General features: G+C 69.0%; 35 protein-coding genes. 14 read left to right on the top strand and 21 right to left on the bottom strand.

All coding sequences use genetic code 11. The annotated features are described in order from the left end of the window. Positions 1–138: 138 nt before the first annotated feature. The 5 genes from ACSVC7_RS24425 (at position 139) to ACSVC7_RS24405 (ending at position 6,946) form a co-directional block, all read left to right on the top strand. Complete coding sequence (locus tag ACSVC7_RS24425; protein WP_448207497.1) at positions 139–1,575, top strand: DUF2142 domain-containing protein; 1,437 nt, start codon at positions 139–141, stop codon at positions 1,573–1,575. Positions 1,576–1,676: 101 nt separating this feature from the next. Then, positions 1,677–2,786: a hypothetical protein gene (locus ACSVC7_RS24420; RefSeq protein ID WP_448207498.1), complete on the top strand. Its 1,110-nt coding sequence runs from the start codon at positions 1,677–1,679 to the stop codon at positions 2,784–2,786. Positions 2,787–3,021: 235 nt separating this feature from the next. Continuing rightward, complete coding sequence (locus ACSVC7_RS24415) at positions 3,022–4,824, top strand: class I SAM-dependent methyltransferase (RefSeq protein WP_448207499.1); 1,803 nt, start codon at positions 3,022–3,024, stop codon at positions 4,822–4,824. 51 nt (positions 4,825–4,875) lie between these two features. Next, the gene (locus tag ACSVC7_RS24410; RefSeq protein WP_448207500.1) at positions 4,876–5,922 is read left to right on the top strand and encodes a rhamnan synthesis F family protein; all 1,047 of its coding nucleotides are present in this window, start codon (positions 4,876–4,878) and stop codon (positions 5,920–5,922) included. 154 nt (positions 5,923–6,076) lie between these two features. Then, positions 6,077–6,946: a glycosyltransferase family 2 protein gene (locus ACSVC7_RS24405; RefSeq protein ID WP_448207501.1), complete on the top strand. Its 870-nt coding sequence runs from the start codon at positions 6,077–6,079 to the stop codon at positions 6,944–6,946. 6 nt (positions 6,947–6,952) lie between these two features. Here ACSVC7_RS24405 and ACSVC7_RS24400 read toward each other — a convergent pair whose 3' ends face one another. The 5 genes from ACSVC7_RS24400 to ACSVC7_RS24380 form a co-directional block, all read right to left on the bottom strand. Further along, a complete protein-coding gene (locus tag ACSVC7_RS24400) occupies positions 6,953–7,384 on the bottom strand; it encodes an EVE domain-containing protein (protein ID WP_448207502.1) in 432 nt (143 codons plus the stop codon). 38 nt (positions 7,385–7,422) lie between these two features. Then, positions 7,423–7,794 carry a VOC family protein gene (locus tag ACSVC7_RS24395; RefSeq protein WP_448207503.1) on the bottom strand — a complete coding sequence of 124 codons (372 nt, stop codon included), beginning with the start codon at positions 7,792–7,794 and terminating at the stop codon, positions 7,423–7,425. Positions 7,795–8,312: 518 nt separating this feature from the next. After that, positions 8,313–9,428: a glycosyltransferase family 4 protein gene (locus ACSVC7_RS24390; RefSeq protein ID WP_448207504.1), complete on the bottom strand. Its 1,116-nt coding sequence runs from the start codon at positions 9,426–9,428 to the stop codon at positions 8,313–8,315. Positions 9,429–9,435: 7 nt separating this feature from the next. Next, positions 9,436–12,297 (bottom strand): glycosyltransferase, encoded by a 2,862-nt coding sequence (locus ACSVC7_RS24385; protein ID WP_448207505.1) that lies wholly within the window; start codon positions 12,295–12,297, stop codon positions 9,436–9,438. A gap of 57 nt (positions 12,298–12,354) precedes the next feature. Beyond that, positions 12,355–13,305: a glycosyltransferase family 2 protein gene (locus tag ACSVC7_RS24380; protein ID WP_448207506.1), complete on the bottom strand. Its 951-nt coding sequence runs from the start codon at positions 13,303–13,305 to the stop codon at positions 12,355–12,357. 293 nt (positions 13,306–13,598) lie between these two features. Between ACSVC7_RS24380 and ACSVC7_RS24375 the strand changes: the two genes are divergently transcribed. Beyond that, positions 13,599–15,041: a mannose-1-phosphate guanylyltransferase/mannose-6-phosphate isomerase gene (locus ACSVC7_RS24375; RefSeq protein ID WP_448207507.1), complete on the top strand. Its 1,443-nt coding sequence runs from the start codon at positions 13,599–13,601 to the stop codon at positions 15,039–15,041. Positions 15,042–15,123: 82 nt separating this feature from the next. Then, positions 15,124–16,962, top strand: a complete 1,839-nt coding sequence (locus ACSVC7_RS24370; RefSeq protein WP_448207508.1) for a glycosyltransferase — start codon at positions 15,124–15,126, stop codon at positions 16,960–16,962. 43 nt (positions 16,963–17,005) lie between these two features. On the opposite strand, the gene ACSVC7_RS24365 is transcribed toward ACSVC7_RS24370, so the two are convergent. The 5 genes from ACSVC7_RS24365 to ACSVC7_RS24345 all read right to left on the bottom strand — a co-directional run bounded on the left by ACSVC7_RS24365 (position 17,006) and on the right by ACSVC7_RS24345 (position 26,710). Beyond that, entirely contained in the window at positions 17,006–17,284 is a 279-nt protein-coding gene (locus ACSVC7_RS24365) for a hypothetical protein (RefSeq protein ID WP_448207509.1), read from the bottom strand. Between the two features lie 37 nt (positions 17,285–17,321). Then, positions 17,322–17,954 carry a hypothetical protein gene (locus ACSVC7_RS24360; RefSeq protein ID WP_448207510.1) on the bottom strand — a complete coding sequence of 211 codons (633 nt, stop codon included), beginning with the start codon at positions 17,952–17,954 and terminating at the stop codon, positions 17,322–17,324. 123 nt (positions 17,955–18,077) lie between these two features. Continuing rightward, positions 18,078–18,383, bottom strand: coding sequence for a hypothetical protein (locus ACSVC7_RS24355; RefSeq protein ID WP_448207511.1), 306 nt, complete (start codon positions 18,381–18,383; stop codon positions 18,078–18,080). A gap of 229 nt (positions 18,384–18,612) precedes the next feature. After that, entirely contained in the window at positions 18,613–20,637 is a 2,025-nt protein-coding gene (locus ACSVC7_RS24350) for an FkbM family methyltransferase (RefSeq protein WP_448207512.1), read from the bottom strand. Positions 20,638–20,920: 283 nt separating this feature from the next. Next, on the bottom strand, positions 20,921–26,710 hold the full coding sequence (locus ACSVC7_RS24345; RefSeq protein ID WP_448207513.1) for a DUF4214 domain-containing protein: 5,790 nt from the start codon (positions 26,708–26,710) through the stop codon (positions 20,921–20,923). 785 nt (positions 26,711–27,495) lie between these two features. Between ACSVC7_RS24345 and ACSVC7_RS24340 the strand changes: the two genes are divergently transcribed. Next, on the top strand, positions 27,496–31,935 hold the full coding sequence (locus tag ACSVC7_RS24340) for an FkbM family methyltransferase (RefSeq protein WP_448207514.1): 4,440 nt from the start codon (positions 27,496–27,498) through the stop codon (positions 31,933–31,935). Between the two features lie 69 nt (positions 31,936–32,004). Here the strand turns inward: ACSVC7_RS24340 and ACSVC7_RS24335 are convergent, their stop codons facing one another. From ACSVC7_RS24335 to gmd, 4 genes are all read right to left on the bottom strand, one after another. Further along, complete coding sequence (locus ACSVC7_RS24335) at positions 32,005–34,563, bottom strand: glycosyltransferase (protein WP_483508759.1); 2,559 nt, start codon at positions 34,561–34,563, stop codon at positions 32,005–32,007. A gap of 142 nt (positions 34,564–34,705) precedes the next feature. Beyond that, positions 34,706–37,357 (bottom strand): glycosyltransferase, encoded by a 2,652-nt coding sequence (locus tag ACSVC7_RS24330; protein ID WP_448207516.1) that lies wholly within the window; start codon positions 37,355–37,357, stop codon positions 34,706–34,708. Positions 37,358–37,410: 53 nt separating this feature from the next. Beyond that, positions 37,411–38,376 carry a GDP-mannose 4,6-dehydratase gene (locus ACSVC7_RS24325; RefSeq protein WP_448207517.1) on the bottom strand — a complete coding sequence of 322 codons (966 nt, stop codon included), beginning with the start codon at positions 38,374–38,376 and terminating at the stop codon, positions 37,411–37,413. 26 nt (positions 38,377–38,402) lie between these two features. After that, positions 38,403–39,452, bottom strand: coding sequence for a GDP-mannose 4,6-dehydratase (gene gmd / locus ACSVC7_RS24320; RefSeq protein ID WP_448207518.1), 1,050 nt, complete (start codon positions 39,450–39,452; stop codon positions 38,403–38,405). 475 nt (positions 39,453–39,927) lie between these two features. On the opposite strand from gmd, the gene ACSVC7_RS24315 reads away from it, so the two are divergent. The 3 genes from ACSVC7_RS24315 to ACSVC7_RS24305 all read left to right on the top strand — a co-directional run bounded on the left by ACSVC7_RS24315 (position 39,928) and on the right by ACSVC7_RS24305 (position 42,622). Beyond that, complete coding sequence (locus ACSVC7_RS24315; RefSeq protein ID WP_448207519.1) at positions 39,928–40,785, top strand: ABC transporter permease; 858 nt, start codon at positions 39,928–39,930, stop codon at positions 40,783–40,785. After that, positions 40,786–41,541 (top strand): ABC transporter ATP-binding protein, encoded by a 756-nt coding sequence (locus tag ACSVC7_RS24310; RefSeq protein ID WP_448207520.1) that lies wholly within the window; start codon positions 40,786–40,788, stop codon positions 41,539–41,541. It abuts the gene before it with no gap. Positions 41,542–41,641: 100 nt separating this feature from the next. Further along, positions 41,642–42,622 carry a GDP-L-fucose synthase family protein gene (locus ACSVC7_RS24305; protein WP_448207521.1) on the top strand — a complete coding sequence of 327 codons (981 nt, stop codon included), beginning with the start codon at positions 41,642–41,644 and terminating at the stop codon, positions 42,620–42,622. A gap of 37 nt (positions 42,623–42,659) precedes the next feature. Here ACSVC7_RS24305 and ACSVC7_RS24300 read toward each other — a convergent pair whose 3' ends face one another. Beyond that, the gene (locus ACSVC7_RS24300) at positions 42,660–43,550 is read right to left on the bottom strand and encodes a glycosyltransferase family 2 protein (protein WP_448207522.1); all 891 of its coding nucleotides are present in this window, start codon (positions 43,548–43,550) and stop codon (positions 42,660–42,662) included. A gap of 324 nt (positions 43,551–43,874) precedes the next feature. On the opposite strand from ACSVC7_RS24300, the gene ACSVC7_RS24295 reads away from it, so the two are divergent. From ACSVC7_RS24295 to ACSVC7_RS24285, 3 genes are all read left to right on the top strand, one after another. Next, on the top strand, positions 43,875–46,112 hold the full coding sequence (locus tag ACSVC7_RS24295) for a peptidase domain-containing ABC transporter (protein ID WP_448207523.1): 2,238 nt from the start codon (positions 43,875–43,877) through the stop codon (positions 46,110–46,112). Continuing rightward, positions 46,075–47,433, top strand: a complete 1,359-nt coding sequence (locus tag ACSVC7_RS24290; protein ID WP_448207524.1) for an HlyD family type I secretion periplasmic adaptor subunit — start codon at positions 46,075–46,077, stop codon at positions 47,431–47,433. Before ACSVC7_RS24295 ends, ACSVC7_RS24290 begins: the two co-directional genes overlap by 38 nt. Positions 47,434–47,548: 115 nt before the next feature. After that, complete coding sequence (locus ACSVC7_RS24285; RefSeq protein WP_448207525.1) at positions 47,549–49,258, top strand: SEL1-like repeat protein; 1,710 nt, start codon at positions 47,549–47,551, stop codon at positions 49,256–49,258. A 140-nt stretch (positions 49,259–49,398) separates the two neighbouring features. On the opposite strand, the gene ACSVC7_RS24280 is transcribed toward ACSVC7_RS24285, so the two are convergent. The 6 genes from ACSVC7_RS24280 to rfbC form a co-directional block, all read right to left on the bottom strand. Beyond that, positions 49,399–52,431: an HAD family hydrolase gene (locus ACSVC7_RS24280; protein ID WP_448207526.1), complete on the bottom strand. Its 3,033-nt coding sequence runs from the start codon at positions 52,429–52,431 to the stop codon at positions 49,399–49,401. A gap of 334 nt (positions 52,432–52,765) precedes the next feature. Beyond that, complete coding sequence (locus ACSVC7_RS24275) at positions 52,766–53,656, bottom strand: GNAT family N-acetyltransferase (RefSeq protein WP_448207527.1); 891 nt, start codon at positions 53,654–53,656, stop codon at positions 52,766–52,768. 73 nt (positions 53,657–53,729) lie between these two features. After that, positions 53,730–54,596, bottom strand: coding sequence for a glucose-1-phosphate thymidylyltransferase RfbA (rfbA, locus tag ACSVC7_RS24270; protein WP_448207528.1), 867 nt, complete (start codon positions 54,594–54,596; stop codon positions 53,730–53,732). Then, a complete protein-coding gene (gene rfbD, locus ACSVC7_RS24265; RefSeq protein WP_448207529.1) occupies positions 54,593–55,564 on the bottom strand; it encodes a dTDP-4-dehydrorhamnose reductase in 972 nt (323 codons plus the stop codon). Before rfbD ends, rfbA begins: the two co-directional genes overlap by 4 nt. After that, positions 55,557–56,642, bottom strand: a complete 1,086-nt coding sequence (rfbB, locus tag ACSVC7_RS24260) for a dTDP-glucose 4,6-dehydratase (protein WP_448207530.1) — start codon at positions 56,640–56,642, stop codon at positions 55,557–55,559. The genes rfbD and rfbB overlap by 8 nt, the downstream gene beginning before the upstream one ends. Positions 56,643–56,691: 49 nt before the next feature. Continuing rightward, a complete protein-coding gene (gene rfbC, locus ACSVC7_RS24255) occupies positions 56,692–57,240 on the bottom strand; it encodes a dTDP-4-dehydrorhamnose 3,5-epimerase (RefSeq protein WP_448207531.1) in 549 nt (182 codons plus the stop codon). Positions 57,241–57,671 lie beyond the last annotated feature (431 nt).

Below are 57,671 nucleotides of genomic sequence, written 5' to 3'. Positions count from 1 at the left end.
ATGGCATGCCCAATGGATCCAGCGGTCGGGATCCAGCGGCGGGGCCATTGGAACGCCCGCGGGAATATGGTCTTGTACCGCCGCGCCCCGGCTTCGGGGCTGCGCCTCCGTCATGACACGACATCGAGGAACTGGGCGATGCCCGGCCGTACGCGCACGACCTTCCGGCTTGAGCCGTTCCTGATCGCCGTCACGGCCCTTCTCTTCTTCCTGACGTTCGGCGCCCTCCTGCTGACCTGGACGCCGCCCTACGCCTGGCTGGACGAGCCATTCCACTGGCAGCGGGTGCTGCAGATCGCGCAAGGGCATATCCTGGCCCAGGCGCTGGGGCCGAACTCCTGGGGCGGGCCGATCGACTGGGCCGCCTACGCCCACATGCTCCATTACATCGAGCTGATCCAGAAGCACGCCCCGGTGGACGCCGCCCAGGCCCGTGCGCTGTCCGATCACCTCGCCACCCTGCCGCCGGCCCAGGCGGTGGTGCCCTTCCCAAGCTCCGCCAGCTTCGCGCCGCTGGCCTACCTGCCGCAGGCGGCCTTCGTCGCCGTCGCGCGCGCCCTGCATTACGCCCCGCTGGACCAGGCGCACGCCGGACGGCTCGGCAACCTCCTCGCCTACGGGCTGATGATCCTGGCGGTCCTGCGGGCGCTGCCCGGCGCGCGGCTGGCCTTCCTGGCCCTGGCGCTGTCGCCGGTGGCGCTGCAGAGCGCCTGCTCGCTGAGCGCCGATCCCCTGAACCTGATGCTGCCCGCCCTGCTGTTCGCGCTCGTCTGGCGATGCCGCGACCGCGGCACGCCGCTCGGGCTCTGGGAGAAGGCGGGGCTGGTGGCGCTGTCGGCGGCGCTCGGCCTGCTGAAGCTGACCATCGCGCCCTTCGCCGCGATGGTGCTCTTCCTGCCGGCGGCGGTGGCCGGCGGCACGCGGGGGCGGATCGCGCTCGGCGCGCTGTGCTTCGCCGTCGCGGTCGGCATCGCGCTCGCCTGGAACACGGCCTATCCCTTCGTCCCCGGACCCTACTGGGGCACCGGCGCCGACCCGGCGGCGCAGCTCGCCCGGCTGCGCGCCGACCCGCTGGAGGCGCTGCGGGTCTTCGCCGTCACCATCCGCGACGCGGCCATCATGTGGTGGCGCGACGGCTACGGGCGCTACGGCGGCCACCCGTTGCCCTGGAGCGGCTACGCCGACGACCGCTGGATCCTGGCGGCGCTTCCGGTCCTGCCCGCCCTGGCGCTGTGCGACGGCCTGGATGGACGGGGCGCGCGGCGGCGCGACCCCGTCCTGGCGGCCGGCTATCTGCTGCCGGCGCCGGCCTACATCCTGCTGGTCATGGCGGCCTTCTGGGTCGGCTTCACGCCGGTCGGGGCGCCGGTCGTGGAGGGGCTCCAGGGCCGCTACTTCCTGCCGGCGCTGCTCCTGGTCCTGCTGGCGCTCGCCATGGCGGCCGGCCCCTGGGAGCCGGCGCGGGTTCGCCGGGGCCTGCGGCTCGGCCTGTTCGCCGCGATGCTGGCCCTGAACGGGGCGGTGCTGGCGGACGTCCTGACCGCCTGGCGGGCGCTGTGGGTGCCAGCCGGGTGAGCCGCGGCACCCGCGCGAATTGACACCGCTTGAGTGTCCCGCCTATCTGTTGCGGCCCGTTCTTCCCGTCTTTGGGCCTTCCGCAGTCTTCGGGGCATCCCATGGAACAGCCGCTTTCCACGCTCGTCCGCGCCCGCAGGGCCGTCCGCACGGTCCTTTCCAAGGGCGGCCTGATGGCGCCCCCGGAACCCCTCGTGCCGCCGCGCCCGCCCCTGGTCTACGCCATCGAGGTGTTCTGGTGCGACCGCGACGGCGCCTATCTGGAGGGCTGGATCCACGCCTATGAGCGGAAAATCCTGACCCTGCGGATCTCCGCCGGGGAGGACGCCTACGAGATCGCCAGCTTCGCCCCCCGCCCGGACGTGCTGACCCATTACGCGGAGTTCCCCTTCAGCGCGGAGAGCGGCTTCAAGCTCTATCTGCCCTGGCGGGCCGGCACCCCGGTCACCTTCGAGGTCATCACCGCCGACGACCGCTTCGTCGAGACGGTCGAGCTGCCGCGCTCGCCCGGCGCCTCCCGCGCGCCCTATTGCCTGACCGACGGCAGCGCCTGGCAGGACCCCAGCCCGGAGCACGGGCCGGCCGAGGAGGCCTTCGCCGCCTTCCAGCGCGAGGTGAACGAGCGCGCCCTGGTCGTCGCCGAGGTGGGCGCCCGCGTGGTCAGCTCGCAGATGAGCCCGCTGCGCGCCGCCTTCGCCGGGGCGCAGCGCTACATCGGCATGGACATCCACGCCGCCCCCAACGTCGACGTGGTGGGCGACGCCCACTACATCGACGAGCTGATCGGGCGGGACGCCGCCGGGGCAGTCTTCTCGCTGTCGGTGATGGAGCATCTGGCCCAGCCCTGGCTGTTCGCCTACGGCGTGAACCGGGCGCTCCAGGTCGGCGGCCTCACCTACCACCTGACCCACCAGTCCTGGCCCCTGCACGAGGAGCCGAACGACTTCTGGCGCTTCAGCGACGAGGGCCTGAAGGTCCTGTTCGGCCCGGCCATGGGGTTCGAGGTGGTCGCCGCGGGCCTCACCAGCCGCGTGCGCATCTACCCGGACCAGCGCCAGCCGGCGCAGGCCCTGATGCCGCTCGTCTCCTCCTTCGGCGGCGCCTTCGTGCTGGCGCGCAAGGTGCGGGATCTGCCGGACGGGACGGTGTGCTGGCCGACCGACCGCGACACGTCCGAAAGCCGCGCCAAGCACTACCCGCAGCGCGGTTGAGCGATCATTCCGAGCGGCGCCAAAGCCGTTGCGCTTTGACGGCCATTTCTCTAAAGCGGATCTCGATCCGCTTTGGACCGCGACGGCGGGCCCGGTCGCGCGTGCGACCGTAGCCCGGCCGGCAAGTGAGGCCATTTGAATCTAAAGCGAACGGAAGTTCGCTTTAGGTCATCCCGGAGCGGGGAAGACAAACCAAGGGCCCGGATCGGGGACCCAGATCGAGGGTTGGGGACTGATGGATACGATCTCGTGGGATTCCGTGTCGTGGGAAGACGGCAAGGAGACGATGGAGGCGGTCTGCCCGGCCTGCGGCGACGCGGCTCCCAAGCCGGTGCGCCTGAAGGTCCGCTCGCCCTGGCCGCCGAACCCGGTCCAGTCGCTGGTGGTCTGCGCCCACTGCGGCACCGCCGCCTACCCGACGCTGACCCAGCCGCCCTACGAGGCCGTGTTCGACCCGCTGGTCGCCTGCTATCTGGAGCAGAACGCCGGCGTGGACAGCATGGCCCGCGTCCTGTCCTCGGTCGAGCCGTCCAAGGTCAAGCGCTACCTGGAGCTGGGCTGCGGCTACGGCCTGCTGCTGGACTACGCCCGCACCATGTTCGGCTGGCAGGTGCGCGGCTTCGACCCGGGCTTCAGCGCCCAGGAGGGCCGGGTCACGCTGGGCGTGGACATTTCCCACAGCTATCTGGAGACGCCGGCCGACGCCGGGCCGGAGCCGCATGACCTCGTCTTCTGCTCCGAGGTGATCGAGCATGTCTTCAACCCCCTGAGCCTGCTGGAGCTGCTGCGCGGCGTGCTGACGGACGACGGCACGCTGATGCTGACGACGCCGAGCGCCGGGGCGATCCACGCCGGCACCCGGCCCGGCACGCTGCTGTCGCTGCTCAGCCCCGGCTACCACTTCGTGCTGTTCAGCAAGGAGGGCATGGAGACGATCCTGCGCCGCGCCGGCTTCGCCGACGTGCGCGTGGTCGACCACGGCCACTCCCTCCAGGCGGCAGCCTCGCCCGGCCGGCTCTCCGTCGACTTCGACCGTCCCTACGACCGCCGGCTCTACCGCTCCTACCTGGAGACGCGCATCCCGACGCTCGACCCGAAGAGCCCGCTCGGCCTCGGCTACCGCTACCGCCTGCTGAAGGAGCTGACCCACGCCGGCGACTACGCCGCCGCGCGCGGCGCCGCCACCCAGGCGGCGGATGCCGTGCGGCTGCGCTGGGAGCATCTGGACCTGTCGGATCCGGCGGCCCTGCTGGCGCGGCTGAAGGCGGATCCGGTGCCGCAGGGGGTGGAGCCCTACCACGCGACCGCCCCCTTCAACCTGTGCGGCATCCTCTATTTCCATGGCATGCTGGCCTGGCAGCTCGACGGGCGGCGCGACGTGGCGGCCCTGTGGTTCGAGGCTTCGGCGCTCGCCGGGGAGCGGATGCGGGCGGCCCTGCACGTCATCGGCGCCGACGACGGCGAGACGGAAGAGCTGTCCTGGCGGGCGCGCGCCCAGATCCCCCACCTGCTGGCCTGGGATCGCCCGGCCGAGGCGGCGGACGGCGCCCTCAGGCTCGGCGACCTGGAAAGCCCGCTGCTGGGCGAGCGCATCCCCGGCGACATCCTGGACGACGTGCGGCGCAAGATCTTCGTCGATCTGGTCAACCTCGGCCAGTACGCGGCGGCCGACCGGCTGGTCGTGGCGGTGGAGAACGCCCTGCCGGCCGAGGGGGCGGTGCTCGCCTCCACGGCCTTCGCGCTGGGCATCCTGACGCTGAACCACCGCAAGGCGCCGCGCGGGGCGGCGGGCTATTTCGGCCGCGCCCACCAGGCCTGCCTGGACCTGCCCGACCGCGACACCGCCCCCATCGTCCAGGCGCTGCTGTGGCCGTCGCTGTTCCACCAGGGGCAGGCCCTGGCCAACGCCGGGCAGCGCAACGAGGCGGGCGAGGCCCTGCGCGGGATTCTGAAGCCGGCCCCCGGCCTGCCGTCCGTGCCGCTCGACCTGCGCGCCCGGACGGAGCTTCTGGTCCGCACCCAGCGGCTGCCCGTCTGATCCCGAACCCGCCCCCAGTCCAAGCCCCCCAGCCCGAGTTAAGGCGCCCCCATGCTCAGCACCCTGATCCGTCTGCCCCTGCGCCTGCGCTTCGTGCTCGCCTGGGCGATCGTGCAATGCAAGATGCTGGGGGGCTATCTCTCCTACGCCGCCGCGGCCTTCCGCAAGGAAAGCTACGTGTGCGAGCGGTGGGAGGGGCGGGGCGCGCTCGCCGGGGCGCGCCGTGTCGCGGTGTTCGTGCATTATGACCGGCAGGGCACCGTCCACGACTTCGTCTGGCACTATCTGCGCCAGCTCCAGTCGCTGGGCTTCGCCATCGTCTTCTCCAGCAACGCGCCGCGCCTCCTGGAAAGCCAGATCGAAGAGCTGCGCGACGTCTGCGCGCTGGTCATCCGGCGCGACAACGTCGGCTACGACTTCGGCGCCTACAAGGAGGGCATCGCCGCCATCCCGGAGCTGGGCGCGGTCGACACGCTGCTGCTTGCCAACGACAGCGTCTACGGCCCGCTGCACCATCTGGCCGGCCTGCTGGAGCGGATGGACCCGCGCGACGCCGACGTCTGGGGGGCGTCCGACAGCTGGGAGTTCTCCTTCCACCTGCAGAGCTATTTCCTGCTGTTCCACCGGGCGGCGATCGCCTCCCCGGCCTTCGCGGCTTTCTGGTCGCGGCTGCGCTACGTCCAGTCCAAGACCTGGATCGTGCGCAAGTACGAGATCGGGCTGACGCGCGCGCTGCGCCGCGCCGGCCTGCGCTGCCGCGCCGCCTTCCCCTACCGTCAGGCGGCGACCGCCCTGATCGAGGCGGTGGTGGAGCGCAACATCGCCGGCGACGGCATGGACCCGGTGCGCAAGAGCTTCATCCAGCAGGTGTTCCGCACCATCAACGCGGGCGTGCCGCTGAACGGGACGCACTTCTTCTGGGATTACCTGATCGCCCAGATGGACTTCCCCTTCCTCAAGCGCGACCTGCTGCAGAAGAACCCGGCGCGCATCCCGCTGCTGAACTACTGGGAGCGGGTGGTGAAACAGTCCTCCGACTACGACACCGACCTCATCCTGCGTCATCTGGAACTGTCGCTGAAAAACCGCAGCGTCTGAGGGGGCTCCCCGGTCCGGCGGAGCGCTTGCGGAGAGGAAAAGCGCCCGTCTGCACCGTGGGACGAAGAATTTTGCGCGTTGCCCCTTCCCGTTGCGCACGGTGCTGCCCTATGGTCGAACCGCACCGGTCGCCGTGCCGCAAACGAGATCACCGATGGAAGAGCCCCTGGTCAGCGTTGTCATACCGGTTTTCAACCGGGCTCACACGCTGCGCCGTGCCATCGAGAGCGTGCGCCTGCAGGACGTCGCCGACTGGGAGCTGATCGTGGTGGACGACGGGTCCGCCGACCAGAGCGAGGCCATCCCGCCCTCCTACGGCGATCCGCGGATCCGCCTGATCCGGCACGAGAAAAACCGGGGCGCCGCCGCCGCCCGGAACACCGGCGTGCAGGCGGCCCGCGGCCGCTACATCGCCTTCCTCGATTCCGACGACGAATGGCTGCCCGGCAAGCTCAGGGCGCAGCTCGACGCGCTGGAAGGGGTGCCGGACGCCCCGCACGCGCTGTGCACCGGCTTCGTCCTGCACCGCGAGGAGACCGGCCGCCGCAGCAAACGCCGGCCGCGTGCCGACGGAACCTGGTTCGAGACGATTCTCGACGGCTGCTACGTGTCGCCGGGCTCCACCCTCATGGTCCGGCGCGAGTGCTTCGCCGCCGTCGGCCCGCTCGACGAGACGCTGCCCCGGCTGGAGGATTGGGACTGGCTCCTGCGCTGCATGGAGCGCTTTTCCTTCGCCTGCCTGCCGGTGCTGGGGGCGGTGGTGCATGTCGGTCGCCCGGCGCGCTCGGCCCCGGTCGCCGTGGCGATCGACCGGCTGCACCGCCAGCACGCCGACCGCGTCCTGCGAGTCGCCGGGCCGGGGGGGCTGCGCCGCTTCCGGGCCAGCCTCGCCATCGAGCAGGCGGTGGCCGCCGTGCACGAGGACGCCCATGTGCAGGCGCTCAGCCACATCGGCCGGGCCTTCGCCCTGTCGCCCCTGCGCACCACCCGCTTCCTGGCCCGCTGCGCCGTGCGAGCTTTTTAACACCTCTCATACCGGCAAGGCGGCCCTCATGGCCTCGGCGACGCACCGCATGTCGTGGTCGCTGACCTCGAACAGCCCGAAGCGCAGCTGATAGCCCCAGTTCCGCGTGCCGCCGGTGAAGTCCAGCACGTCGAGGAGAGGCTTGATCGGCGCCTCCTCCGCCTTCAGCCAGTCCACGTCGCGCCGGAACGGCACGAAGCCGCCGCCCATGTCGAACTGGTAGGGCTCCCCCTCCCGTACGGTGCCGATGGCGCTGAAGATCTGGAGCTTCTCCGTGCTCCGATACACCTCCCAGGGCGAGTAGTAGGCGACGCGGTCGCCGGGGCGCAGGCGGCGCAGCGGCGCCGCCTTGCCGTGGCAAACCTGCATGAAGCCGCCGGCGCGGCCGAGCCTGACATGCTCGGCCGAGGCCACGGCGATCCAGCTGCGACCGCTCATCGGGCGTCCCTCCCTTGCGTTGGATCCGTTGCGTTGGCTCAGTGACCGTTCGGGGCGAAGACGCGCAGGCGGTGGCCATCCGGGTCCAGCGCGACGAAGGTGTGGCCGAAGTCCATGGCGGTGGGCTCCTGGGCGATGGGCAGGCCGCGGCCGCTCCAGTCGGCGTGGGTGGCGCGGACCGCGTCGGCGTCGGGGACGACGAAGGCGATCTCGCTGCTGGCCGGCATCACCGTGGCCTTGGGCTCCACCGTGTGGCGCGACCACAGGCCCAGCATCAGGCCGGATTCCATGGCGAACATCGCGAAGGTCGGCGAGGCCTCGACCGGCGGGCGGCCCAGCAGGTCGGTGTAGAAGGCGGCGCTCTTGGCGGGGCTGTCGACGTACAGCAGGACGAAATCGACGTTCAGCATGGTGGCGGTTCCCTTTGGTCCGGTGTCTGGTTGGTTCGGTGTCTGGCGGTGGGGCGCTTTCGTCGTCCCCGCCCGGTGAAACCGACCTTAGCTCCCTATGCTGTCAGTTTTTGTCAGCATGCTGCCACGGCTGGGGCAGGGCTGATACCGCTGAGCGAAAGTTCTGACGCATCCCGAACCGTCATGGCCGGGCTTGATGACCCCATAGGCGCTGACTTTAGCCGTTCGGAGCGGTCTTCCATGGGCGACCACCGTCCCATCCCGTCATCCCCGCGAAGGCGGGGATCCAGGAAACTTTGCGCATAAGTGGCTGAAAAGGCTGGATCCCCGCCTTCGCGGGGATGACGATGAAGATGTGACGGAAACTCGGCTCGGTCACACAGCGGTTAACTTGGGGCCTATGGGGTCAAACCCGGCCATGGCGATGAACAGAGAGCGGATGTGTCAGCGCTTCAGCGCGACGGAGCGACGGCACGCCTGGGGAAACGGGAAGCCCACCGACGTCACCGCCACCAACGTCAACGATGGGCCGACAGGCGATGGTAGAGGGCGAGCAGGCGGTCCACCGCCGCTGTCCAGGTGAAGTCGTACGCGCGACGCCGGCCGGCCTCGATGAGGCGGGCGCGCAGGGCCGCGTCGTCGAGCACCCGGTCCAGGGCCTCCGCCAGGGCGTCCGGGGTGGCGGGGTCGAAGTAGAGCGCGGCGTCGGCGGCGATCTCGGGGAAGCAGCTCCGGTCGCTCAGCACCGCCGGGCAGCCGTTGGCGAAGGCTTCCAGGATTGGCAGGCCGAAGCCTTCGTACAGGGACGGGAAGACGAAGGCCTCGGCGTGCGCGTAGGCCCAGGCGAGGTCGGCGGCGGACAACGTGTGCTGGTGCAGGCGGTCGGCGCAGCCGGCCTCCAGGAAGGGCCGGCGCTCCACCTCGCCCAGGGGGCCGCCGCCGCCGCAGACCAGATGCAGGCCGGGCCGCCGCTTCAGCAGGGCGGCGAGGGCGCCGGACACGCCCCCGAAATTCTTGTAGCCGTCGCGCCGGCCGACGATCAGCAGGTAGCGGTCGGGCAGCGCCACCCCCGCGGGGTGCCCCGGCACCCAGACCGCGTCCCGGGACAGGCCGTGGTGGACCACCTCCACGCGCGCCGGGTCGATCCCGTAGAGCCGCACCAGATCCGCCTTGGTGGTCTGCGACACCGCCACGATGGCCGAGGCCGCCGCGCACAGCGCCCGCTTGCCGGGGTGGATGTCCTCCGGCCGGGCGAAGGCGTGCGGCATCAGCTCCGGCGCCATGTCGTGGACGGTGACGACCATCGGCCGCCCGTGCAGCAGGTCCGGCAGGTCGGTGTCGTAGAAGGTCTGGTGGACGACGTCGAAGGCGCCCCGCCGCAGCGCCTGGCGCACCTGGGTGCGGTTGTGCCCCCGCAGCAGGGTGCGCTTGCCGGGGAAATGCAGCCCACCCAGGAAGTCGCGGACGTCCAGGTCGGGCTGGTCGATCAGGTGGGCGCTGACGACCCGGCGGAAGGGCAGCACCACCTGCACCCCCGGCCGCGCCCGCAGCGCCGTGATGATCTCGGCGAAGCAGCGCGAGATCCCGCCGTGGCGCTGGATGGAGAAGATGTGGTCGTCGAAGAGAACGCGCATGGCCCGCTCAGCGCCGCCACCGCACGCCCAGCCGGACCAGCACGCCCAGCGTGACCGTGCGCAGCCGCCAGAAGGGGCTGTTCTGCATGCTCGTCAGCTCGTTCTGCACCGCGCGCAGGTGCTGCTCGCTGCGCTGCAGGCGGCGGCGCAGCACCCAGGGGGAATCGCCGTCGTCCTCGGCGCCGACGCTCGCCGCGCCGGCGGCCTGCGTGGCCCGCAGCTCCTGCCAGACCGGCGACGGCGGGGCCAGGCGCCCGTCCTTCAGCTTCGCGGCGGTGTCCAGCAGATGCCCGGCCATCACGTCGGCCATGGCGTCGAAGGTGAAGCGGGCCGCCTGCTCCAGGCCGTGGCGGACCAGATCGGCGCGCCGGGCCGGGTCGCGCGCCTCGCCGATCGCCGCGACGAGCCCGGCCGCGTCGTCCTCGCCCACGAACAGGGCGGCGTCGCCGGCCACCTCGGTCAGGGACGAATTGGCGCAGGTGATGACCGGGCAGCCGCAGGCCATCGCCTCCACGACCGGCATGCCGAAGCCCTCGTAGCGCGACGGGTAGACCATCGCCTCCGCCCCGGCGTAGGCCAAGGTCAGTTCCTCGTCGGAGAGCGACAGCCGGACGGTCCTGACGTCGGGCGCCAGGGCGCGGAACATCGGCTCGATCTCCTTGGCGCCGCCGACGCAGAGCACGGTCAGGTCGCGGGTCGCGGCCTCGCCCAGCCCCAGCGCGCGGAACAGCAGCAGGCCGTTCTTGTAGCCCCGGTAGCCGCTGCGCTCCCCGACCATCAGCAGGTAGGGGCCGGTCAGGCCGTGCGCCTTGCGGAAGGCCGCGACTTCCGCCTCGCCGGGCTTGTGGAAGGCCTCGCCCACCCCGCAATAGGCCACCGCCGTGCTGCCCGCCGGGACTGAGGGGAACATCCGCTCCAGGTCGCGGGCGGAGTTCCTGGAAATCATCACATGCGCCGAGGCGTGCAGGATGGCCCGGTGCTTCTCCTTCCAGGACTCGTCGGTCAGCGGGAAGCCGAGCGCCTCCGGGATCATGTCGTAGCCCATGAACAGCGACGGCGTGGCGGTCGGCGTCGTGTAGTAGGTGGAGACGAACAGGTCCGCCCCTTCCTCCCGGCAGATCCGTTCCAGATACAGGCTGTCGGCTCCGGGCGCCGTCTTGTCGTGGGCGCGGATGGTGCGGGTGTGGATGCCGGGGATGCGCGGCGCCGTGCCGGTGCGGTCGAGCAGCACGACATGCTCCGCGAAGCCCGAGGCCACCCAGGCCTTCAGCACCGCCGTCCAGACCCGCGCGATGCCGGTGCCCAGATGCTGGTAGAAGACCCCGTCGACCAGAATTTTGGGCCGCACGGGGGCCAGCCTCGCGCGCTCCTCCGCCACCTCGGCGGGGCCGCGGAAGCGCCACTCGCCGTCCGGCTCCGGGACCGCGATGGGCACGATGCCGCGCGCCGCAGCGGTGTCCACCAGCGTCTCGTCGCTCACCCAGGGCAGGTGGTCGCGCAGCAGCGCCGACCCGGTCACCTCCTCCTGCAGGCGGCGCCAGTGGGCGCGGGCGTCCTTGTAGCCGTAGTAGGTTTCCTTGAAGGCGGCCTGCGCTTCGGTCGCGTAGGCGAAATGCTGGAAGACGACGCCGGCGTCCTCCATCTCGTCCTGCGTGAAGGGGTCGACCTGCGCGAGATCCTTGCCGGCGGCGTCCACCAGGGTGGGCGGCTCGTGGGCGGCCCAGGTCATGCCCGGCTCGAAGCGCCAGGTGCGCAGCCATTCCTGCCGCGGGTTCTGGGCGTAGTTGAAGCGCGTGCTGATCACCCGCTCCGGCCCGACGAAATAGTCGCACCAGTAATAGGCGGCGGTGCGCTGCGGGTTGGCCTGGAACAGGGCGTGGACGGTGCGGATCTGCTCGGCGGTCCACAGCTCGTCGGCGTCGACCTGCCAGAGCAGGCCGGGCGTGGCGATGTGCGGCAGGGGCGCGTTGACCATCTCGCGCTTGCCGTCCCAGAACGCGCCCAGCGGCTTGCGGTGCAGGGTGACGCGGTCGGGAAAGCGCGCCGCCAGCTCGTCCAGATAGGCCGAGGTGCCGTCGTTGCTGCGCCCCTGGTCGTGCACGCTGTCCAGAACCCGGCCGCCCGAGGCCAGGCTCCAGGCCGTGTCGTGCTTCAGCGCCGCCACGCCCTCCACGATGTGCCAGTGCCACTCGAAGGGAAGCTCGGCGAACACCCGCTCGTGATGGCGGATGAAGGGTTCCCCGTTCAGGACGATCGTGAAGAAGTGGATCGGCAGGTCCGTCCCGGAGGCCGCCGTTCGGCGAAACGCCGCCCAGACCCGATCGGTCCGGTCTTCGGCGAGCAGCTCCCAGCCGGGGTCGTCCAGCAGGCGCCGCCGCGCCAGCCAGCCGCTGCCGCTCCCCGCGCGCTCGGCGATCAGGACGACGGAAGCATCGTCGATCTGGTCGAGCGCGCGGAGGCCGGCGAAGCCGGTGTCCTCGATCAGCACCATCCCGAAGCCCCCGCGTTCCCGCCGGGGCTCCGGGCCGCCCTTGGACCCGCTTTCCCCGCCGCCGGAGCCCGGCTGCCGGATGTTCTGCTCAAGCTGCGCGAGGAGCGTCGCAAGCGGAGGGAGGTCCGGATCGTTGCGGAAGCGCAGCCAGCTCTCGGCCACCTCGTGCGCGCCCGGCAACGGGGGCGCGTCCGGGCCGGCGCCGGCGCGGATCAGCGCAGGCTTCAAGGGGTTGCGCGCAAGCCCGCGGACCAGCGCCTCCAGCAGGGGGCCGCCGCCGACGGACAGAACCTGGGTGACGGGTTCGGTGCTGGCCAGTCGCTCGACCAAAGCGGGGAAATCGAGGGCGTCGGACAGCGGGGACGGAGGCGTCGGCATGGACAATAGCTCGGAAGGGGGCTCGGAAGGGCGCTCGGAAGAGGCCGGGGGCATGGCTCAGGGTGAACCGGAGGCGGAACGATCCTTTGCCCGTCCGAGACGGCGAAGGCAATAGCCGGTTGCCTGGGCAAGGAAGCGGGCCGGCCAGCCGGGGTCCGCCGCGGCGCCGGCCAGGGTCAGCCGGGCGGCCTCTCCACCGCGGGCTCCGGTCACGGCGCGGGCGGCGGCGCGCCCGACCTCCAGGGCGTGCCACGCACGCGCCTCGCGGCGCAGCGCCGGCGGGCTTGCCGGATCGTTCATGACCCGGCGGGCAAGCCGCAGATGTTCGTCGAGCCATGGGACAGTGTGACGCATGCCTTCGACGATGGTCAGGGAACCGGCGTGCTGCCGGTAGGCGTACACCCGTTCCGGCATGGAAACGGTCTTCAGCCCGGCGGTCCAGGCGCGCAGCAGGAAGTCCCGGTCGCCGGCGTAGCGGTAGGCGGCGTCGTAGACGCCGACCCGGTCGTACAGGCTGCGCCGGAAGAAGCGGGCGTTGATCATCGGCACGCCCCGGCACAGGTCGAACGGGCGCAGCCGCTTCATCGCGGGATCGTCGTAGGCGCACAGCGTGCGCTCGCCGCCGTTGGAGTCGAGAGCGGTGACCAGGGCGCCGCCGCAGGCCGCGTCGGCGTCCGGCTCGCCGGCGAGCGCGCGGACCACGGCGTCCAGCGCTCCCGGCAGCAGGAGATCGTCGCTGTTGAGATGGCCGATGATCGGCCCGCGCGCGATGGCCAGCCCGCGGTTGATGGCATCGTACAGCCCGCTGTCCGGGTCGGTCAGCACGCGCAGGTGCGGGTAGCGGGCCAGCACCTCCAGCGTGCCGTCGGTCGAACCGCCGTCGACGACGATGTGTTCGACGGGCACGCCCTTCTGGGCCAGCACGCTGTCCACCGCGCCGGCGATGAGGCCGGCCCGGTTCAAGCAGGGCGTGATGATGGAGACGACCGGATCGGCTGCGGTTTCCATTGCGGCATCGGGCCGCAGGACCGGGCCCGACCCTCCAGAAATCCGCTGTTCAAGCATTCCCTTAACGCCTCACTCCCATCAAGGCCCGGTCCTCCGCGATTGGGGGAAGGTGCGGAATGGATCTGTAATCCGAAGCCAGTCTCGGTTCCACGGACATTGTCAAAGCACCGCGAGGCGCGAAAAACTTGTCCCATGACCGCCCCACAAGGGTGGATTTCACTGTAGCATGCCTACGCTAAAAGCTCTACACAGGGAGCAGATCCTCTTTCCAACGGTGCATTCGGCCGACCGCTATGACGAACGCTTCACAGAACGCCCGTATCCATCCCGTTATCCTGTCCGGTGGCGCCGGGGTCCGGCTTTGGCCGATGTCGCGGGAACAGTATCCCAAGCAGTTCCTGTCCCTGTGTTCAGAGCGTTCGATGTTGCAGGACACGGCGCGGCGGGTCGTCGATCCGGCGCATTTCGCCAAGCCGTTGATCATCTGCAACCAGGAGCACCGCTTCGTCATCGCCGAGCAGCTTCGTCAGGCCGGGATCGACGGCGCCCGGATCGTGCTGGAGCCGGTCGGCCGCAACACGGCCGCCGCCGCCGCCATCGCCGCCCTGACGGTCGCGCAGAGCGACCCCGACGGGCTGCTGCTGCTGCTGCCGGCCGACCATGTGATCCAGGACCAGGAGGCGTTCCTGGAGGCGGTGGCCATCGCTTCCAGCGCGGCGTCCGCCGGCCACCTCACCACCTTCGGCATCGTGCCCACCGCGCCGGAAACCGGCTACGGCTACATCCGCCGCGGCGATGCGATCGAGGGGCAGGACGGCGCCTTCCGTGTCGCCGCCTTCGTCGAGAAGCCGCCGCGCGAGCAGGCCGAGCGCTACCTCGCCGAAAAGAACTTCTTCTGGAACAGCGGCATGTTCCTGCTGCCGGTCCGCCAGTATCTGGCCGAGCTGGAGCGTTGGGAGCCGGCCGTTCTGGAAGCCTGCCGCGCCGCCCTCGCCAAGGGGCGGTCTGACCTCGACTTCTTCCGCCTGGACGAAGAGGCCTTCGCCGCCGCCCCCTCCACCTCCATCGACTACGCGGTGATGGAGCGCACGGACACGGCCGCGGTGGTGCCCTGCAGCATCGGCTGGACCGACGTCGGCGCCTGGTCGGCCCTGTGGGACATCGGCGAGAAGGACGGCGGGGACAACGTCTGCCACGGCGACGCCATCGCCTGGGACAGCAAGGGCTGCTACGCCCGCAGCGAGGACGGCGCGCTCGTCGCCCTGCTCGGCATGACCGACACGGTGGTGGTCGCCACCGAGGACGCCATCCTGGTCGCGGCGAAGGACCGCGCGCAGGACATCAAGCCGATGGTCGAGCACCTGAAGAAGCAGGGCCGCAACGAACCCCTGCTGCACCGCCGGGTCCACCGTCCCTGGGGCTTCTACCAGTCCCTGCACGCGGGCGACCGCTTCCAGGTGAAGCGTCTGACGGTCGCCCCCGGCGCCCGCCTGTCGCTGCAGATGCACTATCACCGGGCCGAACACTGGGTCGTGGTGAACGGCACCGCGCTGGTGACCCGCGGCGAGGAGCAGATCCTGCTGCGCGAGAACGAGTCCATCTACATCCCGCTCGGCACCGCGCACCGCCTGGAGAACCCGGGCAAGGTGCCGCTCAACCTGATCGAGGTGCAGTCGGGCTCCTATCTGGGCGAGGACGACATCGTCCGCATGGAGGATCGTTACGGCCGCTCCTGAGCCGGGCTTTCCAAGCGTGGGACGGGCCGCATCACGGGCGGCCCGCCTCCGTTCCATCGTCCCCGGGGCGTGAGGCCGGGTCGTGAACATCCCGTCATTCCACACACATCCCGAGGACCGGCCCCAGGACCAGCCGACCGGTCTCCGCCCGCACGCCCGGCCGTGCTGGCCCGCCTACTTCGACGCGCAGGTCTGGTTTACCTTCCTGCTGCGCGGTGACGTCCGGCAGCATGACGACACCGACGACGAGGAAACCCGCAAGCGGTTCCTGATGTGGTGGCTGTGCTTCGGCCGCAAGGAGCACGCGTGCGGCCCGGCGACGGCGGAGCAGAGGCGGGTCGCCTGGGAAACGGTTCCGTTCCCGGACTTGGCGGACGGGTCAGGGGCGGACGGGCCGGGCATCCCGAGGATCGTGCGCTACGCGCTGGATGTCCGCCGCGACGTGTTCGCCGCGGTCCGCGCCGACCAGCCGGGGGGGCCGAGCCGGGCCTTGGCCTGGCTTCTCCTGCACGGGCTGCGGGAGATGGGCATCGGCGACCTCGTGGACGACGGGATCCGCCGCTGGCTCGACGCGCCGGCCATGGCGGGCGGCCCCGCCGCGCCGCCGGTAACCAACCTGATGATGCTGATCCTCGCCTTCCGCGAGGATCTCCAGGCGCGCTTCGACCTGTCCACCGGGGACGGGCGCCGGGGGCTGGCCGATTGGATGCGCCACGCGGGCGCCGTCGAGGAGGATCTGGCCCCGCTGCTCGGTCCGGTTCCCATGGCGGCCGTCCAGCCGCCGGCCCCTTTATCACCGGCCCCTTTATCACCGGTCCGGGGCGGCTGCACGCTCGTCGGCTACGCCTATGGGGAACTGGGGGTCGGCGAGGACGTGCGGATGATGGCGTCGGCCCTGTCGGGCAACGGCGTTCCCTTCAACATCGTCGATTTCTCCCGCGGGACCGTGGCGCGCAAGCAGGACGCCTCGGCCGCGGCGCATGTGGCGGACGGCTTTCCCCACGCGGCCACGGTGTTCTGCCTGACCGGCTTCGACACCGCGCGCTTCCTGATGGAGAGGGGGTTCCGGACGACCGCGGGGCGTTGCGCGATCGGCTACTGGCCCTGGGAGCTGCCCCGCTGGCCGGACCCCTGGCGCTCCGCCTTCGGGCTGATCGACGAGCTGTGGGTGTCGTCGCGCTTCACCCAGGAGGCCTTCGCCCCCGTATCGCCGGTGCCGGTGCTGCACATGCCGATGGCGGTCGAACTGCCCCAGGTCGCCCCGGTGACGCGCCGGGACTTCGCCCTGCCCGAGGACCGCTTCCTGTTCCTCTATGTGTTCGACGCCAACTCCTACCTGGACCGCAAGAACCCCGCCGCCGCCGCCCGCGCGTTCCGGCGCGCCTTCCCCAACGGGAACGAGCCGGTCGGGCTGGTCTTCAAGGTCATGAACCCGCCGGCCGACAGCCCGGTCTGGCGGGAGTTCCTGGAGCACTGCGCCGGCGACCGTCGCATCCGCATCCTGGCCGAGACGCTGGACCGGCCCAGCGTCCTCGGCCTGATCCGGGCGTGCGACGCCTATGTGTCGCTCCACCGGTCCGAGGGGTTCGGACGGACGATCGCCGAGGCCATGCTGCTGGGCAAGCCGGTCGTCGCCACCGGATGGTCCGGCAGCAACGAACTGGTCCGCCCGGACACGGCCATCGCCGTGGCCGCGTCCCCCCGGCCGCTTGGCCCCGGCGAGTACCCGTGGGGGGAGGGCACCTACTGGGCCGAGCCGGACATCGACCACGCGGCCTGGGGCATGCGCGCCCTGGCCGGCGACGCCGCGCTGCGGGCGCGGCTGGCCGCAGCCGGGCAGGCGCATGTCCGCCTCAACCACAGCGCCACCGCCGTCGGCCGGCGCTACCGCGACCGGCTGGCGGCGCTCGGGCTGCTGTGAACGCCCCCGTTTCCTCTGCCCCCGTTCCCTCTGTCGACCGGACTCAGCCGGTGGCGGCCAGCTTGGCGAGCGCGGCGTCGCGTTCGGCGCGGGCGGTCTCCAGCGCGGCGAGCGCGGATGCCTGCACCTCCGACAGGAGGTCGGCGAGCGGGAACCCGTCCGCGCCGGCCACGCTCACCGGCTCCGCCGAGCCGATGAATTCGCCGACGATGGTGCCGTCGTCGCTCCGCGTCACATAACGGAACTGCGCGTGCGCGCCGGCAAGGTGGCCGTTGCGGTCCCAGCGCACCAGGAATTCGTAGGGGTGCTTGGTCGTCTGCATGGTGGTCGTCCTTGGATTGGGGATTGATGACGGGAGGTCAGGACACGGCCGAGCCGTCGGGCCAACGCCAGGCGGATCCGTCCGAAACGGCCAGCCGCCGGTTCGACGGCCCGTCCGAGACGAAGGCGAGGCGGCCGGCGGGGGAGGCGGTCGGCATGGTGGCGACGGTGTAGGAGCGCAGGCCCAGGTGCGACGCAGAGTCCACGATGGTCGTGGCGTCGTCGCGGTGCCGCAGCGATCCATCCGGGGCGATCCGCAGCCGGGGCGTGGAGGTGGAGATCCCCCCTTGCGCCGTGCGGAACACGATCTGCTGGCTGGAATAGGTGCCGTTGTAGATGTTCTCGACGAACACGCCGCTGTCGCCGCCCCCGTCCATGACCGTCAGGGCGACCGTGCCCACGTTTCCGGGCCGGTGCGGCCCCGTCAGCGCAGCCGTCATGCCAATCTTCAAGCTGGTGCCGGCCGGGACCGTGATCGGCGCCTTGGCGTCCAGCGCCGGTTGCAGCCCCGCGACATCGGCCGGCGTGTGGCCGTGGCCCTGGGCGGCGAGGCCCGACCGGATGGCCGATACGGTCGTTCGGACCGTGGCGGTCCCGTTGTCGACCGGGACGATCTCCGCCCCGGTCAGGGGGCCGGCGGCGGGCAGTTCATGAAGGGCGGTTTCGGACATGGGCGGGTCATCTCCGGATGAGGCGGTCGCCCGCGCGGGTGGCGAGGACATCGCCCGCGCGGGATTTGAGGAACGGCAGGGCTTGGCGGATGCCGGCCAGGAGCCGGCCGAGACCGGCCAGCATCACAGCATCTCCGACAGGTACAGTGTGCCGTCCGTACCGGCCCGGACGACCGCGACGGCCGTTCCGGGAACGACGCGGAAATACTCCGGCGCGCCCGCGGGCAGGTAATGGTCGCCGGCCGTGGCGACCGGCGCCGGCCCGAAGGCCAGGAAGCAGGCCGACGTGGCGACCACCCGGACCACGGTGGTCCCGGCGCGGAAGGGAAGGGACGCGTGCGACGCCGCGCCGATGGTCACGGCCTGCGGCGTTCCGGGAAGCAGGGCCTGGATGCGGTAGCCGAAATCGTCGATGGGAAGAACGGGCATGCTGGCGGTCTCCGGTCGTGGGGCGCCCGTCGGCGGCGTGTCCCGCCCCGAACGCAAAAAGCCCCGCGCGGCGGAAGCCACGCGGGGCGCAAAACTGGTGTTTATGGTTTGTTCTTATTCCGGCGCCGGCCGGCTGTCAAGGGCGATCTCGGGACGATCTGGGGAACGGTTACGCCGCGTCGGTCTCGCCCAGCGCTTGCCGCGGTGTTCATGCTGCCACGCTCAACCTTCAAGGCACCGGCAAAGTACCCCTATCGAAAAGCCGCTTCAGTAGGGGTAGGGCGGAAGGTTTACGGTGATGCCGGAGCGCAACTGCTCGGTCCTCATGCCCATCTCCCACTTTCAAAATGGGGCCAGAATCGCTGCACAGGCGCAGGCCGTAGCGGAAATGTTCCATCAGCTCGGCATGCGTATTCAGTACATAATAGCGGTTCAACCCGTCAAAATGGGCGAATAAATACCCCTTCGATAGCAGATTGCTTTCCAACTTACTACAGCTTTTCGAATTCGTTATGGGATCTGTGGTCGTGATGACAACGATCCACGGGCGTTTTTTGGATTTTGCCCAACCGTTCAATAGTGAGGGTTTGACGAGTTCCCCCCCAATCTTCAGCCAGTGAATTTCTTCTGTCGTAACCCGATTGAGAACGTGGTCCAGGGTAATCGACCGAACATCGTGGACGACGAAATTGTATCCTTCCCGGCGACGTGCCTCGGCGATGTCGGCGCGGACTGTGGACAACGTCTGATTGTCGACGATCTCGTAATAAGTTACGCCTTCAAAACTGTCCGAAATGGCGGCATGCAAGACTAGCTCGTCAGGGCGGCTCCTACGCAATATTTTTGCGTAATACGGGTTCATCTCTACATGAATTCCTCGCCATCCTTGTTCGTAGAAGGCTTTGCTTACCGAATCGTAACCGGGGTTACTTCCGCCAATGTCGATGTATGTGCCTTTCTTTACGCCATTCAGAGCACGCCACAACATAACATCTTCGAAATTCTGAGCATTGGAGGTAAAAGCCATGGTGCAGAGATTGTCGGGGTGAGCATTCTCATGGCAATGTGGGCTGACAAATCGGCATTCTTCAATACTCGTGTCGTTATCCTGAGAACCGCTGACCATGTCGCCCTTTGCACAGAACGTGATCGGCCGAACTCCAAACGCCGATGAGGCGGATTCCGCATGATTCGGAGACAAGCTTAGTTTTGGCAATGCCTTATTGGAATTAAATACTTCAATCAGGCGAGATGCAAAAGTATCTGTCGAGAATCGAGTGTGAGCATCATCAGCTATAGATGAGCGGAGATTGCACGAGACAAATCTCTGGAAGTACGCAGTCACAAGATCTGCACACAAATGAGGCTCAAGATAGATGGACAAAATAGCGCTGTTCTGCATCTGCATCATTGCAGTCATATTGGCGTTCTCAGAATAAATTACAACTCCATTGCCCAGCTGCAGATTTTCATAAGTCGGAAACCCATATGTTTCTGTGAAATAATTAAAGAAAAAAGTGTGATTCGCATACATTTTAAGTGTATCATGATAATTCATCCACCCTCCTTGATGAATGACCCTCAAAAACGGATTTTCTGAAACAACTTGACGGAATGCAGGATGATCTTCGCGGCAAAAAGTATGTATCTCGAATCCTCGGTTGCTCAACTCCTTGCAAACCGCCAATGCATGTCGATACAGCCTTGTCCTTATGTCGTCCTCGTTGGCCATGACATCAAGCAGTGTAGCATGCGGCTCATCCAAAAGAATCGTTTGGGAGCATGAAGAAGCCGGAGGCAACCATTCCCGGGCTGCACTGATTGGCACGACGATGTTATTCAATTCATTAAAGTCCCCCTTTTTTTGAAGGAAGAAACGCGTAGGATCGAAGTTGCTTCTTTCACGGTTATATCTATAACCATTGAAACCGCCGCGCAGCCAATCGGAATGGGGTTGTGCGATTCCATGGAAAAGCAAAATGGAACTACCGATCTCTTGAAGATCGATATTCTGAACCGGCAAGTGTTCGTAAAAATAGTCCCTGAGCACATAAATTGTGTTCGGCTTATAATCATCTATGCCTCCATATGTGATCATTCCAGAATCACATGACATTGCGGCATGGACAAATCTAAGGCCCATTATTGAGAGAAATGGACTCGGCAATTCATTTGTTCGATGAATGATTGCGCTTGGCGTATATTCATCGTTTACGAAAGTATCTGGAACAAAGAAATGAAGACGCTTCAGCAACGTTTCCTCCCTCCATGCTCGCGGAGCTTGGCACTAAAGCGGATTTCAATCCGCTTTGGACCGCGACGGCGGGCCCGGACGCCCATGCGTCCGAAGCCCGGCCTATCGCGGGAACTCTGTTCCCGCTGGCGGCAGGCGGGTGCCAGAGGCATCCGCTGAGAGCCGGCGAATGAGGCCATGTGAAACTAGAGCGAACGGAAGTTCGCTCTAAAGAAAACTCTGCTACAAAATCAAGTTGCCAGACAAGACCCACAACGGCGTGCCCGTCCCCCCCCGCGCGGCATCAGCCCCCGAAGGCGCTGAACAGGACCTCCGTCGGCAACAGGGCGGCGGGATGGCCGCCCTGGCGCGCGCGGTCGTAGATGGCCCGGAAGTTGGGAATGTACTTGTCGAGCTCGCCCAGGTGCTTCAGGCGGATGAGCAGCCGCGCTGGGGAGACGTAGGCGCTGTTCCCGACGCGGTCGTTCTCGAACAGCTCGCGCCACATCATCTCCACGAGCCACAGGCGGTTGGCGCGCCGGCGATCCACCTCCGCCGGGTCGCAGCCCGCCCGCTCCGCCAGATCCCAGCAGTTCGGGAGATGCTCCAACTCCAGCATCGCGCCGTAGTCGGCCCAGGAGACGTTCGAGTTGACGACGAGCGACGGCTCGCCGATCCAGTAGGCCGGCTCGTCCGCCATGTAATGCAGGACGTAGTAGGCCGTCGGGACGCAGGAGACCATGGTCGCGAAGGTGCGGCCGCTGGTGTCCTGGCAGTAGGACCGCAGCCCATGGTCCCGCCGGTAGACGTGCGAGTAGATCGCCGTGAAGAAGTTCTCGCACTTGGCCGCCAGCCGCTTGACCGGGGCGACCTCGTCCGGGCCGGGCGGTTCGAGCGTGTTGTACCCGTCGAGGAAACCCTGGAGATCGGTGATGGAGCCCGGGTTGGCCTCGGAGCTGTAGCCGTAGTTCATGTAGATGAGGCCGATGCCGGGACGCTCGTCCAGGATCCGGAAGATCCGGTCGATCGTGCCGGCGCGGGTGAGGTCGTCGTCGCCGAGGATCCAGATGTACTCGCCCCGCGCCCGCTGCGCGGTGACGGCGAGGTTGCCGAGCATGCCCACGTTCTTCGGGTTGCGGACATAGGTGAAGTCCGGGCGGTCCAGGTACGGCTTCACCACTTCCGGCGTGTTGTCGGGCGAGGTGTTGTCGACCACCAGCACCTCCAGGTCGGACCGCGGGGTGCCGATCTGCGCGAAGATGTTCTGCAGGTTCAGCGCCACCCAGCCGGCGCGCTTGTAGGTGCTGATGCAGATGGACAGTTTGGGCCGCCGCCGCAGGTTCGGCAACGCCGCGTAGATGTCGCGCCGCATCCGCCTTTCCGGCACGCACAGGGTTTCCACCAGCCGGTCGGTGGCCAGTTCGCCGGCGATGTCCTGCGCATACGCGTTCCAGGTGCGCACCGGCAGGGCGAGCGCCTCGTGGGCCAGGCAACCCCTCCAGTCCTGGTCCAGGAGCTTCAGGAGTTCCATCCTGAGCGCCGCCTTGTCCCGGAGGTCGGCGAACACGAGGCCCGGTGTGTGATCGGCCGCGCGGGCGCCGACGCCCAGGACGAGGCAGGGAATGCCCTGCCACAGGCTGTCGGCCACCGCCGGAGCCCGCACCCCGTCGTCGCTGAGCGAGATGACGATGTCCGCGTCCTCCCGGCAGCGCCCGGCGGCCCCGTCGTGATCATGGTCGAAGCGCAGTTCGAAGCCGGCGTGGCCCTTCAGCGCCTCGGCGAGCGCCGCATCCGGCGCCGGGCCGGACACGGTGAGCGCGATGCCGCCGGGAGCCTGCCGCGCCGCCTCGGCCACCGCCGTGGCCAGCGGGCTGAGGTGGGCGGCGTGTCCCGGCTCCACCACCGCGTGGATCCGGAACGCCCCGCGGGGGGATCGCCTGGGGGCGCCGGGCCGCAGCCGTTCCGGGATCTCGTTCGCCGAGGCCAGCGGCTTGAAGCGGTCCTCGGCGCAGAAGAGCTTGCCGCGCCAGGACAGCAGGAAGCGGTGGAAGGCGTCGAAAGCCTCGTTCGACGCGCAGAGCACCTTGTCGAAGCCGGCGATCCGCTCGAAATAGGGCCCGGCGTCCTGGCCGGCATTCTGGGAGGTGGCCCCGGCGTCGGTCAGGATCGCGGCGGTCCGCAGCCCATTGGCCTTCGCGAAGGCGGAGAGCCCCTCGGGCTTCGTTCCGCGCGTGCCCCCGGGGACGACCACCCAGCCCGGTGCCCCGGCCCCCTGCGGGTCGATCCATTCCGACCAGACGCCCGCTCCGCCCGCCAGCTCAAGGCGGGCGAGGTCGGCCGCGGCGGCGGGGACCAGCCGTCCGGCCTCGCCGTCCCCCTCACCGTCCCAGATGGCGGGAACGACGCCGATCCCCCGCGCCGCGAAGGCGTGGGCCAGACGCTGGGCGAACAGGGAGTCCGCGCGGCTCGGCGTCCTGGGGTCCAGGCAGAGATAGAGCGACGTCAGGCGCCTGGCGCTGTCGGACGCCTCGCTCAGCAGGCCGCGCAGGCGCCGGACGGCGCCCGGCCCGGCGGACCGCGCCTGGGATGGGCCTTCCCCGGCGAACGGGATGCGCCGGATCAGCGGCACCCGGTCGGCGCACTGGTGCTGCGTGAGGAAGCCGATCAGGTCGTTTTCGGCCATGGTCGATGCGGGCACGACGACATCGGCCAGAAGAAGGGCCTGCATGTACAGCTCGAACGCCGCCGCCTCTTCGCCGGCGCTGGACGGCCGCCGCAGGGGATCGGCATCGTGGAACAGGAAGGCCGTCCCGAGCCGAAGCCGCCGCGCCTCGATGATCAGGTCGGTTTCGAACAGGTAGGAGACGCTGGGCGTCACCCGCACCGTGCCCGGAACGAGCAGCCAGTCGCGTCCCCGGGTGAAGGGCGCGTCCAGGAGGACCGGCGGCTCGTCGCGGACGGAGTGGAGTTCCAGGTGGCGCAGGTCATGGGGCGCCCAGGACAGCCGGCTCAGCTCGTCCCGACGCAGGAGCACGAACTTCTTGAACTCGGGGCTCCAGCGGACGAAGCGGAGGATTTCCCCCTGATCGAGCAGCTCCTGCCCCAGGCCGAGGACGAAGTCGGACAGCGCGACCTGCGGCGAGTCCGAGGCCTCGACCAGGACGAAGATGCTGCGGCGGCTTTCCGTGTCCTTCAGCACGATCGGCAGAGCGGGCGGAGGCGGCGGTGCCGTGTCGGCCGGGGCTGGGGCTGGGGCTTCCGGCGTGGGAGCCGCCTCGGCCGGGGGCTCGGCCGGCGGGGCTTCCGGCGCGAGGTCGGTCACGGGAGCGGCCACGGGGGCGGCCACGGGGGGGACATGGGCGTCCCGCAGCGCCAGCAGGACGTCCGCTCCGGGAGGCCGGACGTCGGGGACCGTCTGGCGGGCCAGTCCCTCCGAGGAGAGGAACAGGTTGCCCACCAGTTCGAACTTTGACATGCCGCCGTCCAGCAGGGCCAGGTGATGGGCGAAGCCTTCCGGATCGGACATGCGGCCGAGGACGCCCCAATAGGCCCGATGGACGAAGGTCGCCCCCTCCAGGGTCGGAAGCTCGCCAAGGCCGGCCATCGGCCCGTGGACGGCGGCCTGGCGCGCCAGCCCTTCCTCGGACAGGAACAGGATGCCGATCATCTCGGCCTTCGAGCGGCCTTCCTTCAGTCGGGCCACATGATAGGCATAACCGTCCGGATCGGGCGCGCGGCCGAGGACGGCGCGGTAGGCCCGGTCGACGAAGGCGCTTCCGGAAAGCGACGGAAGCTCGCCCGTCGTGCCCGCGGCCGTCCCATGGTCCTGCAGATGGCGGGCCAGCCCTTCCGGGGAGAGGAACAGGCTGCCCACCAGCCCGGCCTTCGACATGCCGCCGTTCAGCAGGGCCAGGTGATGGGCCAGCCCCGCCGGATCGGGCGCGCGGCCGAGGACGGCGCGGTAGGCCCCGTCGACGAAGGCGTCCCCGTCCAGGGCCGCAAGCGTGTCGAGGCCGGCGATCGGTCCATGAACCGCCGCCTGTCGGGCCATCCCTTCCGGGGAGAGGAACAGGTTGCCCACCAGATCGGCCTTCGGCATGCCGCCGTCCAGCAGGGCCAGATGATGGGCCAGCCCCGCCGGATCGGGGATGCGGCCGAGGACGGCGCGGTAGGCCCCGTCGACGAAGGTGTCCCCCTCCAGCGCGGGGAGACTGTCCAGAATGCCCATAGCCGGCCAAACCTTGATCTTCTGACTCAGGATCCGGTCGATCCCGGCGAAGGTTTGCCATTCGCCGAAGTCGGCGTACAGCGAGATATGGGCGGCGACGCCCATTGCCAGGACGTCGGCGAACGAGACGTCCTCGACGCAGGTGCCTTTGCCGAGGAACTGCGGGAACGGGGAGGCGTGCGTGAAGACGACCGGCCGCTCCGTCGTCAAGGCGAGGCAGGCCAGGCTCTCAAGCTCCTCGGCCCGGCCCTGGTCGTGGTAGAAGACGGCCAGCGAGTCCGCCGCCAGCTCCTCGATGATACCGCTGGCGTCACCGGGCAGGGAGCGGACCGAGACGGCCACGGCGCGCGCCGGCCCGTCATGCATCCCGAGCGCGGCGAGGCGGGCTTCCAGCCCCGCCCGGGCCGCCTCGGGAGCCTCGACGAACACCTCGGCCTCGCCGACGTCGCGGCCGATCCTCTCCAGGACCTCGTCGAGGTTCGAATCCGGCGCCGCGAACCCGATCAGCCAGATGCGCGGCGGTCCGGGCCGCTTCGCCGCGCCGATCGTGAAATAGGGGATGATCGGGCGGCGCGGCAGGACGAAGACGTTCTCCTCCTCCCGGGTGGCCGGGCCGTCCCCCAGGCTCTCGTCGCGCAGGATAATTTTTGGTCCGGTGACGAAGGGCAGTGCCCGGGCCAGGGCGCCGGAATCCCCCCGGAAACCCGTCACGACCACGGCGGCCGGCCTGTAGCCGGTGTCCTGCGCCGCGAATTCGGCCAGCCCGTCCAGGCGGACCAGGCGGACGTCATAGATGCCCGAGCGTTCCAGGCAATCGACGAGCCGGGTCTCGTGGAAGAGGATGGACTCCCCGCTCGCGCGCTCGAAGGACAGGACGAGGATCGGGATCGGGCGGACCGACTGCTGCAGCGCCGTGCTCTGCTCCTCCCCGGCCAACGCGGCGACGCCGAAGGTGGCGAGCATGCGCTCGAACGTCCGCGTGAACGACGCGTAGGACCAATCCTGCTGCAGGCGGTGGACGGCCGGCGTGCTCGTCTCCAGCGCCTGGCGCAGGCTCATCACCGGATAGGGAGGGATGTATTTGTGGATGTGCCGGAAGGTGTCGTTGGTTCCGGTCAGCAACGGCCGGCCGGACAGGATGGCCTGGTCCGTGGTCGCCGACAGCCCGGCCTGGCGGCGTGTGTACAGGAAGCAGTTCAGGTCGCTTTCGGTGCACCATTCGAGCAGCTCGTCCGGCGACATGAAGTCGTAGCTGAAGCGGACGTCGATGCCGGGCTTGGCGATCCTCCGGCAGAGGTCGGCGAGATACTGCGGATAGGCCGTCCCGTGGATCCCGTCGAAGGAGGACGTGTACGTCCCCGGCGGGATGTTCACACGCACGACCGCCTCGTCGAACTCCCGGTTGACCAGCTCGACCAGAAGGGGAAAGCCCTTGCCGGGGGTGCCGAAGCCGAAGGAGCTGATGACCGGAACGCCATCCGTGTCCGTGGGGCGGAGCGGCGCGCCCGGCAGCGGACGGGGGAACGGGACGATCTTGCCCGTTGCGGGCGTGGACGGATCGAGCGCGATGTAGCCGTCGAACACGTCGATGGCCACGTGGCGGAGCGGATTTCCGGGCTCGACCTCAAGGAGAATGGAAAATTTGGTGCCCGGCAGCCTTCCAATGCTTTCGAGGTCGATGCGGGAGGCCATCGTGATGAAATGCCAGTTGAAGACCCAGAAGTCATAGCCCGTCGGCTCGCCGTCAGGCCTGCCGTCGAGTGGCTTGACGACCCCCTCCGACGCCAGGGCCGCGACATCGATCTTGTCGATGGGGAAATAATCCAATGTATAGAGAGGCGAATCCTTGATGCAGTCGTAGACCATACGACCGCTTTCATAAATGCTGCACTTCTCTTCGGCCGTGTTTACGAAGGCGCCCCGCAGGATTTTGTGATTTTTGTTTTCGCTGTTTCCCAGGGCGTCCATTCTCAGTACCTCCGCGGCGTCGGCGTGTTCGAGTGCACGATCGTATGAATTTATCTATAAAATAACGTAAATAGAAACAAAAGGCCGCTTGTCGTGACCGCGCAGAATTATCCCAGCCTGTGTTTCAGGGCGGCGATGGCGCGGGAGAGGGTTACGCCGACACAATCATGCTGGCAAGGGGCGAGTTTTGGGCGCGAAACATCCACTTTCCGTAAATGTATCGGGTGCGATATCTACTCTGCCTGGATCGTGTCCCAAGCCGTGGTGCAGGAATTGGGGCGCTCACCTGGTCTCCGGCGCGTCTGGCCGGTTGGATCAGGCGGCCACGGCGGGGAGGCTGACGAGGGGATCAATGGCGCCATGGGTCAAGGATCGGCTCCTGTGACGCCCAGACGGCCATTCGGCCAGACAGGCATTCGCTGGGCGCGCCTTCGCGGGGGGGCAGGCTCTTGCGCGGCTTGGGCGGGCGCGGCTCATCGGATCCAGAATGCGACAGGTTGCCGCGGGATTGTTCGTTGAGAGACGCCCAGCCTGTGATTTGCCGTCGTCGGCGATGCGGGTGTCGGCCTCGGCTCAATGCAAAAAATCACGCCTGGAAAGCAGGTGACGCGTTATGGTCAAAATGGAACAGCCGCCGCGTGTACTTCATGGGGTTGCGCTTCACGCCCCCGTCCGTGAGGCTGATGGATTTGCCGCTGCTTGAACGTCTGGGTGGGGCGGATCGCGTTTCGGATGCAAGAGGAACCATGGTTTTCGTCTCCTATGCCCAGAATTTTGAAGATGCCCTGCTGTGGCGTGCCCTGAAACACGTCGGTAAGGGCACATACATCGACATAGGAGCGTGGGACCCCAACTATGATTCCGTGAGCAAAGCCTTTTATGAGCAGGGCTGGCGCGGCATACATGTTGAACCGAACCCGCGATACGCGGACGTGATACGCCGCGAGCGTCCCGATGAACTCGTTCTGCAGGCTGCGGTCCTGGATCACTCCGAAAGCCTGACCTATTACGAAATCGTGGACAATCCGGGCATGTCCACGGTTAAGGCCGACATTGCCGAGGAGCGGCGCCGCCAGGGACACAACTTCGTTGTCCATGATGTTCCCTCGGTCACCCTGGATCATGTCCTGGGGCGGGCTGCGACCGACGAGATCCATTGGCTGAAGATCGATGTCGAAGGTGCCGAGGCCGCCGTTCTCAAAAGTTGGGTGAAGTCCAGGCGCCGCCCCTGGGTCGTCGTGATCGAGGCCATCGATCCTGTAACGCGGTCCGAAAATTACCGGGATTGGGAAAACCTCATTCTGTCGAAGGGGTATTCTTTTGTCTATTTTGACGCCCTGAACCGTTACTACGTGTCGAAGGCCCATCCGGAGTTGAAGGAATACTTCCGGTATGGGGTGTGTCTTTTTGATGAAGTCCAGACGTGCGAGAACAACTGGACGGCCGGCGCCATCGTGCAGCGGTACAAGGGCGAGCTGGAACAGGTACGGACGGAGGCTGCCGCTCGGGCCTTGGAGGCGGAGAATCGCTTCCTTGAGGAACGAGCCCGGTTCAAGGAAACCGAGACGGAACTGCGCGGCAGCCTCGATGGTGCGCAGGCCGCGCTGAACCACGTGCACCATGTGCTTGGAGAGGCGCGGCAGAAACGGGACGAGGCACAGGCCGCCCTTGAGGCCGCGCAAGGCACGCTCCAGGAAAGTCAGGAAGCCCTCGCCCAGGCGCAACGGGATCTCGCGGAGACGCGCGGGGAGCGGGACACCGCGCAGGCCGACCTGCGCAAGAGCCGGAGCGCACTCCAGGAGAGCCAGGAAGCCCTCGCCCAGGCGCAACGGGATCTCGCGCAGGCGCACCAGGAACGGGACACCGCACAGACTGCTCTTGAGGCCGCGCAAGGCCCGCTCCAGGAGAGCCGGGAAGCCTTCACCCAGGCGCAACGGGATCTCGCGGAGACGCGCGGGGAGCGGGACACCGCGCAAGCCGACCTGCGCAAGAGCCGGAGCGCACTCCAGGAGAGCCAGGAAGCCCTCGCCCAGGCGCAACGGGATCTCGCGGAGACGCGCCAGGAACGGGACACCGCACAGACTGCTCTTGAGGCCGCGCAAGGCCCGCTCCAGGAGAGCCAGGAAGCCCTTGCCCAGGCGCGGCGGGATCTCGCGGAGACGCGCGGGGAGCGGGACACCGCACAGGCCGACCTGCGCAAGAACCGGAGCACGCTCCAGGAGAGTCAGGAAGCCCTCGCCCAAGCGCGGCGGGATCTCGCGCAGGCGCGCCAGGAACGGGATGCGGCGCAGGCCGAACGCGCAACCATGCAAGGCGCGCTTCAGGAAAGCCGCAATGTGCTCACCCAGGTGCAGCGGGACCTCTTGCAGGAACGCGAGGCCGCGCAGGCCGAGCGGGCAACCGCGCAGCGCGCGCTTCAGGAGGGACAGGCCGCGCTGACCCAGGCGCAACGGGATCTCGCGCAGGCGCGGCAGGAACGCGACGCGGCACAGGCCGAACATGCGGCCACGCACCGGGCGCTCCAGGAAAGCCGGGATGCCCTGGCGCAGGCGCAAGGTGCTCTGACCCGGATGCAGCGGGAGCTTGCGCAGGCGTGCCAGGAACGGGACGCGGCGCAGGCCGAACGCACGGCCGCCCAGGCGGGGCTTCAGGAGAACCGGGATGCCCTGGCACAGGCGCAGCAGGAGCTTGCGCGGGCGTGCCAGGAGCGGGACGCGGCGCAGGTCGACCGCGCGACCGCGCACGCCGAGCTTCGCGAGAGCCGCCAGGCGCTGGAACCAACCCGGAATGCCCTGGCACGGGCACGCGCCTTGCTCGATATGGCGCGGCGCGAATTGGCCCAGCGGCGTCCCGGCGCGGCGGACCAGAACGGTTCGGGGCCGGACAGCCTTGCCTTCCTGTCCGCGTTGACGTGGCGTTTCGGCACTGCCGCGGACGGGCAGGACGGCCGTTCGCTTGCCCGGATCGAAATGCTGCGCGCCGTGGAGCAGCTCGGCGGAGTCGTCGTGCCGGAGGAGGCGCCCTTCGCCGCCGACGTGACTGTGGTGGCGGCGCTGCCCGCCACGCCGCCCGCCACGCCGCCCGACGTCCGGGAGACGCCGGCCCTCCTGCTGGAGCATGACTGGGCGGAGAGCGGCTTCCCGGCCGAGTGGATCGGCCGCGTCAACGAACGGCTGGGCGGCGTCGCCTGCGTTTCCAGGCACAGCCTGAAAGCCCTGCTCGACCAGGGACTTTCCATTCCCGCGGCGGTGGTCGGCATGGGTGTCGACCATTGGGAGGCCGTGGCGACCGCGCCGGGCATGGTTGCGCCGGGCAAGGGGGTTCGCTTCCTGCACGTCTCATCCGGCACGGCGGATTCCGGCCTCGACCTGCTGCTGGAGTCGTTCGGGTATGTGTTCAGCGACGAGGACGATGTGTCCCTGATCGTCGTGCACAACGGTCCGGATACCTCCGGGATCACGGCCCAGCTCGCCCAGCTTCGGGGCGGCAATCCGCATTATCCGGATGTCGTCGTGATCGGCACGGCCCTGGACGACGGCGAGCTGAAGGCGCTTTACGAGCAGTGCGACGTCTTCGTCGCTCCCATCCGCGGGCCGGGTTCCGGCCTGACGGTCGCGCAGGCCGTCCTGTCCGGCCTGCCGGTGATCGCGACCGCCTGGGGTGGCCATCTCGACTACTGCGACGGCACGAACGCCTGGCTCGTCGATTTCCGCTACCGCCGGGCACAACTCCCCGGCACGCCGGGGATGTCCGTTCTGGCCGAGCCCATCGCCGGCTCGCTGGACGATTGCCTGTGGAGCGCCTATCGGACTCCGCCGGCCGAGCGCCGGGAGAAGGCCGCCGCCGGTCGCCGCCGGCTCCTCGACCACTTCACCTGGAAGAACGCGGCGGCACGCCTGGCGTCGCTGGGGGACGCCGTGCGGGATGGAGCCCGGGATGGAGCCGCCGGCGGGCCGGGTCCGGTCCGGATGGCGTGGATCACGACCTGGAACGAGAAGTGCGGGATCGCCACCTATTCCGAGCATCTGCTCGCGGCCATCCCTTCGGAGGACGTCTACATCTTCGCGCCGCGCAAGGAGTCCCTGGTCCCCGACGGTCCCAACTGCCTCCGGAACTGGAACGTCGAGAAGGTCAGGAACGGCTTCGACCAGGTCCTGGACGATCTGTCCGCGCTGTCGATCAACGCCGTCGTCATTCAGTTCAACTACGGCTTCTTCAACCATTTCGAACTGGACGACTTCATCAAGGCCTGCGCGGACCGGGGCGTGGCGGTCTTCATCGACCTGCACTCGACCATCGATCCCTATGACGGGATGGACAACTTCCGCCTCTCGGACTTCATCGGCGGGCTGCGGAAGTGCCACCGGATCCTGGCGCACACCTTGGGGGACATGGAACGTCTCAAGGCGCTCGGGCTCGTGGACAACGTCCTCCTCTTCCCGCACGGCGCCATGAACAAGGTTCACCTTTCCGCGCTGCACACGCACAACACGCCGCCGCTCATCGCGGCCTTCGGCTTCTGCCTCCCCAACAAGGGTTTGGTGGAGCTTGTGGAAGCCATCGGGATCCTGAAGCAGCGGGGGACGGTCGTGCACGCGCGCATGCTCAACGCCGAGCATCCCGCCGGCGTGTCGGCGCAGGAGGTGCAGAAGGTCCGGGAGGCGATCGACCGCCTCGGCCTCGCCGCCGAGGTCGATTTCCGCACCGAGTTCCTGGCGGACGAGGTCTGCCTGCCGCTGCTGGCCGAAGCCGACCTCGTGGTCAACCCCTATCAGAAGACGAGCGAGTCCGCGAGCGGGTCCGTCCGCTACGGGCTGTCGGTCGGCCGCCCCGTCGCCGTGACGCCGCTGCCCTTCTTCGACGACCTGGGCGACGCGGTGTTCCGCCTCCCCGGCATCACGCCGGAGCTGATGGCCGACGGCATCGCCGAGGCCCTGGAGCACATCGAGCGGGGGACCGAGACCGCCAAGCGCGTCGAGGATACGGCCCGCGCCTGGATCGAGGCGCATGACTACGCCCGGCAGGGCCTGCGCCTTGCCCAGATGGCCCGCGCCTTCGCCCGGTCGCCGGTGTCGGCGCGCCCGGTCGCCGATGCGGGCCTGCTGTGCCCGGCCGGAACGTGAGCGGCGGGGATTGCGCATCGGGCGGGCGCGTCCCGCCCGATGCCTTTATCCTTGGCCTTTATCTTTTAGTCACCGCAGCGTCCGCAGGGTCTCGTCATCCGGGGCGAAGCGGGCGTTGTGGTGGCGGTCGCGGGTGATCCGCGCGCCCCAGCGCTCGGCGAAGCCGTGGTTTTCCAGGATGCGCTGCTCCCGGAATCCGGGATCCTCCATGATGTCGCGGAACGACACCGATTCCATGTGCAGCAGCACCGGGCGCGGCGTGAAGACGATGCGGTGTCCGGCCTCCCGCACGCGCAGGCACAGGTCCACGTCCTGCAGGTAGGTCGCCATCTGCGTGTCGAAGCCGTTGAGGTCCTCGAACACGGTGCGGCGGATCAGCAGCGCCGCGCCGGTCACGGCCGACACCTCCCGCGGCGCGCTCGCCGTGAACAGATAGTCCCCGTGCGGCAGGGAGGCGCAGCGCAGCGTGTGCCCGGCGATCCCGTGATAGCCGAGGAACATGCCGCAATGCTGGACCCGTTCGTCCGGGTAGAGCAGCAGCGGCCCGGCCACCGCCACCTCCGGGTTGGCGAGCGGAGCCCGCAGCGCCTCCAGCCAGTCGCCGGTGACCGGCACGATGTCGTCGTTGAGGAAGAGCAGGGTCTCCCCCTTCGCCCTCTGCGCCCCGAGGTTGGACTGGGCGGAGAAGTTGTAGGGGACGTCATGCCTGATGAGCGTGACTTTGGGGTGCTCCGCCAGGCGGGCGAGGTTGGTGCGCGCGACGGCGTTGGTCGTGTTGTTCGACACGATCACCACATCCTCGACCACGTCGCCCAGGGTGAGGATCTGGCGGACCAGCAGGTCCGTCAGGCGCCCCTTGTCCTTGGTGCTGATGACGATCGACACGCCCGTCTTCGCCGCGGTCGCCGGTTCGACGCCGGCGGGAAGGAAGACCGCCGGGGTTGAGGGGGCGATCGCGGTCAGGCGCTCTGCGCTGATCGACGCCGTCTGGTCCGGCACCTCGACGAGCGGCAGAGCGATGTGGGCCAGGGCGGCGTAGTCCCGCCGCACCGTCAGCTCGGTCATGATCCGCAGCGCGGCGGCGTGGCCGCCCGGCTGCCCGGTGGCCCGGACCGCCGCCGCCGCCAGCCGCGGCCGGGCGGCGAAGCGCGAGCGGAAATAGTCGCAGTTCAGCGCGTGCGTCAGGTCCACGCCCGGCAGCAGCAGCGGGTGCACGCTGTCTTCGTGGCGATAATACAGATCGAAGAGGATGAAGAGCGGTCCGTCCGCCGCCGTCCGTTCCAGCGCGTCGACCGCCGCCGCGTCGATGCGGTCGCCGGCACGCAGGAAGCCGATCAAATCCCCATCGCCGCAGGCGTCCAGCCGGGCGGCGAGCGCCTCGATCCCCGTGCAGACGGTGGTGCCGGCCGGCACGCCTCCGGCCGCGAGGGCGCCCGTCGGGTCGAAGACGATCCAGTCCGCCCGGCCTGCGGCGTTGCTGTCGGCGAGGGCCGCGAGCGACGCCGGCAGCCGCAGCGCCTCCTCCGCGTCGTCGGCGGCCAGGACCACATGCAGGCGGGGTGCCGCCCGCAAGGCGGTGCGCTTGCGGGCTTCCAGGCGGGCGGACGAGAAGGCGAGCGCCCTCCACCGGCCGAACTCCTCCTCGGCCAGGGCGAAGTCCCGGGACAGCGCGCGCATGCCCGCGGGGTCGCCGGGGTAGGCCGGCCGCCCCTCCGCCCGGCCATGGCGGAGATGGTGGATCAGCGGGTTGTCCCCGCTTGCGGCGGCGTCGGGATAAAGGTCGAGATACCAGCCGGTGCGGAAGCGCGGGGACGGATCGCGGCGTTCCCGCCAGCCATGCTCCCGGAAATGCCAGAGCGGATCGACCCCGGCCTCGCCGACGTCGGGGTAGCGTTCCAGATACCAGGCGGGATCGAAGAAGGCGTTGGGCGCGCGTCCCTCCGCGCGGCCCCAATGGACGTAATGGACGAACGGGTCGAGGCCGGACGCCCCAACGTCGCCATGGAACTCCTTGTACCAGGCCGGGTCGAACAGCGGGTGCGGGGTGGCGCCGCGCCGGCGGCCGACGTGCAGGTAATGGCCGAGCGGCGTCAGGCCCGACGCGGCGGCGTCGGGGTTGACCGCCATGTACCAGGGGGCGTCGAACAGCGGGCAGGGCTCGCAGCCCTGGGCGCCGCCCACCAGGGCGTAATGGACGAGCGGGTCGACGGGGGCGTTCGCGGCGTCGGGGCTGTGGGCCTTGTACCAGTCCGGCAGAAACAGCGGGTTGGGCGAGCGTCCCTCGCGCGCGCCGATCCTCAGGTAATGGCTCAGGGGGTCGCTGCCCGCCCCGGCCACGTCCGGATAGCGTTCCAGATACCACCCGGTGTCGAACAGCGGGTGGGGAAAGCGCCCCTCCGCGGCGCCGCGCGCCACAAAATGCAGGATGGGATTCAGGCCGGCCGCCGCCACCTCGGGATTCTGTTCGAGGTACCAGGAGGTGTCGAACAGCGGGTTGGGGTCCAGCCCGTTCCGCCAGCCAATTGCCAGGTAATGGGCGAGGGCGTCGTCCGCGCTGCCGAACGGGATGCCGGCCTGGGCCGAATAATAGAACGGATCAACCAGCGGGGACCCGGCCAGAAGGGACATCGGGAGAGCATGCAACGACACATGAGGCGCTGCGTCCTCTCCATGCCGCGGCGCGGACCATTCGGCAGGAAATCCCATGGAGCGTCTCCATTGTCTCGTGTCTGTTCGCCGCGGCGAGGGCTTCTTGGTCGGGCTGCCCCGGTCACCCGGTCACGGCACGGCGGAACACGCGCTTCGCGCGGTCGAGGGCGTCCTGCCCGACGTCCCCTTCGAAGCGGGCGTCGGGATAGAGCCCCTTGGCCTCCAGGAAGAGGTCCCAGTGGAGCGCGGACCACGGGCGCAGCTTGGCCGGGTCGACGCCCGCCTCGTCGGCGAGCGCGAGGATCTCCGGCATCATCGCGCCATGCCACCGCACGCGCCAATGGCGCCAGGAGTTGACGGCGTTGCCGACGATGCCGGTCTCGGCCATCCAGTAGGCCGGGGCCTCCGCGTAGGTGCCGACGATCATCCGCGTGGTCGGAACGCACTCGACCAGATTGCTGAAGGGCGCGCCGGTGAAGGGGAAGTTGAAGCAGGCCGCGGCGAGGTCGGTGCGGAAGACGATGGGGTAGATCGCGGTGAACAGGTTGTCGTGCTCCGCCGCCGCCCGGCGCACCGGGCACGGTCCCGACGGGCTCGCCTGGGGAGCCAGCAGCACGCGCTCGGCGATGCAGCCGGGAGCGCTGTCCGCCTCGCCGAACCGCTCGCGGTGGTAGACCCCGAAATTCAGGAACAGGAACGGCAGTTCCGGCTGTTCGCGCAGCCGTTCGAGCACGGCGGGGATCGCGCCGGGCGTGATGAAGTCGTCGTCGCCGATCATCCAGACGAAAGGGGTCGACACGGCCGCCGCGCAGACGCGCAGGTTGCCCAGCATGCCGACGTTGGCGCAGGTGCGCCGGATCTCGACCGGCCGGTCTCCGAACTCGTCCCTCAGCCGGTTCCAGGACTGGTCGGTGGAGGCGTTGTCGACGACCAGCAACCGCACCTCGTCCCGGTGGCCGGCCGCCAGATCCAGCAGCCAGCGGACATTCTCCCGCACGAACGGGTAGCGGTTGTAGGTCGAGACCGCGATGGTCAGGATCGGCCCGCGGTCTTGCCGGGTGGCCGCGTAGGCCGGCCGGCTTGCGGATCCCAGGGCGAGCAGCATCCGCTCCCGGTCGCGAACGTCCCGGCGCAGGGCCTTGCGGCGCATGAGGTCGAGCACGGCCTGCGCGCCCTGTTCCTCCAGGACGGCGCGGTCCGGTTGGCCGACCACGATCCCGGGCAGCATCCCGTCGAAGGACACCATGCTGGCCAACCCGATCAGCGCCTGGTCGAGCGCTCCGTTCGGGGCCAGGCAGGCGTCGGAGGAGAGGAGGGCGGCCGCCGCGTCCGGCGGCCAGCCGAGAATCGGGCCGACCATGTCCGAGCGGAAGAGGAAAACCCGGGTCCAGTCCTCCGGAAGCTCTGGCAGGCCGGTGGCGGGCGCCATGGCGTCCATGGCGCAAATCTGCACCGTGCCCGAGGACAGCGGCAGGTCCGCCACCCTCGGCGGGCGGGCCGGTTCGGTGTTGCTGAGATCGCGGGCGGCGAGATCCCGCAGGGCCGTCCGCAAAGCCGCCCTGTCCCGCCGGCGGGCGATCCGGGGATCGCGCGTGGAGGTGAGCAGGACGAGTTCACGCGCGTAGTCCGCCCAGGTCCGGAAGGCGCGGCCCCGTATCCCGTCGTCGAGACGCGCCCTGAGGGCGGGATCGGTGGCCATGCGTTCGAGCGCCCGCGTCAAGGCGAGCTGGTCATTGACGTCGACGGCGAGGCAGCCACCCCCCTCGGCGATCTCCATCATGGAGCCGAAGTTGGCGCAGACGGCCGGAACGCCCCGCGCCAGGCTCTCGCAGATCGGCAGGCCGAACCCTTCGTCGTTGGAAGCGAACACCGAGAAGGCCGCGCGGCGGTAAAGCTCCTCGATCTCCGCATCGGACAGGTAGCCATGGTAGTCGACCGCCGGATCGCCGTCGGTGAGCGACCGGAAGCTGTCCGCGACGGCCGGGTGCAGGGCGCCGACCAGGACCAGCTTCCAGCCGCGCAACGGGCCGTCCTTCAGGGCCTTGAATGCCTGGACGAGCTGCACCTGCCGCTTGCGCGGCTCGACCGTGCCGACCGACAGGATCAGCTTGTCCGGCTGGCGCGCCGGGGCTGCGGCGGGGTGGGGATGTCCGTCGTCGCGGTCCGGCAGCGGCAGGGGGACGATCCGGGACGGCATGGAGGCCGCCGCGACCGCCGCGGCACCCGCAAGCTCCGTGTAGTGGTCGAGAAGGACGCCGGCGGAGTAGCGCGAGATCGGCAGGATCAGGTCGCTCTGGGCCAGGCGGTTGACGTAGACGGTGTGGGGATCGCGCTGGGACGCGTAGTCGCGGTTGGTGATCGGGATCAGGTCGTAGAAAACGGCGGCGACCGGGATCCCGTACTCGCGGCACTGGGCCACGACGCGGGCGTGCACGTCGTTGCCGTTCGGAAAATGATAGGCGATTTCCGGCTGGATGAGCCAGACCGGCTCGTCGGCGGGAAGCGTGTCGCCGAACCGGTGGTGCACACGGTGCGCGAAGCGGTTGATCCTCACGCCGGGCGGCAGGGTCTCGGACCCGAACAGGCGCTTCAGGTCGGTGCGGCCGGCGTAGCGGAGCTGGTTGGCGCCGGCGTCCCAGGTCACGAAATCGACGTCGGCGATCCGGGCGAGTTCCCGCGCCAGATTGACGACGACGCGCTGCACGCCGGAACGGCTTTCGGCGTCGATCGTGTGCCCGACGAAGTAAAGGAACTTCCGAACCGTGTCCTGCACCGTGTCATCCGCCCTGAAAAGACGCGCTCCTTTCTGCGTTCCCGCTCAAGGATTCACGTCGCTGCGGCCAGTTCGGCCTTGATCAGCCGCTCGACGATCTGCGGCAGCAGGGTCTTGGCCTTCCAGCCCAGGCGGGCCTGGGCCTTGGCCGGGTTTCCGACGCTGCAGTGAATGTCCATGGGCCGCTGGTGGGCCGTCCCCTGGACCACATGCTCCCGCCAGTCCAGCCCGAAATGCGCGAAGGCCAGATTCACGAACTCCTCGAGCGCGTGCATCTGCCCCGTCGCGATCACGAAGTCGTCCGGCTGGTCCTGCTGCAGCATCCGCCACATCGCGTCCACATATTCCGGCGCCCAGCCCCAGTCCCGGGCCACCGCCAGATTGCCCAGTTCCAGCGTCTTCTGCCGTCCCTGGGCCACCGCGATCGCCCCGCGGATGATCTTGCGCGTCACGAAGCGTGCCGGCCGCAACGGCGATTCATGGTTGAACAGGATGCCGGAGCACGCGTACAGGCCATAGGCCTGGCGGTAGTTGGCGACCATCCAATGGGCCGCCGACTTCGCCACGCCATAAGGGCTGCAGGGCCGGAACGCCGTCATCTCGCTGGCAGGCCCGTCCAGCGTGTTGCCGAAGCTCTCGCTGGACGAGGCGTGATAGAAGCGCGCCGCGATTCCCAGGAAGCGGATCGCCTCCAGGATGTTCAGCGTCCCGGTCAGGATGCTGTCGAGCGTCTCCACGGGCTGCTCGAACGACAACCCCACCGCGGACTGGGCGGAGAGGTTGTAGATCTCGTCGGGGCCCACGGCCTTGATCACCGGCATGATGCTGCGGAAATCGTGCAGCGCCGCCGAATGAACCTGCACGTGGTCGCGCACCCCCAGGATTTCCAGGTTGCGGAACGTCGCCATCTCGCAATCGCGCGACGTTCCGTGCACGGTGTAGCCGCGCTCCAGCAGGAACTGCGCCAGATAGGCGCCGTCCTGCCCGGAGATGCCGAAAATCAGTGCCGTTCCGGCCATGGTCGGCCCCGCCGCGCCTCAGCGCGTCACCGCTGTTCCCGCTCCAGCCGGGCGAGGTCGCTCGCCACCATCTCGCGCACCAGTTCGGGGAAGGCCGTGGTGTGCGTCCAGCCCAGCTTGGCGCGCGCCTTCGACGGGTCGCCGAGCAGCAGGTCGACCTCGGTCGGACGGAAGTAGCGCGGATCCACCGCGACCAGCACCTCGCCGGTCGCCGTGTCGACGCCGGTTTCCTCGACGCCCGAGCCGCGCCATTCGATGGTCCGGCCGACGCAGCCGAAGGCCAGCTCCACGAACTCGCGGATCGGGTGGGTTTCGCCGGTGGCCAGCACGTAGTCGTCGGCGGTCGGCTGCTGCAGGATGCGCCACATGCCTTCGACGTAGTCGCGGGCGTGACCCCAGTCGCGCTTGGCGTCCAGGTTGCCCAGATACAGGGTCTTCTGCCGGCCGAGCTGGATCGCCGCCACCGCGCGGGTGATCTTGCGGGTCACGAAGGTCTCGCCGCGGGTCGGGCCTTCATGGTTGAACAGGATGCCGTTGGAGGCGTGCATGCCGTAGGCTTCGCGGTAGTTCACCGTGATCCAGTAGGCGTACAGCTTGGCCGCCGCGTAGGGGCTGCGCGGGTAGAAGGGGGTCGTCTCCTTCTGCGGCGTCTCCTGCACCAGGCCGTACAGCTCCGAGGTCGAGGCCTGATAGAAGCGCGTCTTCTTTTCCATGCCCAGGATGCGGATGGCTTCCAGGAGGCGCAGCGTGCCGAGCCCGTCGGAGTTCGCCGTGTATTCCGGCGTCTCGAAGCTCACCTGCACATGGCTCTGGGCCGCCAGATTGTAGATTTCGTCCGGCTGGGTTTCCTGGACGATGCGGATCAGGTTGGTCGCGTCGGTCAGGTCACCGTAGTGCATCCGGAAGCGGACGCCCTCTTCGTGCACGTCGTGGTACAGGTGTTCCACACGCTCCGTGTTGAAGGACGACGAGCGCCGCTTCACGCCGTGAACCGTGTAGCCCTTCGCCAGCAGCAGTTCCGCCAGATAGGCGCCGTCCTGTCCCGTGACACCGGTAATCAAAGCAATCTTGCTCAACGCTCGCTCCTGTTTCTCAAAACCGCAGGTCCGCATCCGTTCCGGACAGCATGGCACCAATCTGGATGGCCGCGCGAAGCTACGTCTTTCGCGCTAGTCGCGTCAACAAAACGGTGGCGCACCATGGGACTGGTTGCCGTGCCAGGGAATTCAGGCACTCCCGCCTCGTCAATACATGCTCATGATGCGCAGCGACTCTTTGTCACCCAAGTCTGGTTACCAAAGCGTTGTCTTGGAAACGCCGGCCTGGGACCAGGGCCTGGGACCGGGGCTTGGGACCCGGGCTTGGGACCCGGGCCGGGCGGCGGGTGCGAAAATCGGGAGGACGGGGCTGTCAAGACGCCCGCTATCGCGGTATAGAAGCGGCCTGCCCGGCTTGTTTCGGAGTTTGGATGCCGCCGTCCCTGGCCCCGCTGTCGCACCGTCACAGCTCTTCCGCGCTGCGCGTCAGGGGTGCGTGCCCCAAAAACATGTGATGACCGTCGAAAACATCCTCAGCCCGCCCCTCCGCCGGGAGAGCGCGCGCGTCTATGATTCCGGCGACCGCAGCGACGTGGCCCAGGCTCTCGACGACCTCGTGGAGGGCGTTCGGCGTTGGCGGCTGTGGAGCCGGCTCGGCTGGCACGACATCCGCAAGCGGTACCGGCGGTCCGTGCTCGGGCCCTTCTGGCTGACGCTCAGCATGGCCGTCATGGTGGCGAGCCTGGGGCTGATCTACGGGACCCTGTTCCGGCTGGATCTGGAAGGCTATCTGCCCTTCCTCGCCGTCGGGCTGGCCACCTGGACCTTCGTCGCCTCCTTCCTGAACGAAGGCTGCATCAGCTTCATCGAACTGGAACCGCTCATCAAGAACGTGCGCATCCCGATGTCGGTGCATGTGCTGCGCGTCCTGTGGCGCAACCTGATCATCTACGCCCACAACATCGTCATCTTCGCCGTGGTGGCGCTGATCTTCGGAGTCCGGCCGGGGGCCGGGGGGCTGCTGGCCCCGTTGGGGCTGCTGCTGATGGTGGCGAACGCCGGCTGGATCATGCTGCTGCTGGGCATGATCTGCACGCGCTTCCGCGACGTGCCGCCGATCATCGGCAGCCTGATCCAGCTTCTGTTCTTCGTGACCCCGGTCATGTGGAAGCCGGAGCTGCTGGGCGACCGGCGCTACCTGATGGTGCTCAACCCCTTCCATCACCTGATCGAGGTCATCCGGGCGCCTCTGCTCGGCCAGGTCCCCGGCTGGGAGAACTGGGCGGCCGGCCTGCTGTTCGCCGTGGCCGGCTGGGCGGTCACCTTCGCCTGCTTCGCCCGCTTCCGCAAACGCATCGCCTACTGGCTCTAGATGGCTTCGATCCACCTCAACGACGTCTCGGTCGATTTCGTCCTCTACCAGGGAAGCGCGCGTTCCCTGAAGAAGACGCTGCTGCGCACCTCCACCAGCGGCCGGCTGAAGCACGACGCGCACCATCGGGTCACCGTCAAGGCCCTGAACGGCCTCTCGCTGCGGCTGGAGCATGGCGACCGGGTCGGCCTGGTCGGGGGCAACGGCGCCGGCAAGACGACGCTGCTGCGCGTGCTGGCCGGCGTGTACGAGCCGACCGCCGGGCGGATCCGCGTCGAAGGGCGGATCACGCCCCTGTTCGATCTCGGGCTCGGGCTCGACGTCGACGCCTCCGGCTACGACAACATCCGGATGCGGGCCGCCTATTTCGGCATCGACGACGACGAGATCGAGCGCAAGATGGAGGACATCGCGGCCTTCACTGAGCTTGGCGACTATCTCGACCTGCCGGTCCGCACCTATTCGGCGGGCATGACGCTGCGGCTGGCCTTCGCCGCGGCGACCGCCGTCGATCCGGAAATCCTGCTGATGGACGAATGGATCGCCGTCAGCGATGCCCAGTTCCTGGAAAAGGCACAGCGGCGCGCTGAAGGTTTTGTGGACCGTTCCAGCATCATGGTGGTTGCCTCCCATGTGGAAACGGTGCTGAAAAGGCTGTGCAACAAGGCCCTCTGGCTCGACCGCGGCACGGTCCGCCTCATCGGACCGGTTGACGAGGTGCTGGAAGCATACCACAACCATACAGCCGGCGCCTAATTCGATAGGATAGCCGGCAGCCGGTTCCGGTCTTGCGGAAGCGGGAGGAAGGCACGCCGGGCTTGCACCCGGATGCCGTGATACGGAGAGCAGAGAGCGGATGACGACGGATACCCCATTCTCCCTGGAAGGCAAGCGCGTCTGGGTCGCCGGCCATCGCGGCATGGCCGGTTCGGCCATCGTCCGCCGGCTTGAGCGGGAGCGGTGCGAAATCCTGACCGTGGGCCGCGAAAGCGTCGATCTGTGCCGGCAGGCCGAGGTGGAAGACTGGATGGCCGAAGCCCGGCCGGACGTCGTGTTCCTCGCCGCCGCCGTCGTCGGCGGCATCCACGCCAACAACAGCCGCCCGGCCGAGTTCATCTACAGCAATCTGGCGATCGAGACGAACGTCATCCACACCGCCTACAAGGTGGGGGTGCGCAAGCTCGTCTTCCTGGGCTCCTCCTGCATCTATCCGCGCATGGCCGAGCAGCCGATCCGCGAGGACGCGCTGCTCACCGGCCCGCTGGAGCCGACCAACGAATGGTACGCGGTCGCCAAGATCGCGGGTATCCGGACCTGCCAGGCCTACCGCCGCCAGTACGGCTGCGACTTCATCTCGGCGATGCCGACCAACCTCTACGGCTACGGCGACAACTTCGACGTCCAGCAGGGGCACGTCGCCGCCGCCCTGATGGTCAAGATCCACCGCGCCAAGACGGAAGGGGCCGACAGCGTCGAGCTGTGGGGCGACGGCACCCCGCTGCGCGAGTTCCTGTTCGTGGAGGACCTCGCCGACGGTCTGGTCTTCCTGGCCAAGAGCTATTCCGGCGAACCGCACGTCAACCTGGGCTCCGGCCAGGAAATTTCGATCCGCGGCCTTGCCGAACTGCTGGCCGGCGTGATCGGCTACCGGGGCAGCTTCCGCTTCGACACCTCCAAGCCGAACGGGACGCCGCGCAAGATCATGGACAACGGCCGGATCGCCGCCATGGGCTGGACCGCCCCGACCTCGCTGCGCGAGGGGTTCGAGCGCACCTACCGCTGGTACGTGGAGAACCTGGAGACCGGCGCCCTGCGCGGCCTGTCCGCCGGGCGCTGAACGAAGCGCCCGCGGAACCGGCGGTCCGCGCCGGGGATCAGCCGGGCGTCAGGACCCGGCCGGCCCGGCGCAGGGTCCGGCGCAGCCGGTCCCGGCCCCGGCGGGCCAGGTCGCGCAGGCTGAGGTCCAGCCAGGCCGGCTGCGGCCCGTCGTCGGTTTCGCTGAGGCGCCGCTTCAGCTCGGCGTTCTCCATGCGGACCGCCAGGAAGCTTTCCTGGAACAGCTCGATGCGCCGGCGCAGCCACGCTTCCGACTGGTAGAGCGGAAGCGCGTTCTGGATGGCGTAGACTTCCGGCTGGCCCTTGGCGAGGTTGCTGGAACTGCCGCCCAGCCCGAAGGACGCCACGGTCACCGGCATGTGGAGCAGCGTCGTCGCCTCGTCCGCGATGGACTTGAGGAACCAGTCGTAGTCGGCGTGGATGCGCCAGCGGGTGTCGAAAGGACCGGTGCGGTCGAACACGGCGCGGCGCGCGAAGGTCCCCTGGTGCGGCAGGCAGCCGCAGACCATCGTCTCCGCCGCCTTGTCCGGGTCCTGCGGGACATGGATGATCGTCTGCCCGTCCGGGAAGCGCACCTCGATGTCGCCGTAGAAGACGTCCCCCTCCGGGTGGCGCTCGATGAAGCGCACCGCCGCCGCGACCGCGCCGTCGTCGTAGAACCAGTCGTCGGCGTTGAGGAAATGGACCACGTCGCCGGTCGCCCGGGCGAGCCCCTTGTTCATCGCGTCGTAGATGCCGCCGTCCGGCTCCGACACCAGCACGGCCAGACGGTCGCGGTGGCGCTCCAGCAGCTCCAGCGTTCCGTCGGTGGACGCCCCGTCGATGACGATGTGCTCGATGTCCCCATGCGTCTGGCGCGCGACGCTGTCCAGGGTGCGGCCGATGACCGCCTGCGCGTTCCGGCAGACCGTGATGACGGAGACCTTCATGCTCTTGCCTCGGGCGGGTGTGTTCCAAATCCGGCGGGCCGGAGGAAACCATTCAGGTTCGATGGATAAACTTGTATCCAATGGAGTGGCTACAGTACAGTCCCGCTGCCGGAAGAAGCCACCGAAAAGCAGGCGTCCGTTGCCCCGCGAAAGCGTCGCCAGCACAGCGAATACCTCCTTCGCTGCTGTGTGAACAAGCAGTCACGGGTGCGAATGTGACCATTCTGATTCGTATGGATTGCATCTTCCGGTCGGCTTGTATCCGATGGATCGGCTACGGTACAGTGCCACAGCCGGAAGACGCTACCGGGACACAGGGGTCAGATGCACAGCGAAACTGCCACCAACTCGCAGGTCGCCTCTCCGGAGGCTGCTCGGACCACCAGCCTCGATGCACTGGCCGTCGTCGCCCGCCACCACGGCCTGCATCTTTCGGTTGAACAGATTCGCCGCGATTACGGGATCGAATCCGGCGAGCCGCCCACCCGGCTGCTCCTGAAGATCGCCGAGGACAAGGGCCTGACGGCCCGCTCGGCGCAGCTCCGCTGGAAGCATCTGGCGCGGCTGGGCAAGGCCCTGCCGCTTCTGCTGCGCCTGCGCGACGGACGGACCATGGTGCTGGTCGCCTTCCGCGAGGATGGCGGCGCGCCGGCGGCGATGCTTCAGGATCCGTTGAGCCCGGATCAGGCCTGCGTCGCCGTGGACGAGCTGCGGCTCGCCTCCGTCTGGGACGGCGAGGCGATCTTCCTCAAGCGGCGCTACCGCCTCAACGACGAGGAGCGGCCGTTCGGCTTCGCCTGGCTGCTCGGGCAGATCCTGCGCGAGAAGCGGATTTTCCGCGACGTCGGCATCTCCGCCCTCGTTCTCAGCGTGTTCGCGCTGGTCCCGGCGCTCGTCTTCATGGTGATCCTGGACCGCGTGCTGGTTCACCAGCGGCTGTCCACGCTGTACGTGCTGCTGGTGGTGATCGGCTTCCTGCTGGTGTTCGACACCGCCTTCGGCTTCCTGCGCCGCTATCTGGTGGCGATCGGCACGGCCAAGGTGGACGCGCGCATCAGCACCTACATCTTCGACCGGATGATCGGGCTGCCCATCGACTTCTTCGAGCGCACGCCGACCGGCGTCATCGCGCACAAGCTGGGCGAGGTCTGGCGCATCCGCAACTTCCTGACCGGGCAGCTGTTCGGCACGCTGCTGGACAGCATGACGCTGGTGGTGCTGATCCCGGCGATGTTCGTGATGAGCGCGCCGCTGACCTTCCTGGTGCTGGGCGTGGCCGCGCTGATGTTCCTGGTCGTGGTCCTCTACATCGGGCCGCTGGCGCGCGCCTACGGCAAGGTCGTCGTGGCGGAGCAGCGCAAGGGCTCCTTCATGATCGAGGTGCTGCACGGCATGCGCACGGTCAAGTCGCTGGCGCTCGAAGGGCGCAAGCGGATGGACTGGGACGTGCGGGTGGCCGAGGCCGTGCGCGCCAACACCGACATGCAGATGCTCGCCAACCAGCCGCAGACCATCCTGCAGCCGCTGGAAAAGGCGATCTACGCCGGCACGCTGGCCGTCGGCGCCTATCTCGCCATCGGCGAAGGGGCCTCCGTCTACAGCGGCACGCTGGTCGCCTTCAGCATGATCGCCAGCCGCGCGACGCAGCCCTTCGTCCAGATCGCCAGCCTGATGCAGCAGTTCCAGGAGGCCCGCGGCGCCGTCGCCCAGGTGGCGTCGGTGGTCAACCAGGCGCAGGAGCAGGGGCTGGGACGCCAGGGCGTGCGCCCGACGATCAAGGGCGAGATCGTCTTCTCCGACGTCCGCTTCCGCTACCCCGGCGCGCAGAACCCGGCGCTCGACGACATCTCCTTCGGGATCGAGGCGGGCAACGTCATCGGCATCATGGGCCGGTCGGGCTCGGGCAAGACCACGGTCACGCGCCTGCTGCAGGGCCTGCACCAGAATTACGACGGCCTGATCAAGATCGACGGCGTCGACCTGCGCGAGATCGACCTCAACCACCTGCGCTCCAACCTGGGCGTGGTGCTTCAGGACAACTTCCTGTTCAACGGCACGATCCGCGAGAACATCATGGCGGCCAACCGCAGCGCCTCCCTGGAGGAGGTGATGCGCGCGGCCCGGCTTGCCGGCGCGGAGGAGTTCATCGAGCGCCTGCCGCGCGGCTACGAGACGGTGATCGAGGAAGGCTCCGCCAACCTGTCGGGCGGCCAGCGTCAGCGCCTCGCCATCGCCCGCGCGCTGCTCGTCGACCCCTCCGTCCTGATCCTGGACGAGGCGACCAGCGCGCTCGACCCCGACAGCGAGGCGATCATCAACAACAACCTGACGCGCATCGCCCAGGGCCGGACGATGATCGTCATCTCCCACCGTCTCGCCTCGCTGGTCAATTGCGACCAGATCATGGTGCTGGAGCGCGGCAAGCTCTACGACATGGGCAAGCACGACGAACTGCTCCAGCGCTGCGACGTCTACCGGCATCTCTGGTTCCAACAGAACCGTCACCTCTCCCCGGGAACCCCCCATGACCGCGCTCCTCTTACGCCGGCCGCAAACACCTGACCGGCACGCCGAGCAGGCAATCAACGATTTCCAGGGCGAAACCGCGGAAATCACCGGGCAGCCAGAGCCGCTCGGCGCCCGCGCGGTCGTTTGGACGCTCGCCGCCATGGTGGTCACGTTCATCGTGCTGGCGTCGGTGATGAAGCTCGACCGGGTGGTGAGTGCGCAGGGCCGCATCGTGTCCCAGGCGCCGACCATCGTCGTGCAGCCGCTGGAAACCTCGATCATCCGCACCCTCAACTTCCGCGCCGGGCAGACCGTGCATCGCGGGGAGGTGCTGGCCACGCTCGACCCGACCTTCTCGTCGGCCGACGTCGCCCAGCTGGAGCGGCAGGTCGGCAAGCTGACGGCCGAAATCGCCCGGCTGAACGCGGAGGCGAAGAACGACGCCTTCACGCCGGCCGGCAACAATCCGGACATGGTGCTCCAGGAGTCCATCTGGCGCTACCGCCAGGCGGAGTACGCGGCCAAGCTCGCCAACTTCGAGCAGCGCATGGCGACCCTGCAGTCGACGATCAAGAGCAACCAGGCGGACGCCGAGCATTACCGCTCGCGCCTGAAGATCGTGGGCGAGATCGAGACGATGCGCCGGACGCTGGAGAAGAACCAGACCGGCAGCCGCCTCAACTCGCTGGTCGCCAGCGACACCCGCGTGGAGACGGAGCGCAACCTCAGCAACAGCGAGAACACGATCCGCACCTCCACCCACGACCTGGAAGCCCTGCGCGCCGAGCGCGAGGTCTACATCCAGCAGTGGCGCAGCACCCTGCTGACCGACCTGTCGACCCGCCAGGTCGATCTGGAGCGCGCCCGCGAGGAGCTGGCGAAGGCGCAGAAGCGCCGCGACCTGGTCGAGCTGCGCGCGATCGAGGACGCCGTGGTGCTGGAGATCGGGAAATACTCCGTCGGATCCGTGGTGGAGCAGGCCCAGCCGATCTACACTCTGATGCCGCTGAACGCGACGCTGGAGGTGGAGGCGGAGATCGCCGGCATCGACCAGGGCTTCGTCAAGGCCGGCGATCATGTGCAGGTCAAGCTCGACGCCTACCGCTACGTCGAGCACGGGATGGCCAAGGGCGTGGTCAAGACGATCAGCGAGGACTCCTTCACCAAGCGCGAAGACCAGACCCAGGTGCCGCGCCCGTTCTTCCGCGCGCGGATCGAACTGACCGAGGTGAAGCTGCGCGACGTGCCAGCCGACTTCCGGCTGGTTCCCGGCATGCCGCTGACGGCCGACATCGTGGTCGGCGAACGGACCATCATGGCCTATCTTGTCGAAGGGGCCTTGAAGAACGGGTCCGAAGGCATGCGCGAACCGTAACGGCGCGCGTCGTCGGACGGGCTGGCCGCCCGAAGGCGAAAACACCGGAGCGCGCGACGACGCTCCGGTGCGCCGGCCGGAGAAGGCCGGCAGATGGAAAAGGGTGTTGAGGCCGATGCGCAATTTCATCAAGGCCGCCGGGCGGCTGTTCGGATCCGCCTCGCCGGAAGACGACCATGCCAAGGGCCTGAAGGCGCACGAGCGCGGGGATCACAAAACCGCGCTGGAGGCGTGGCTGTCGGCGGGCCGGGCGGGACACGCCGGCGCGCAATACCAGCTCGGCCGCCTGTACGACCAGGGCAAGGGTGTGGTGCGCAACGCCGTCGACGCGGTCGGCTGGTACCGGCAGGCCGCCGACCAGGGCCATGGCGAGGCGCAGGCGCGGCTGGCCGAGATCTACTACTACGGCTGCGACCAGCCGAAGGGGATCACCCCGACCGACGAGGCGTTGTCGGTCCTCTTCCCCAACGGCCTGAAGATCGAACAGGACTACAAGGAAGCGCTGCGCTGGGCACAGGCCGCCGCCGAGCAGGGCGTGGTCGGCGCGCAGGCCATGCTCGGCTACATGTACGCGTCCGGCTTCGGCATCACCCCCGATTACACGGAGGCGGAGCGCTGGTACCGCACCGCCGCCGAACAGGGCAACGCGGCGGCCCAGCTCGGGCTCGGCACCCTGCTCGCCGGCGGCTACGGCGGAACGCCCAAGCCCGAAGAGGCGCACGCGTGGTTCCGCAAGGCCGCCGAGCAGAAGAACGTCATGGCCTGGTACTATCTCGGCACCCAGTACGCCTCGGGCCAGGGGGTCGAGCAGGATCATGAGGAGGCGGTCTCCTGGTTCCGCAAGGCCGCCGAAGCCGGCGCCGCCGCCGCCCAGCGTGCGCTCGGCCTGCTGTACACGCGCGGGCTCGGCGTGCCGAACGACCCGCACATGGCGGAAACCTGGCTGCGCAAGGCCGCCGTCCAGGGCGACGCCGAGGCGATGGTGCAGCTCGGCCACCTGAACAGCCGGGGTGCCGGGCTTCAGCCCAACCTGTTCGACGCCGCGACCTGGTACCGGGCGGCGGCCGAACTGAACCACCGCGAAGCCCAGAAGATCATCGCCCAGATGTATTTCGCCGGATCCGGCGTGCCGCGCGATGAGATGGAAGCCGCCAAGTGGCTGGAGCGGGCGGCCGGCCAGGGCGACCCGCAGGCGCAGCTGCGCATCGGCGCCCTCTACGCCGAGGGGCGTGGCGTGACGCGCGATTACGACCGGGCGCTCGACTGGTTCCGGCGCGCCGCCGAGCAGGGCAACAGCGACGCGGTCTACAACATCGGCATGCTGCACAGCCTCGGCCTCGGCGTGCCGCGCGATCCGGTGGGCGCCCTGAGCTGGTACCAGCGCGCCGCCGAGCAGGGCAGCGTCCTGGCCCAGTTCCGCCTGGGCGCCGCGCTCGCGTCCGGCGAGGGCGTGCCGCAGGACTACCCCGCCGCCGCGGTCTGGTCGCGCAAGGCCGCCGAGCAGGGGCATGTCGGGGCCATGGTCAACCTCGGCCGCTTCTGCATGCAGGGGCTGGGTGTCGAGCGCGACATCGAGGAGGCGACCCGCTGGCTGACCGCCGCCGCCGAGCAGAAGGAGCCGTCGGCGATGACGGCGCTCGGCGAACTCCACGCCCATTGGAGCGACCGCAAGGACCTCGCCCGCGCCCGCGCCTGGTTCGAACGGGCGGTAGCCCTGGGGGACGCGCGGGCAAAGGCTCTGCTGGAACGGCTGCCGGCCCCGCAGCCCTCCAACGCGCCGGACCATGAGGCCGCCGACCTGCCCCGCGCGGCCGGCGAAGGCTGAACCGGGGGGGGGGGCTGAACCGGGGGGGCGGAACACGCCCGGCACGCTGCCTTTATGAATTGTTCTTCCGGCGTGAATCGTTCTTCCGACAATCGGGCCGCCCCTTCGGCGGCCCGATTGCTGTTCGCGGCAACCGCCGTTCACCGCACGAGCAGCGTGGTCCCCGTTTCGGCCAGCGATCCGATCTCGTCGTCCACCTGAACCCACACCAGCGCGTAGCTTCCCGACGGCAGCGCCGCCGGTGGGAAGGTGGCCTCGACGCCGGCGAACATGGCCTCGCGGCTGTTCAGGGCCTGCGCCACGTCCCCGCGTTGCGTCCGGGTCGCCGGCGCGAAATAGGAAGCTCCGTCGGCCCGGCGCAGCATCAGGAAGGCGGCGCGGCGGCGCAGCTGCCCGTCCGGCTCCGCGGTCCAGCCCGTGACCGTCAGCGGCTGTGGGCTGCCGCAGGTTATCTCCGCCTCCTTGCGCCCGACGACGGCGGATCCGCCCAGCACCGCGTCGATGGCGCCCAGCCCCGGATACAGGGGCTTGCCGGCGAGGACGGGCGGCGGGAACGCGCTCAGCGCGTCCGGCGGCAGGAAGGGAAGCTGCTTGTCCCCGACCGGCAGCGGCGTGACGGTCAGGCCGGCGTGCAGGTCGACCGCGGCGACCTGCCAGACGCCCAGGGCGCGCAGGTCGATGTGGATCTGCGGGCTGGCCGTGGTGACGAGGCTGTTCCCGTCCAGCAGCCACACGCCGCTGCGCGCGCAGGCCCGAAGGTCCGCTTCGCGGATCTGCAGGCGGACGCTGGGGCAGGATTCGGCGAAATGGACCGTCAGGTCGAGGAAGTCGAGCAGGATGCAGGACGGCGCGCTCGCCGGCTCGAACCGCAGGAAGCGCAGGCCCCCGTCCGTCATCCGCTCCGTCGACAGCCGGATGTAGGTGCGCCCCTCGTGGTTCGCGACGAGGGGCATGCGGCAGGACGCCTCCTCGCTGCAATCCCCGTCGCGGCTCCAATAAAGCGCGCTCACCTGCCCGAGCGGGCGCTCGAACTGCGCGGGATCGGCGATCCCGTCCATCGCCGCGCGGGCCAGGGCGCGCGCCTGGACCGAGGCCTGCGCCGCCAGCCCATAGCTCCAGTAGGCCTGGGCGCTGTGGATGTCCAGGATCTGGCGGATGCTCATGTGGCGCGCGTGGCGGCGCGTCCGGTCCGGCAGGATGGTGTCCGTCTGGCTGTCCACCAGATTGTCGTCGTGGCGCCAGGAGGCGAACATCGCCGCTTCCGCCTCGGACGGCTGGGTCAGCGCGCGGAGCAGGTGGCGGCGGACAAGGTCGGCGACCCAGGGAGCCGTCGGGTCCCCGATGCGCCCCCCGGAGGCGCGCCACAGCGCCTGGAAGGTCAGGATGCCGTCCTGCACCTGGCGGATCTGGCCGCGCTGGGTGTGCGGGATGAGGTCGGGAGCGACCAGCGGCCGCCCGTCCTGCGACAGGGTGATGGTCGATCCGCTCTCGCAGCTCAGGCACTGCTCCAGGATCTCGACGGCGCGCATCAGCTGCCGGGTGGCCTGGGCGGGCTGGCCGAAATCGAACAGGAAGCCTTCCATGCGCTGGGCCAGCAGGTCGATGCCGCTGGCCGGGCTGGAGGTGCCGACGTAGAAGCCGGCGATCTCGACCGCGACATTCTCCGCGGCCAGGATGGTGCCCAGCATGCGCTGGATCTGGCCGTGCCAGCCGACGTCCACCAGGGCCAGGCGCAACGGCCGGCGCGACGGCTCGCCCCGCGTGCCGTGCCGGCCGGCCTCGCCGAGCTGGCGGAACAGATGCGCCACGACCGCCTGGCGCAGCTCCATGGCCCGCGTCAGGATGGCTTGGGCGAGCGCGGGGGTGGCGGCGATCCGCGCCATGACCGTGCCCAGCGCGTCGCGGTCCAGCGTGTCCGTGGCCGTCAGGCCGAGGTCGGCCGGCAGCTCGTCGATGGCGATCCCCAGGTCGTCGCACACCTGCCGCAGCGTCGGGCTGTGCAGCTGCGCGCACAGGCCGCGCAGCGTTTCGGCGTCGAGCCGCACCAGACTGGCGTAGCGCAGGACCCGCCGCGACAGCCACACGTCGACCAGCGGGATGCCGGCCGCCTCCAGGGGCGCGCGGGCCAACCGGCCGAGGAACGGCCCCTCGCGCATGACGCAGAGCAGCGCGTCGGCCTCGAAGTCGCGCACCCGCGCTCCCAGCCATTCGCCGAACATGGCCATGGCCGGGCCGAGCATGGTCGCGCCGAACTGCCAGAAGCCGGACAGCGGCATGTCGACCGCGAGTGCTGCGCATTTGGCGCGCACCGACTGCACGCCGAGGTCGCCTTGCTCCAGGTCGAAGGCCTCGCCCGGATCCGCCTGGACGCAGCGGTGCTCCAGGTCGAAGGTCCGCCACAGCTCCGACGTGCCGTGGCAGACGTGCATCCCCAGAAGCCCGGCCTTCTGGGCCGCGGTCACGTCGGCCTCGTAATTGTCGCCGATGTGCAGGATCGCCTCCGGCTTCAGGCCGAGGCGGGCCGGCAGGACGCCGAACAGGCCGTCGACCTTGCTTTGCCGGTAGACGTTGGAGCAGACGAGCAGGTCGGGCGCCAGCCCGAGCGTCTCCAGCAGCGTGTCGTGGAGCCAGTCCGCCGGGACATAGGTGTCGGAGGTCACCACCAGGGTCTTGCCAAGGGCGCGCACCCGCCGCGCCAGATCGGCCATCAGCGGAAAGGGGCGCAGCGCCTCCCGCTCCACCGCCAGCTCCAGGGCGACCGCCTCGTCCCGCCGGTCGGGGGGCAGCAACTTCTCCGGGAAGGCGGCGTAGATGTCGGCGAGCGTCACCTCGCGCGCGTCGGTCCGCAACGCCTGGAGCGCGCGCGCCTCGGCCTCGGCCGCGATCCGGATGGCCTTGAAGCGCATCAGCGTGTGCCAGGGCGGCAGAAGCCCCGCCGCCCGCAGCCGGGCGCCGACCCGTGGGAACAGGTCGATGGGCCGCGGCACGTCGCGGAACAGAAGGGTGTCGAAGCAGTCGAAGCTGACCGCCCACACCTGCGGCGCCTCGACCGCTGCAACCAGACGGCGCCACAGCGGGAAGTCGGCGTAGGGGCTGTTCACCGGCGCGGCGAAGGCGTCGGACCGGCCGCCGGTCGGCGCTCCGGCCGGCAGCGGCGAGGAAAGCGGCGTCATCGGATGGCCTCGCTCCGGCTTGCGTGCACGGGAAAACAGGCTGTGAAGCGGGAAACACGCCGATGCTGCATGCACGCTACCGTTGAAAATCCGAAAGGGAGCGCCCGGCTGAAAATGATGCCATCCATGCGCCGGCCGGACCCTGATGAAATCGAATAAAGCGAGGGGATCGCTACGCGTTCTATAACTTTATGGGGCTCTTATCTCCAGTACGAATATCAGGACGGGCGTTAATGCCACAGCCTGTCCTGAAAGGTTTCGGAAAAGCCGTCGGCTGTCCGGAAGTGCGGCGGGGTTTCGTTATGGATAGCGCCGCGTTCAACTTGACGGTTTTTCAGACCACCAGCACGAAATCGCCGGGGCGCGGGCGCCAGGAAGGGGAGGGCGTCAGGGAGACTGCCATGCGGCGGTGGATCTCCCCCGTGCCGGGCAACCCGACCGGTCCAAGATCGGTGTAGCCCAGCTTGCGGTAGAGGCGCAGCGCCCGGCCGTTGTGGGGCAGGACCGCCAGTTCCATCCGCGTGCAGCGCCCGGCGGCCCAGCGGTGCGCCGCCAGGATGAGATGCCGGCCGAGCCCGAAGCCACGGACGTCCGGGTGCAGTTCGATCCCGAAGGCGAGCGCGCCGGTGCCCGGTTCGGCGGGCCATTCCGGACCGATGCGGCACTGGCCGACGACGCGGCCCGCCCGCTCGGCGACCAGCCAGCAGCGGTCGGCGTCCCGTCGGTCGGAACCGGCGAGCCAGTCGCGCAGCGCCGCCGCGTCGGGGACGGCGGTGGCACTGGGGGATCCGCCGTTCAGCCGGACGGCCTCGGCGAGAAACGCGCCCAACCGCTCCACATCCGCGCCCGACGGGAGGATGGGGCGTACGACGACGGGGCCGAGTGTCTCGATGGCCATGCGCGGGGCGCCGGGAAGCCGTGCGCCGGGCCAGGCGTGGGGCCAAGCGTCGGGAAATTCGGGCAGCCGCACGTCCACCGCATGCTCGCGGCCGGCCAGGGCGTCGGGGACCGGCACGGCGAAGCCGTGGCAACCGTCCCCCTTGCCGGCCGCTTCCAGGTCGCCGCGGTGCCGGTCGGCCACCGTCTCGACCCGCCATTCCCGGCCGGTCGTGGAATCGCCGAACAGGACCTCCACGCGCAGCCGCCGCCCCGGGTCGCACGGCAGCCAAGCCCAGCCGGTCACCGCGCGGCCGACGCCGTCCAGGAAGCCCTCAGGAACCGTCATGGGGGAACCGTCATGGGAGAACCGCCAGGGACCCAGCCGCGCGGCGCCACCGGATGCGAACTCCCGTCCGGGGTCAGTCGGCGAGGAGGTTGAGCAGGTACTTGCCGTAGCCGCTCTTGGCCAGCGGCTGGGCGATGCGGGTCAGCTGCTCGCCGTCGATGAAGCCCTTGCGCCAGGCGATCTCCTCCGGCGAGCAGACCTTCAGGCCCTGGCGGGCCTCGATCGTCTGCACGAACTCCGCCGCCTGGAGCAGCGATTCATGCGTGCCGGTGTCGAACCACGCGTAGCCGCGGCCGAGCTTTTCCACGGCGAGCCGGCGCCGCTGGAGATAGGCGTTGTTGACGTCGGTGATCTCAAGCTCGCCGCGCGGCGACGGCTTGATCGTCGCGGCGATGTCGAGCACGTCGTTGTCGTAGAAGTAGAGCCCGGTCACGGCGTAGTTGGACTTCGGCGCCACCGGCTTCTCCTCGATGGCAACGGGGCAGCCCTCGGCGTCGAAGCTCACCACGCCGTAGCGCTCCGGGTCGCGCACGTGGTAGCCGAACACCGTCGCCCCCTCCTTGCGGCCGGCGGCGCGCAGCAGGGCCGGCTCCAGGTCGTGGCCGAAGAAGATGTTGTCGCCCAGGATCAGGCAGACGTTGTCCCGGCCGATGAAGGACCGGCCGATGAGGAAGGCCTGGGCCAGCCCCTCCGGCTTCGGCTGCTCGGCGTAGGAGAGCGAAATGCCCCACTGGCTGCCGTCGCCCAGCAGGCGGCGGAACTGCGGCTGGTCCTCCGGCGTGGAGATGATCAGCACGTCGCGGATGCCGGCCAGCATCAGCGTCGACAGCGGATAATAGATCATCGGCTTGTCGAACACCGGCAGGAGCTGCTTGCTCGTGACCTGCGTCAGCGGGTAGAGCCGCGTGCCGGACCCGCCGGCCAGGATGATGCCTTTCATGCGCCCGCTCCCACGCTTTGGGGTACGTCGAGGATCTCGTCCAGCATCCGGTCGAGACCGGTCATCCAGTCCGCCGGCGCGATGCCGTAGGCCTGTCCGATGCGCGTCGTGTCGAGGACGGAATTGGCCGGCCGCCGGGCCGGGGTGGGGAAGTCGGCCGTCGTGATGGCCTGCACGATGGGGCGGCGGCCGATGCGGCCGGCGGCGCGCTCCACGATGCGCTCCGCAAAGCCGTGCCACGTCGTGGCCGGCGCGCCGGCGTAGTGGAAGACGCCGGGCGTCCAGCGGTTGCCATCGGTTTGGCCGCTATCGGTTTGGCCGCTATCGGTTTGGCTTGGGACCAGCCGGGCGCGCGCGATGGTGGCGATGGCCGCGGCGATGTCGGCGGCCGGCGTCGGGCAGCCGCGCTGGTCGGCGACGACGCGCAACGTGTCCCGCTCGCGGGCGAGCCGCAGCATGGTCTTCACGAAATTGTGCCCGTGCGCCCCGAACACCCAGGCGGTGCGCAGGATCACGTGGTCGGGCAGGAGTTCCCGCACCGCCTCCTCGCCGGCCAGCTTGCTCTCGGCGTAGACGCCCTGCGGGGCCACGGGGTCGTCCTCCCGCCAGGGCTCGGCCTTGCTGGAACCGTCGAAGACATAGTCGGTGGAGATGTGGACGAGCGGCAGGCCGGCGGCGGCGCAGGCCCGTGCCAGATTGGCCGGTCCGCTCCAGTTCACCGCGAAGGCCTGCTGCGGTTCGCTTTCCGCCTTGTCCACGGCGGTGTAGGCCGACGCGTTGACGACCAGCGCCGGGCGGTGGGCGTCGAAAGCCTTGGCGACCGCTTTCGGATCCGTCACGTCGCCTTCCGCGCGGGTGAGCCCGACCGGCCTCAGCCCCGGCGCCCAGGCGGCGCGCATCAGCTCGAAGCCGACCTGCCCGCCGGCGCCGAAGACGAGGACCGTCCGGGTGGAAGCTGCGTCAGCCATTGGCTTTTTCGACTTCGGGAGTGGCAACCGGGCTGACGCCGAGACGCTGGCCGCCGTAGCCGGCCGCCAGGCGTTCCCACCAGGCGCGGTTTTCCAGGTACCAGGCGACGGTGCGGCGGATGCCGGTCTCGAAGGTCTCGCTCGGGCGCCAGCCCAACTCGGTCTGGAGCTTGGTGGCGTCGATGGCGTAGCGGTGGTCGTGGCCCGGCCGGTCGGTGACGTGGGTGATCAGACCGCGCCGCGGCCCGCCGGGCAGCGGCCCGGCCATCTCGTCCACCAGATCGCAGATGGCGTGCACGACGTCGATGTTCCGGCGCTCGCTGTCGCCGCCGACGTTGTAGCTCTCGCCCAGGCGCCCGGTGGTCAGAATGGTCCAGAGCGCCGAGGCGTGGTCGTCCACATAGAGCCAGTCGCGCACGTTCAGCCCGCTGCCGTAGACCGGCAGGGGTTGGCCCTGCAGCGCCTTCAGCGTCATCAGCGGGATCAGCTTCTCCGGAAACTGCCAGCAGCCGTAGTTGTTCGAGCAGTTGCTGGCGACTGTCGGCAAGCCGTAGGTGTGGTGCCAGGCGCGCACGAAATGGTCGGACGCCGCCTTGCTGGCCGAATAGGGGGAGTTCGGCGCGTAGGGCGTCGTCTCGCTGAAGCGGCCGTCGTCGTCCAGCGTGCCGAACACCTCGTCGGTGGAGACGTGGTGGAAGCGGAACGTCTCCTTCGCCGCGCCTTCCAGGCCGCGCCAGTAATCCAACGCGACGCGCAGCAGCATGACGGTGCCGACCACGTTGGTCTGCACGAAGGCCATGGGGCCGTCGATGGACCGGTCGACGTGCGTTTCCGCCGCCAGATGGATGACCGCGGTCGGGCGGTGGTCGGCGAAGACCCGGCGCAGCGCCGCCTCGTCGCACACGTCCACCCGCTCGAAGGCGTAGCGCGGCTCGTCCGCGAAGGGGGCGAGGCTCTCCAGATCGGCGGCGTAGGTGAGCTTGTCCAGGTTGACGACCGACGCCGTCGTGTTCGCCAGGACCCAGCGGATGAAGGCCGAACCGATGAAGCCGGCCCCTCCCGTCACCAGTATGCGCATGCGATGCCCCCCTTACGGCGCCCCGAGGCGCGCCTTCGCTTTCAGACCGTCAGAACAGGTCGCTCGCCTCGGCCAGCGTCGGGGCGACCGTATCCTTGTCCGACACCACCGACCCCGCCACGACCGGCCAGTCGATGCCGAGCGCGGGGTCGTTCCACCGGATCGCCCTTTCGCATTCGCGCGAGTAGAAGGCATCGACCTTGTAGGCCACCACCGTGTCCGGTTCCAGCGTGCAGAAGCCATGGGCGAAGCCGGCCGGCACGAAGAGCTGTTCCAGCCCGTCCGCGCTCAACTCGACCGCGATGTGCCGCCCGAAGGTGGGAGAGCCCCGGCGGATGTCCACGGCCACATCGAGGATGCGGCCGCTCAGCACGCGGATCAGCTTGGTCTGGGCGTGCGGAGCCAGTTGGTAATGCAGCCCGCGGATGGTTCCCGGAATGGCCGAGAGGGACTGGTTGTCCTGGACCCAGCGGCGCTCCAGCCCGTGCTCGGCGAAGCTGCTTTCGTTCCAGGTTTCGACGAAATAGCCCCGGGCGTCACCAAACCGCTTGGGCACGATCAGCCGGACATCGGCAAGTGGTGTTGAAGTGACCTGCATGGGGGCACGGAATCCCTGTGGGAAGAGGCCTCTTAGGATGGGAGAGGCGACTTTTCAAGCCCTTTGTGCGGGCGCGCGCCGCCGCATCCTTGCCGGGTCTGATACGGTTGGAAAATGATCGCTTCCATCATTTTCCAACCATGAAACCCGGCAGATCAATGCGTTAGCATTGATCGAAAGGGTCATGCCGGCGGCGCCTTCAGGTGCCGAGGGTATGATCGCGTGCGGCGAAGACGCGAACGCACCCGGGACGTGGCCGTCGCCTCGTCCCGGGTGCGTTCCGATCGTGGGTTCCCCGGCGTGAAGGCCGGCCAGCGTCAGCTGGCGACCTTCCCGTCGAGCAGCAGGGAGGTCATCATCTCCGTGCTGGTCGCGGCGGAGGCGAGGGCCTGCTCGTAGTTGTTGCGGTCGACGACCTCGACCTCGGGCAG

The sequence above is a fragment of the Azospirillum mesophilum genome, assembly GCF_053470405.2.
The sequence above is the reverse complement of the archived record's forward strand: the minus strand, read 5'-3'. Positions and strand labels throughout refer to the sequence as shown.

Bases quoted from the DNA above. Each gene is read 5' to 3' on its own strand.
- ACSVC7_RS24425 (WP_448207497.1), top strand. From the start codon at position 139: ATGCCCGGCCGTACGCGCACGACCTTCCGGCTTGAGCCGTTCCTGATC.
- ACSVC7_RS24420 (WP_448207498.1), top strand. From the start codon at position 1,677: ATGGAACAGCCGCTTTCCACGCTCGTCCGCGCCCGCAGGGCCGTCCGC.
- ACSVC7_RS24415 (WP_448207499.1), top strand. From the start codon at position 3,022: ATGGATACGATCTCGTGGGATTCCGTGTCGTGGGAAGACGGCAAGGAG.
- ACSVC7_RS24410 (WP_448207500.1), top strand. From the start codon at position 4,876: ATGCTCAGCACCCTGATCCGTCTGCCCCTGCGCCTGCGCTTCGTGCTC.
- ACSVC7_RS24405 (WP_448207501.1), top strand. From the start codon at position 6,077: ATGGAAGAGCCCCTGGTCAGCGTTGTCATACCGGTTTTCAACCGGGCT.
- ACSVC7_RS24400 (WP_448207502.1), bottom strand. From the start codon at position 7,384: ATGAGCGGTCGCAGCTGGATCGCCGTGGCCTCGGCCGAGCATGTCAGG.
- ACSVC7_RS24395 (WP_448207503.1), bottom strand. From the start codon at position 7,794: ATGCTGAACGTCGATTTCGTCCTGCTGTACGTCGACAGCCCCGCCAAG.
- ACSVC7_RS24390 (WP_448207504.1), bottom strand. From the start codon at position 9,428: ATGCGCGTTCTCTTCGACGACCACATCTTCTCCATCCAGCGCCACGGC.
- ACSVC7_RS24385 (WP_448207505.1), bottom strand. From the start codon at position 12,297: ATGCCGACGCCTCCGTCCCCGCTGTCCGACGCCCTCGATTTCCCCGCT.
- ACSVC7_RS24380 (WP_448207506.1), bottom strand. From the start codon at position 13,305: ATGGAAACCGCAGCCGATCCGGTCGTCTCCATCATCACGCCCTGCTTG.
- ACSVC7_RS24375 (WP_448207507.1), top strand. From the start codon at position 13,599: ATGACGAACGCTTCACAGAACGCCCGTATCCATCCCGTTATCCTGTCC.
- ACSVC7_RS24365 (WP_448207509.1), bottom strand. From the start codon at position 17,284: ATGCAGACGACCAAGCACCCCTACGAATTCCTGGTGCGCTGGGACCGC.
- ACSVC7_RS24360 (WP_448207510.1), bottom strand. From the start codon at position 17,954: ATGTCCGAAACCGCCCTTCATGAACTGCCCGCCGCCGGCCCCCTGACC.
- ACSVC7_RS24355 (WP_448207511.1), bottom strand. From the start codon at position 18,383: ATGCCCGTTCTTCCCATCGACGATTTCGGCTACCGCATCCAGGCCCTG.
- ACSVC7_RS24345 (WP_448207513.1), bottom strand. From the start codon at position 26,710: ATGGTCTACGACTGCATCAAGGATTCGCCTCTCTATACATTGGATTAT.
- ACSVC7_RS24340 (WP_448207514.1), top strand. From the start codon at position 27,496: ATGGATTTGCCGCTGCTTGAACGTCTGGGTGGGGCGGATCGCGTTTCG.
- ACSVC7_RS24335 (WP_483508759.1), bottom strand. From the start codon at position 34,563: ATGTCCCTTCTGGCCGGGTCCCCGCTGGTTGATCCGTTCTATTATTCG.
- ACSVC7_RS24325 (WP_448207517.1), bottom strand. From the start codon at position 38,376: ATGGCCGGAACGGCACTGATTTTCGGCATCTCCGGGCAGGACGGCGCC.
- ACSVC7_RS24315 (WP_448207519.1), top strand. From the start codon at position 39,928: ATGACCGTCGAAAACATCCTCAGCCCGCCCCTCCGCCGGGAGAGCGCG.
- ACSVC7_RS24310 (WP_448207520.1), top strand. From the start codon at position 40,786: ATGGCTTCGATCCACCTCAACGACGTCTCGGTCGATTTCGTCCTCTAC.
- ACSVC7_RS24305 (WP_448207521.1), top strand. From the start codon at position 41,642: ATGACGACGGATACCCCATTCTCCCTGGAAGGCAAGCGCGTCTGGGTC.
- ACSVC7_RS24300 (WP_448207522.1), bottom strand. From the start codon at position 43,550: ATGAAGGTCTCCGTCATCACGGTCTGCCGGAACGCGCAGGCGGTCATC.
- ACSVC7_RS24295 (WP_448207523.1), top strand. From the start codon at position 43,875: ATGCACAGCGAAACTGCCACCAACTCGCAGGTCGCCTCTCCGGAGGCT.
- ACSVC7_RS24290 (WP_448207524.1), top strand. From the start codon at position 46,075: ATGACCGCGCTCCTCTTACGCCGGCCGCAAACACCTGACCGGCACGCC.
- ACSVC7_RS24285 (WP_448207525.1), top strand. From the start codon at position 47,549: ATGCGCAATTTCATCAAGGCCGCCGGGCGGCTGTTCGGATCCGCCTCG.
- ACSVC7_RS24280 (WP_448207526.1), bottom strand. From the start codon at position 52,431: ATGACGCCGCTTTCCTCGCCGCTGCCGGCCGGAGCGCCGACCGGCGGC.
- ACSVC7_RS24275 (WP_448207527.1), bottom strand. From the start codon at position 53,656: ATGACGGTTCCTGAGGGCTTCCTGGACGGCGTCGGCCGCGCGGTGACC.
- rfbA (WP_448207528.1), bottom strand. From the start codon at position 54,596: ATGAAAGGCATCATCCTGGCCGGCGGGTCCGGCACGCGGCTCTACCCG.
- rfbD (WP_448207529.1), bottom strand. From the start codon at position 55,564: ATGGCTGACGCAGCTTCCACCCGGACGGTCCTCGTCTTCGGCGCCGGC.
- rfbB (WP_448207530.1), bottom strand. From the start codon at position 56,642: ATGCGCATACTGGTGACGGGAGGGGCCGGCTTCATCGGTTCGGCCTTC.
- rfbC (WP_448207531.1), bottom strand. From the start codon at position 57,240: ATGCAGGTCACTTCAACACCACTTGCCGATGTCCGGCTGATCGTGCCC.